The sequence below is a fragment of the Siminovitchia sediminis genome, from assembly GCF_042680885.1.
Taxonomy (GTDB): domain Bacteria; phylum Bacillota; class Bacilli; order Bacillales; family Bacillaceae_C; genus Siminovitchia; species Siminovitchia sediminis.
In genome coordinates, this window is the sequence record NZ_JBHUEO010000037.1 from 56,906 (window position 1) to 114,576 (window position 57,671).

Genomic DNA, 57,671 nt, shown 5'->3' on the forward strand with positions numbered 1-57,671 from the left:
ATCCCGACATCCGCCGCTTCAGCAGTTAGGGGGTCACCATATGGCGGTGTATTATAAAAGGTAACTGGTTCAGCGACGCCCCAGAAAACGAGCCCTACTCCCATCCCGGTACTAAATAACATGGCTATCCAAGAAATCGTACTGTAGGCAGGTTGATCCGTCTCTTTACCCAGACGCAGCTTTCCGTATTTTGAAACCGCTATCAAAACCATAAACCCTACAAGTATGGTTCCGGTTAAAAGATAGAACCAGCCGAAGTAAGTTAATGCAAAATCCAATAAAGATGATGCTACCTTATATAAGGTATCGGTAAAGAAAAACCCAAACAAAATAAATAGCATGGATAATGCTACAGAATATTGTAGAACTGGGTTCTGTCTAAACAAAATAGCTCACCCCTCTTTTGGGTTTTATTCAACTGTTTCCTGCTCTCGGCTGCTCAGCCCCATTTCAAATCAGAGCAAGAAACAGTCTGTCATTTTATCATCGGTGCGTTTATACCTTTACTGTTTAAACCGGACTTTTAACTTTAGCCTTTTTTATTGCAATGCTTGAATCGGCCAACAGAGCAGGATCGACAGCTTCCTCTCTATCAATCAATTTCCGTACGGGTAAAACATCTCTGGGGGTATTTACCATCAGAGCAGCTGTCACGATGTTCCGTTTGTCCAGGTAAAAGTAAGTGAACTTTCCTTCCTCCATATCACCGCGCAGGACCGTATTTTCCCATTCTTTCGTATGTCCTGCGTATTGGAAGCGTTGGCCATATTGGTCAGACCAGAAGTAGGGGACACGATGATAGGGTACCGTTTTTTCCGCTATCATATTTTTTGCGGCTGCCTGCGCATGATATACGGCATGATCCCAATGTTCCACATGAATATTATTTCCTTTATACGGCCATACCGTACAATCCCCGGCTGCGAAAATACCGGGAATAGATGTTTCACCATACTCGTTAACCACATATCCTCTATCGACCTTTAACTCCGGGTGGGAAATTTCCGTGTTTGGTTCTACCCCTATCCCGATCACAACTGCCTGACAGTCAATCTCTTGTCCATGGACAGTTACAACTTTTTCAACGGTATCCTTTCCGATGATGGCTGCAACGGAGTCGCCAGTTATAACATTCACCCCATTTGCTTCATGCATTTGGAGGAAGTACCGGCCTATCTCACGTCCCAGAATTCGTGCCATGGGAAGGCCGGCTTTTTCAATCATTGTCACATGGATGCCGAGACTCTTGAATGAGGATGCTAGTTCCGCCCCTATAAAGCCTGCACCGATCAGTACTACACTTTTGATGCCAGGCAATTTTTCTTTCATTTTTCTGGCATCAGAGAGTTTCTTTAAATAAAAAACTTGGTCCAAATGATCTCCCGGAATGCTGATCTTTCTTAACTTGGAGCCCGTCGCCAGCAGGAGCTTATCCCAATTATAGGTCCTCCCGTCATCCGCCTTCACTTCTTTTTGACCGGCATGGATCGAGTCGATTCGGACTCCTAATTTTAATTGGATGTTTAATTCTTCTGCCATTTCCCGGCTCATGATTGAAATTTCACTGTCCGATACTTTTCCCAGCATGTATTCCTTCGAAAGAGGCGGGCGATCGTACGGAGGAGTTTCATCACTGTCAAACAACACAATATCCCCCCGGCAGCCTTCACTCCGTAATGTCTGGGCAGCATGCACACCTGCTATACCGCCTCCAATAATCACAGTTGTTTCTTTTCCGGACAAAACCATCCCTCCTCCTGCTATAATTTAATCCATAGCTGTCCATTTTCTTCCTTCACTTGATAGGTTTTCAAAGGTGCGTCCGTAGGTCCTTCGACAGCCGCGCCCGTCCGGATATCAAAGCAGGCAAAATGCAATGGGCAGGTTAGACAGTGACCGTCCAGGTCACCGTCAACTAACTCTGCGTATGCATGGCTGCAAATCCCGTCAACTGCATAAGCCACGCCATCCACTTTGGCTACAAGAATGATCTGGTTGTCTATCACAACCTCCTGAGGCTCTTCCTCTTCCAGGGAATCAGCATCCATTAGAAATTGATAGTTCGCCACATCTTTCATATCCATATCCCTCCACTCTCATAAGTTCATGTCCATCGCAGGCGTTGTGTGAGAGGGTCAATTCCCATTGACTTTAGACTCAACATATTTCTTAAAAGCAGTTACTCTCCATTCGGCAGGTGTAAGGATGCCTCCGTTCTCGTACGTCCTGGACTTATTGCCTTCATGGGCCAATTCTGCGGCCTCCCAGTCCTGCAAACTCGTTACATCCCAGAAATCAACGGCATCTTGGATGTACGCATCGTCTTTTTCCAGTTCCTCAGGGTCAAACAGCCAGTATCCTTGTACAATAGATTCTTCAGGCGTAACCGGAAAAATGGTTGCCATGAAAACATAGTCGGCTGACATGCCTATATATAAATGCGGATAAATATGAAGGTAATAAATCTTGTTGATTTCTTCTTCAGGCAATCCAGGAAATGGCGGGCGATATACTTTTCCATCAATGTTGATACGTTCAAATCCCGGTCTGAGATCCATTCCGCCTGTATGCTTGACTACCTCTGTCTCCGGTATTTTTTCATCCACCTTCACCCTTGATCTGCTCGGTGGTGTTGTTCGGCTTAACTCCGGATGAATATTTGAACAGTGATAGCACTCCGCGGCATTCTCCATGATGAGCTTCCAGTTGGCTGCTACTTTATATGTTTTTTTCTTTCCCAGTTTCAAATTTTTCATATTGTATTGATTATATAAGGCCCAAGATTCCGGCAACGCAAAAGCATCCTTTAATGATTCTGCATTTTCATCCAGGTTGATCCAAATATATCCGTCCCAGACTTCCGTTTTAATCTTCTTCAGCGAGCGATCTTCCTTAACGAAGTCTTGATCATCATTTGGAATATTGGGCGCATTGATTAAGTCTCCGGTCTTTCCGTCATACATCCAGCTGTGATAATGGCATGTCAAATATCCTTTGGAGAAGTTTCCGTTATCAGCCTCACATAACCGGGACCCTCTATGGCGGCAAACGTTGTAAAACGTATTGATTGACCCGTCCTGGGCACGGATGATGATCAGGCTTTCGCCGGCTATTTCGACAGTCAGGAAATCTCCTGTTTTGGGAATTTCCTCGGCCCTTCCGGCACAAAGCCAGGTTTTGAACCATATATGATCAAGTTCTTTTTGAAAAAACTCCGGATCTGTATAAGCCTTTCCAGGAAATGTTCTTTCAAATGTTGCGTGTTCCGGATATCCGCCTTCAATCACTTTTACTGACATCATTCATTCCTCCTCTATCAGACGTTTTTATAAAACTTCAGAGATTGTCTTCGGCTGTACGAAGTTTTGCAAGAATTCCAAAGTTCCAATCTTCGAGCCTGTACCGGACATATAGTACCCCCCAAATGGCTGTACTCCAACTACAGCTCCTGTACACTTGCTGTTTAAAAACAAATTACCGCACACCATATGTCGGGACGCATAGTCAAGCCGATCCCGCTTCCTGGAATAAAAAGCTCCTGTCAATCCATACTCCGTATCGTTGTATACTCTGATTCCTTCTTCAAAACTTGAAACCTTGCAAACTGCCAGAACCGGTCCGAAAATTTCTTCTTTCATAATCGTTGAATGGGGGGATGCTTCGATAAAGACAGCCGGTTCAATAAAGTATCCTTCCGTTTTGTCAGACTTCCCGCCCCAGATGAGATCTGCTTCCTGCTTTCCAATTTCGATATACTCAGTAATTTTTTTGAATGCCTTTTCATCAATCACCGGTCCAAGATCGGTCCCTTCTACAGAAGGTCCCAAAGTAAGCTTTTTCGTTCTTTCCAGTATTTTTTGAACGAGCTGGCCGTACACCTCTTCATGGATGATCGCCCTGGAACCGGCTGAGCACTTCTGTCCCTGATAGCCGAACGCCGATGCGACAATCCCATCGGCAGCAGCATCGAGATCTGCTGTTTCATCTACTACAATTCCGCCTTTTCCGCCCATTTCTCCTACCATTCGTTTAATCCAGCGCTGTCCCGGAATCCGCTTATGCGAAAGTTCATCAATATGCAGGCCCGCTTCTTTAGACCCGGTAAACGAGATGAAATTGACATCTTTATGCATAACCATATAATCGCCGATTTCTCCGGAAGGACCCGGTACAAAGTTGATCACTCCGGGAGGAAAGCCGGCTTCCGCTATAAGCTGCATAAATTTGGCGGCTGTCACTGGTGTAGCAGAAGACGGTTTTAATAAGACAGCATTGCCTGTCACTGCAGCAGACACCGTTAATCCAGTCAATATGGCCAAGGGGAAATTCCAGGGAGGAATGATCACTCCCACTCCCAGTGGGAGATAGATCATTCTGTTTTCTCCTCCATCCATCGGGACCAGTTGTGCTTCTTTTTCAAGCTCTATGGCGTGACGGGCATACATTTCCAAGAAGTCAATAGCCTCATTAACCTCTCCCTCGGCTTCCTCAGCATTTTTTCCTGATTCAAATATGAGCCATGCCATTAACTCCATTTTTCTTTTTCGGAAAATAGTTCCTAATTTAAGAAGAAAGAGCGCTCTTTGCCGGAATGTATATTGGCTCCAGGATCCATAGGCCTTCTTTGCGGCGTCCATTGCCGTGTCTATATGTTCTTGATTGGCCTGGCTTACATATCCGATGACTTCACGATGGTTACTAGGATTAATGGAAGTCAGTTCCTTTTCCGTATAGATCTCTTCACCGGATATTATCAGAGGATAACGGGATGAAAACTGTTCTTTGACCTTACCCAGTTCTCTGTTTAAAGCTGCTTTGTTCTCTTCTGTCTTCCAATCTGTGGAAGGAGCATTCTTAAATGGTGCCAGTGACATTTTTGACTCCTCCTTTCATCCAACCATTAAAACATGGCAGGATTTGACCATAATTTAACTTCGGTTCCCAACCCTTTTTCTTTTGCATTTTTATAAATTCTGTAGCTGTTCGCTGTATCGGTTGCACATATTCCCAGTGTTACAAAGAAGACGCTGTCATCTTCACTTTCTCTGCACGGTCTGCTTCCGCGGATCACTTCACCAAGTTCCACAATGTCTTCCGGATCCAGCTTTCCGGCTTTGGTTAATTCGGATAAAGGATACTTATCATCTTTTAATCTCAGCTTGTAATCCATGCAGTATTTATTAAACCCTTCGAGAATTGCTTCGTGCTGATGATCCCACATGGAAACGCCGGAATGGAACGATCCTTTTTTAATCCACTCTTTCGGAATATATTCCTCGCCCAAATTCACATTGGTGGCTGTATATACGATATCAGACTGTGCTACTGCCTCTTCAATATCGCTGCAGATTTCAAATTTATAGCCTAAATGCGCCCACTTGGCAGCAAAAGCTTCTGCTTTTTCTTTGTTCATATCATAAAGGCGAACCGTTTCAATCTGTTTCATCACTTTGGATGTGGCTTCTATATGTGCATTTTGAATTACTCCGCATCCTACTAAACCTAAAATCTTTGAATCTGGTCTTGCACAATATTTTGCTCCAAGGGCACTGGATGCACCCGTTCTGAGAGCACTTACAATTGTGTCATCCATGACTGCGAAGGGATAACCGGTATCTTCGTTATATAAAATAATCATTCCGTTGGATCTGGGTGTTTGATGGTTAATAGGATTCATTGGGTTACTCGGAATTCCTTTGACGGCGGCTACACGCATCTCTTCAGACCGGATCAACGCAGCATGAACTCCAATCCTCTTACCGGAATATTCTCCTTCCTCCCAAAGAAGATGGAGCAGTTCCGGTTCTACAACTTTCCCTTCTGCAAGCCATTTGTTCACTTTCTCGACATACTCAAGAATCATATCCATATCTTGAGCACCTCCGGCGATACACTCTTCCTGCGATAACCATGTAACGTTAACTTCTTTATTTTTCTGTCCCTCACTGTAGATTGTTGCTGTTTCTTGTTTAGCCATAAGACAACCTCCTAAAGAATTTTTAATTTTTAATTTACCGCTATAAACACAATATACTGAAAAAGGAATAAAGTCAACTAATATTTTATAAAAAAGGAATAATTTTTCCTTTTTAAAAAATAAAACAGAAATTTGTTATAATAAGGAATCATATTTACAAGGAGTTTCGCTTTATGACAAACCATAAAAACTTTCTTGATTTACTTCTAAAAGCCAGGGGAACCCTGCCAAAAAAACAGGAACTACTATGCAATTTTATGATTGAAAACATTCAAGCGGTTGGTGTTTTAACGATTGCAGAATTAGCAGAAGCAGCAAATGTCGGTACTACTACAGTAATGAGGTTGGTTAAAAATCTCGGCTATGACAGTTATTCTGAAGTAAAAAAAGAACTCTTAGACAAATCCGTAGGTATACCGAAAGACGCCTGGTGGCACTTAAAAGAATCTTTTATCCAGAAAAACAACGAGGAGCACATTTTAAATGAAAACTTTCAAGAAAGTAAGCATTTATTGGATCAGACTCTAACACCAACGTTGTTGACAAACTTTAATTCCGCCATTAACCTCCTGCTAAAAGCTAATACAATTCACTTATTTGGTGTGAGATCGAATAAAGCGCTGGCATTATATTTGGGATATTTGCTGAGTGAGTTCCTGCCTAATATAAGGCAGCTAAGTTTTGATAATGAATTTATTTTTGATGCTATCCTGCGGTTTCAACAGGGGGATGTTCTCCTGGTGATTGATAACTCCCCCTCGACACATATTGGCGTTGACGCAGTGGAATTTTGTAAAGAAAATGGGCACCCGGTCATTCTGGTTACGGATCATTTGTCTTCGGAGGCATCATCGAATGCTACCATTACGCTGAATACATTTCCCAGTAAAAAGCAATACTCGGTTATGCCCACACTATTTATCATTGAATCGCTGATTATTGAGCTGGGAAGACAAACATCCGATTCCTCGGTCGCACACTTACAGAAATTGAGCAGCATACTGGAACAAAAGAATATAACTAAGCCATTCACTTTCTAGGAGGATTTGAAGAAGGGTTTGACCCTTAAGAAGGGTTTTATAGAATCTGAGGAAATAATAGGGTGACTGGAATAACGAAGTTTCCCTTGGCAGCAGTGCCGGCAAACAACACATCATCCATGTTTATTGCTCTTAACCGTTTGGGTACATGCTTGCCAATGGGATTCATGGCAGGCATCAATAGTATGGGTGAGCATTTCTGCAGACACTTCTTCCCCAGGCTTCCCGCCTGGTCACGAAGTGTCCTTCTTTTTTCTATTTTGATTGATTTGATTTACAATAAAGAGCCCGATGGTAAGAGAGGCTGCCTCGATGATGATCAGCCACCATTTATGCAGATAGCCGTTATAGGCCGATACGATAATCAGAGCAACTACTAAGAGAAAGGAAACCAATCGGCTGTATGTGACCCGAGAAAAAAAGATCATCATGAGGGCCGGCAAAAAAATAGCGGATATTACTTTATCGATCATTGCAAACCCTCCGTATAAGTATTGACATTTTATTTATAAGTCTTCCTGAAATAGAAGGAAAGTGCAAGCCTCTTCTTCTACATTATTTTCTTTGATCACTGACAATACTCTAATGATTCTTGCCGTTTCTCTATTTTCGAAGGTGTTGTGTTTATTCTTTCAAAGCAACTTTCAGCTGGTATTCAAAACCTATATCGAAACGGTGGGTTCTGATTTATCCAATAAAACGGAATATATATGTTGGTGCAACCAGAACAAACGTCCAATATGTCTATTCATTAGGTCTTATGAAAAAATTGTAGCAAGAACTATGGCTGATGAGAAATAAAAAGGACTTTCCCCCAAAGGAAAAAGCCCTAGTTTTTACTGATTCAGTTCTACTTTCTTTCCGGTTTTCATATAGACGATCCATTCACATATGTTGGTCACATAATCTCCGATCCGCTCTAAATACTGGGCGATCAGCAGTAGATGGGTCGCTTGTTGGATGACCGAAGAATCACTGTTCATCAAATCGATCATTTCTGTAAAGATTTCTTTAAACAACGTGTCTACTTTATCATCGCGCTCGGCAACCTGATTGGCCTCTTGATGGTCCAGATGAATATAAGCATCCAGCGCGTCCCGGACCATCCCTTTTACAATGTTGGCCATTTGAGGAATATCAATGAGCGGCTTGGCATAAATTTCATCCTTCAGCCGGATAGTTGTTTTGGCAATGCTCACCGCATGGTCAGCAATCCGTTCCAAATCGGTGGAGATTTTCAAAGCTGTCGCAATTCTCCGGAGATCTCCGCCTACAGGCTGCTGCAGTGCAATAAGTGTAAAGCACTTTTGCTCAATATCCATTTCTGCATCATTGATCTCTTTGTCGCCATCTATGACCTTTCCGGCCAGTTTAATATCTTTATCAACCAGTGATTTAACTGCCTGGTGTACTGCTTCTTCCACAAGCATTCCCATTCTGAGCAATTGATGATGCAAGCTTTGCAGCTGCTCATCAAATTGGTTCCGGACTGCCATCAGACATCCCCCTTATTTACCTTTTAGCCAAACCGGCCTGTAATATAGTCTTCTGTTCTCTTATCATCCGGATGAGAGAACATATCTGGTGTATTGTTGCACTCAATCAATTCTCCGTTCAGGAAGAATGCAGTCCGATCTGAAATTCTGGCTGCCTGCTGCATATTGTGCGTGACAATGACAATACTGTATCGTTCTTTTAATTCCTGAACAAGTTCTTCCACTTTTAAGGTTGAGATCGGGTCCAGTGCGGAAGTCGGTTCATCCATTAAAATAACATCCGGCTCGATCGCAAGACATCTGGCAATACATAATCTTTGCTGCTGGCCGCCGGATAAACCATAGGCATTTTCATGGAGGCGGTCCTTTACTTCGTCCCAAAGAGCCGCTCCTTTCAGGCTTTTTTCTGCAATTTCATTCAACAATTTTTTGTCACGGATGCCGTGTATGCGCGGCCCGTACACTACATTCTCAAAAATGGACTTAGGAAACGGATTGGGTTTTTGGAACACCATGCCGACTTTTGTCCTTAGTTCTTCCACCCCATATTTCGGATCAAGAATATTCTTGTTTCTATATAACAGTTCACCGCTCATTTTAACGGATGGAACGAGTTCTACCATCCGGTTCAGCGATTTAATAAAGGTAGACTTTCCGCATCCCGACGGACCGATAATGGCTGTTACCTCATTTTCAGCAATGTCAAAGTCAATATTTTTTAATGCCTGTTTCTCACCATACCAAAGGTTAAATTGCCTGGATTGGAAAACATGGCTCTTCTTCTCTTCCTGAACATCGGCAACGGCAGTTTGTTCTTCTCTTTCAATGGTTGCGATCACAGTCAACCCTCCATATATTTAGTATCGTTTTGAAAATTTATTTCGAATAATAATCGCAATAGAATTCATAATCAGAAGCATGACCAGCAGGACGATAATCCCGGCAGCTGCTACATCATGGAATTCGACTTGCGGACGGCTGGTCCAGTTATATATTTGAATCGGCATAACCGTAAATCCTGACCAAATATTTTCAGGTACAAAAGCGACAAACGTCAGTGCCCCTATCATGATCAGAGGAGCCGTCTCTCCAACAGCCCGCGATAAAGCCAGTATCCCTCCGGTCAAAATACCGGGAAGAGCGGCAGGCAAAATGACTCGGCGAATGGTCTGCCATTTTGTTGCTCCCATTCCATAGGAAGCTTCCTGCAATTCCTTGGGTACTGAACGAATCGCTTCCTGTGCAGCGACTACAATGATCGGAAGGATCAGGAGGCTCATTGTTAATCCTCCGGCAAGAACACTTCTCCCCATTTCCATCAACCGTACAAAAACAGTTAATCCCAAAAGCCCAAAAACAATGGATGGTACGCCTGCCAAATTGGATATGTTCATTTGGATAAAGCGTGTAAATGCATTTTTCTTTGCATATAATTCAAGGTAAATGGCGCATCCTACCCCTAAAACAAGAGATACCGGACCCGTTATGGCCATCATCCAGATCGTTCCGTAAATAGCGGCATTAATGCCTGCTTCTTCCGGTTTTCGCGAAGCATAGTTTGTAAAGAAGTCCATACTCAAATAACCGAGCCCCTGTGATAGTATCCGGTAGATCAATACGGCCAGGACAATCAATCCAATCGAAGTGGCGAGCATAAAGATCCATTTGGATAACTTATTTTTGAAAAGGCGAGAGGCGGTTCTTTTTATCACTTTTTCTTCATTGATCAGTTCCATTTAGTATTCCTCCCTGAAGCGTTTGGAAATCCATTGGGCAATCAGGTTCATCACTAATGTAAAGATGAACAGTGCCATACCGACTGCGTAAATACTGTAATAAATGGTGGAGCCATATGACGCATCCCCCAAGCTTACCTGTACAATATAAGCAGTCATCGTCTGAATCGTTTCTGTCGGATCAAACGTCAGGTTTGGCATAGAGCCACCTGCAATGGTAACGATCATCGTTTCACCAATAGCACGGGAGATTCCAAGTACACACGCTGCGACAATCCCTGATAAGGCAGCCGGCAGCACCACTTTCAATGATACTTCCAATTTTGTGGAGCCAAGAGCCAATGCCCCTTCTCTCATGGATCTCGGTACGGCACTCATGGCATCTTCCGAAAGAGAAGCAATCATCGGAATGATCATAATGCCTACGACAATGCCCGGGCTTAAGGCATTAAAGAAGTTCAAATCAGGCACAATTTTTTGTAAAACCGGAGTTACAAACGTCAAGGCGAAAAATCCATATACGATCGTTGGAATTCCGGCAAGAACTTCCAGGATCGGCTTAAGGATTCTTCTTGTTTTGTCGCTGGCATACTCACTTAAAAATATAGCTGTTGCCAGTCCAATCGGTACTGCCACAACCATCGCTATAACGGCAACAAGCAGGGTGCCGGAAATCAATGGGGCAATCCCGTATTGAGGATCTGCTTCAAAGAAAGGAAACCACTCTTTCCCAGTAAAGAAATCTATCAGATGAACACGTTCAAAAAACGTAATTGTTTCCACAAGTAATGTAATAACAATTCCAATCGTAGTTAATACTGAAATAACGGCCATAACCAATAGGAATAATGGTACAGATTTTTCAACTAATCCTTGCTTATACTTTGACTTTCTTTTGTTTTCTTCTATCAGTGCAGCTACAGATTTTTTTTCCGATTTCATTTCCATCAGGAAAACTCCTCACTCATTTCATGTAAAAGGAGAGGGACAGGCCCTCTCTCTTTTTATGGCTTCATTACTTAGCAACTTCTTCTAATTTATTTAATGCTTCCTCATATTCTGCCTCTTGCAAGCTGATGTATCCAACTTCTTCAGCCAATGTTCCTGCATTTTCCAACGCAAATTTCACATATTCATACACTTCAGGTTTGTCCGTTAAAGCATCATTGCGTACGTAGAAGTACAGCGGACGGGAAAGCGGCTCATAGTCGCCGTTCATAATCGTGTCATTGTCAGGAGTAACAGCCTCGCCTTTGCTGTTGACAATTGGAACGATTTTCAGATTGTCTTTATTTTCAGCGTAGTAGGAGTATCCGAAAAATGCAATTCCGCCTTTATCTCCCATTACGCCTTGAACAAGTACGTTGTCATCTTCAGAAAGAGTAGCGTCTTTTCTCATTTGCTCTTCTTCAAGGATCACTTCATTCCAGTAATCGTACGTACCGGAATCCGTACCAGGGCTGAAGAATGTAATCGGTTCTTCCGGCCATCCGTCACGGACATCTGCCCATGTTTCAACATTTCCGCTTTCCAGCCACATTTTTTTCAATTCGTCAACTGTCAGTTGGTCAACAAAATCATTATCTTTATTGACTACAACGGATAAACCGTCATACGCAATTTCAAATTCTGTATATTCAACGCCTTCTTCTTCCAGGAGTTGTATTTCTTCTTCTTTGATAGGTCGGGAAGCATTACTGATATCCGTTTCACCAGCGATAAACTTTTTAAATCCGCCGCCCGTACCTGAAACACCTACAGGTGCTTTTACATCAGGATACTCCATGGCAAACTCTTCAGATACAGCCTCCATGATGGGGAACACAGTCGATGAGCCATCGATCCCAACAGAACCTGTCAACTTATCTGTAGCAGTTTCCTCTGTATTGGATGAACTATTTTCATTTCCTGTTGCATTGTTGTTCGTGCTGCCGTCACCATTTCCACATCCGGCAAATAATAGAGCTGAAGATAAGGTGACTGTGGCAAAAGCGGTTTTGAATTTCATACGTTGATATCCCCCTAAATTGTTGTAATCAGTTCAAGGAATATATTACTCTCTCTTTATCAACTTTCTATAAATGCAATGTAAAGATTATGTAAAGATGAAAAAAGCCGCCCATGGCGGCTTTTTACGAAAAGGATTCCATAAATTTAATAATGGCAGGACCGAGCAATACGATAAATAAAGTTGGAAAGATAAATAGAACAAGAGGAAAGAGCATTTTAATCGGTGCTTTCATTGCTTTTTCTTCTGCCCTTTGACGACGGTGTTCACGCATATCCCCGGACTGCACCCGTAAAACAGAGACCATGCCGATTCCCAGTTTTTCAGCCTGGATGATGCTGTGAATAAAGCTCTGCATTTCTTCTAAAGACAGACGCTGATTCATGCCTTTAAGTGCTTCTCTGCGAACTTTCCCGAGCCTCATTTCTTCCAGACATATGCCAAACTCTTGCGTCAAAATACTTTTCTTGCGGGATACAACCTTACCGAGCGCGCCGTCAAATCCAAGGCCTGCTTCCAAACTAATGGTCAGCAAATCTAACGTATCAGGAAGTGCTTTCAAGGCAGATTGATTTCTTTGATCGGTCTTTACTTTTAATAAATAAGAGGGAAGTATGTGAGCCGCTGCAAAAGCGATCATGGCAGCTATGATGATATACATCGCCGAAACTCCTGCCAAAATGGCAACAAATATAACCAGTGCAGGCAGCAGGATCTTCAAAAGCATTTGCAGCAATGTAAACTCTACCGGACTGAATCCATACGGCTGTCCGGCCTGCAACAGCTTTGTTTCCAATTTGTACGTTTCCTCGTGGTTGATTTTCTTTTGAAACCTCTTTTTAAACTTCTTCCATTGCGGATCAATCACCCGTCCGTAAAAGGGCAGGTCTCCCAAGTTTTCATACGGGCCGGCTGCCGGGACGGCATAAAAGTAAGTCTCGACCCTCCTGTGGATGACTTCCCTCTTCCGGCGTCCCCATGAGAATAACAGAAGATAAAAAAGGCTTACGGTGAGAAAAAAGCTAAGATTGAGCAAAATCATCTCTACACCTCAATCCTGGTTATTTTTTTAATGGAAAGATAGCCGATGATTTCCCCAATCACAGCCATGACCAGCATCGTCCGCCCAATTGGATGTGAAAAGAGGGTGGAAATGTAGTCCGGATTCATAAAAAAGATCAAGATCCCAAGTATGATGGGCAGCAGACTAATAATGACCCCAGACATCCGCCCCTGAGCTGTCAAGGTTTTCACTTCATTGTCCAGCTTTTTTCTCTCTCTGAGGGTATCTGAAATCTTATCCAGCAAAAATGCCAAGTTACCGCCTACCTGGCGCTGAATGAGAATTGCCTCAACCATCAGCTCAAGCTCCTCGCTCTGCATCCTGGTTTTCCAATCAACCAAAGCCTCTTCCACACTTGCCCCGTATTGCATCGCTTTTAAAACGATGCCCAATTCCTCTTTCATTGGAGATAGAGATTCTTCTTCTGCCATTTTCAGTGCCTGAGGAAAACTGAATCCGGCTCGCAGGGATCCTGTCACAGCTGAGATGAAACCCGGCAGACTTTCATTGAATTTTTTAATTCGCTTTGCTTTTTTAAGCTTTAGCCAAATGCCGGGAAGCATCCAACCGATCACCGCTCCCAGCCCAAAAAAGAGGATCCTGTCCGATAAAATGTAAAGAAGACCGCCCGCTATGAACACAGAGAAAACTCTAAATGCAAGAAACTCTTCCGCTTTAATAGGAATTCCTGCGCTGTTTAGCTGTTCTTCTGTTTGATCTTTTTTGGGGCTCGGTTTCTTATTTGAAACCAGCATGCCTTTCAAGGCATAGTTCCCTTTTTTCAACACGTCTTTCAATTGAACAGACTCCGTCTTTTCTGATGAACGGCCGAATAAAGAGGATAGAGCTAAAAGCAGAAAAAAAAGAAATAGAAACATAGAAATTGCAAAAAACCACATCATTGGACCGGCTCCTCTCTTTCAATGAAAATGGATGGCGGCAGATAGATCCCCTGTTCCTCCATTTGTCCATAAAATTTTGGACGAACACCGGTCGGTACGAGACTTCCCCGAATTTTGCCGTCAGGTCCCACGCCCATTTGCCGGAAAGTAAAAATATCCTGCAAGACAATGACATCTCCTTCAAGACCCTGAACTTCTGTGATACTTGTAATTCTTCTTGTTCCATCCTTTAGTCTTGCCTGCTGGATAATCAAATCAAGTGCCCCGGCAATTTGCTCCCGAATCGCTTTAACCGGCAGTTCCATTCCCGCCATTAACACCATGGTTTCCAATCGGGCAACCATGTCACGTGGACTGTTGGAGTGACCGGTTGCCAGAGATCCGTTATGACCTGTATTCATCGCTTGAAGCATATCCAGGGCCTCTCCGCTTCTGACCTCGCCAATGACAATCCGATCCGGACGCATCCTCAGGGAGTTTCGAACGAGATCCCGGATGGTGACCTGTCCCTTCCCTTCAATATTCGGCGGGCGTGTTTCAAGTGAAATCACATGCTCCTGCCCCAGCTGTAGCTCCGCAGCATCTTCAATAGTGACAATCCGGTCTTTGTTTGAAATGAAGGAAGATAATACGTTTAATGTGGTTGTTTTTCCCGAACCCGTACCTCCACTGACAAAAATATTCAGTTTGGATTCCACACATGCTTTGATGAACTCAGCCATTTCTTCCGTCAGCGTCCCAAAGTTAATTAAATCCCGGATAGTAAAAGGATCCTTGGCAAACTTTCTGATCGTGATCGTGGGACCTGCGAGGGAAAGCGGTGGAATAATTGCGTTCACCCGGGATCCGTCAGGCAGCCGCGCATCTACCATTGGACTGCTTTCATCAATTCTCCGTCCCAGCGGTGCCACAATCTTTTCCAGGACTGCCATGACATGCTCATTGTCACGGAAGGTGATATTCGTTAATTCCAGCTTTCCGTTCCGCTCCACGTATATCTGATGGGGACCGTTCACCATAATTTCAGAAACCGTCTCGTCATGGACCAATGGATTGATTGGACCCAATCCTGTCAAATCGTTGGAGAGCTCCCGCTTCAAACTATCCAGTCCCGTTACATGGCTTAAGCTTTCATTTTCCTTTAACACATCGTTAATAATGTCATCCAAATCAGAAATGATGACTTCAATATCGTCATCTTTCCGTTCTTTTAAAATATATTTAAAGACCATGCTGCGCAGCTGCTGATAGTCATCCGTCTGGACTTTCACGGGGTGCATCCGCTCCACAGGTTCTGCAGGCATCTCAGGATGTTGAACTTCCAGTTCGACAGGAGGCTCAGCAGGAATCTTAATTTCCACGTTGCTTTCTTGTGTAACGTCTTCCTGTTCTTTCACACGAAGCCTCTCCAACAAATTCATCTACTCTCTCACCTCCATCATCGGGTTTACTTTCCAAAAGCGGGCAGCCACCGCTTTTTCAAAGGCTTCTTAACATTTACAGCTTCTATTTTGACAAGATCATGGGACATTCGTTCCACCTTCTGAGAAAATTCAAGCTTTGGATGGCTTTCCAACAAGGGGATTCCGTTATCCACTGACGGCAATGCCAGTTTTTTCTCATATGGAAGGAAATAGGCGTGATTCTTGCTGCATAACTCAGGACATTCTTTTAAGGGAATCAATGAAGAAGATGAATACTTATTAATGACCAGTTTTATTTTTTCTTTCATACCAAGTGCTTCCAGCGTCTCAATATACAATTTTGTGTTTTTTAAAACAGCCATCCCTGGAGCAGCTACTACTAGTATTTCATCAGCTTGTTCAGCGACCTGAAGGGTTGTATTATGGAGTCCGGCCGGGGTATCGATCAAGACCACCTCACTCATGGATTGCAGTCTTGAAAGAGTATCATCCAGTACTTTAGCTGTCACCAGGTCTGCAAATTCAGGCCTGGAGGGCGCTGCAAGCATCCGTATACCGGATGGATGGCGTAAACAGTATCTTGGAAGTTTGTCTGAATCTTTTCCCTCCACATAATCCTTTATCGTAAAAACTGGTTTCACATCCAAAGCCAAAGCCACATCGCCAAACTGAAAATCCGCATCCAAAATGGCTGTTTCAATCTGTCTTTTTGCAAAAGCTATAGCCAAGTTCACCGTTAAAAAGGTTGCACCTGTTCCTCCAGCCGCATGGCAGACAGCAATTGTTCGCATGCCCTCTGTTCCCTCGTTCATCACTCATCCCTCCTCTTTTTTATTCGTCTTCAAGTTTTATGATCCGGCTGCTGATCCATCCTTCAGTTCCATCAATTGTCCGGACTTGTATCCAGATTCTTTCTTCCTGGTCTGTTGCCTGTTCCCCTGTCATGTCTAATTCGGTTCCCTTATCCACGATGGAAAGGATGGGCTCCTTTAGACCCGGACCTGAACGGACTGCGGAACGGTGAGGAAGGGAAATAATGTTTGCATTGTCTGGAGAAGCTTCTGTTGCTTCTTGACTGCGTTTACTGTGCAGGACGAGCTGGAGATGGCCCTGCCTGCTTTCGTTAATGATTTTGACAGCATCTTCTTTGTTCACTTCAAGCGTGACTGCATGATACTCTCCTCTGGCTTCCGCTCCATTCGCCTCAATCATCCGCTGGCCGACGGAAAGTACTCTGACCTCTTCTTTTACTATTTCCGTATCAATTTTATTTGCTTGTCCTGTCTCTCTGCTCACAATCACATCCACTTTGTCTTCCGGCTCGATCAGGTTTGAAACGGACTCCACATATTCCGCTTGAACGGATACCGCCCGGTAACCCGGCTTGACCTTCTTGGATACAACCGTATCTTCATCTTTTACCTGTTCAATGCGGTGGCGCAAAATCATCTCACCTTGTTTAATCGAGGCGGACGTATATTTCCCAAGGATCTCCTCCTTGTTCTGGATCGCTCCCGGAAGCTCCGCGCTTTTCGGAAAGTCAGATAAGGACAGCATTTCCTCCGTTATTTTTTCATTTTTCTTCATGTCAGCAGCCGCTGTGATGACTGTGATCGTTTCTTCTTTAGGCTCGGCCGATGCTTTGCTCATAAAATGGTAAAAGAGAAAAGTCGTGATTACGCCGGAAATCAGAGCCAGCATCCAAATTTTTTTCATTTTCATTCCGTCACCTCTTCATCAGCCTGACCGCAAAGGCACCACGGTCAAGCGTATTCTCGGGATCAGCTGTACCTCTGCCGGTTTTCTTGATAAAAATTCCTTGGATTGAGGAATCATTTTTACCCATGGGATCCGTAATATAGAAATAGGCAAAGCCTGTAATTTTGACGCTTTTTAATTGATTGGTTGATTTTTCATATGGCTGGTATACGAGAACCAGCATAACTCTGGAACAATCCCTGTCTATATTTTCAATGTCCACAGCCGGACATTGACGAATTCTTAAATTGACTCCTTCACTCGTGGGACCTGCGATATTTCCGGTCTCAGTCTTTACAATGTCTCCCACAGCCAGTTCTTCATCAAAACCATATTTCAGCGTTTCACTGTAGGATTTCGCACCCGGACCCGCCAATGCGAGAACGCCAAAGTTCCCGGAAACAGAGTCGCCGGCATCTACTTTCAGCTGATATTTCTCACCGTAAACAAGTGGAACCCTATCGTCTATCCCCAATGGAACGGCCCCTTCGGCTGAAGCGATTGGAGCGATACCGGCTTTGGCAGAAGCCGCAACAGGAATAGACTTGACGCCGAACAAGGATGCAAAGAAAAGAGGCACCTCTTTTTCCAATTGGACAGACAGAGTCTTTCCATTTTCCACTATGGACTGTTGAAGGCTTTCCGTTTCTTGATGAGCCTCTAAAACCTCTTGGACAATCGATTGGACAACCGCTGCATCTGCCGGAATTTCCTGTGCTCCTGACAGCGCTGCGGCGTTTGCAGTTTTCTGCAAGTGGCTTTTTATCCTATATAAATTTCCACCGTCAATAACCAGTCCAGTCATTAGAAGCAGCCCGGCCATAGCCGCTGTCATTAAAACAGCTGCATTGCCTGTTTCTTTTTTAATTAAAGATCTTATGATCTTGAACATGCGATCACTCCACCCGTATGGTCGAACTGGATTTCACTGTATATGGAATGGCATAATCTCCAAAAACTTGTAAAATAGACTCGGGATAAGATACATGGACGGTGACATAATCGCCTGAGTCCCTGGTTGTATCCGCCGGTGAAATGGAAACAGTGAGCTCGGACGTATCTCGGGCTGTAAAATGGTTTTGCACATACGTTCGAATCGTGCTGTCATTTTCCCCCAGTCCGCCGAGCCTGACCGCTTCCTGTGTTACCAACTCCAGCTGCTGGTGAGCATAGATGACGCGCCCGAAATCGAAAATGCCTGCAAAGATCAAAAGCAGTATAGGCAGAATTAAAGCAAACTCAACGAGTGACTGCCCTCTTTCGTCTTGGATCATAGCCAACCCAAGCTTTCCACTGCCATGCATAGAATCGTCCCGGCGGCTATCGCTACTCCGTATGGATACGTTGCCGTCAGAGAACCCCTGGATATGCCTCCCGGGAGCCGGATACCGTGTCTTCTACTGGATGTATAATAAAGGATCGATTTAAGTACGCCTTTTCTGAAAAGAACAATCCCCAAGGCAATCACTGCACCGATCAAAGCGGTATACAAAAAAGATTGAAAAACAAAAGCCCCGCCTTTAAAAGCACCAATCAAAGCGAGCAGCTTCACATCTCCTGCCCCCATCCCTCCCATCAAGTAAGGGATGAGTAAAAGTCCCAGTCCAATCAAAAAGCCAATGAAAGAATGGAAGAGAGCGTTCCACCCGCCAGCGGCCAAGTGAAAAACAAATACGATGGCCAGTGATGGAAAAATCACTTTGTTATATATTTTTCTGCGGGACACGTCTGTCGCCGTGCAGATCAGCAGGATCAACAGAAGAAATACATCTATTATGGGAAATCAATCCTTTCATTCGTTTTTTGATTAGAGAAGGACTCTCCCCCTAGGAGGAGGAGAGCCTTTTAATATGATTATTACTGAGCGCCAGGTAACTTCTTCACGATACCATCGAATGTACCACTCAGGGTCGTCCCCATAGCAGTGAGAACTGTAATAACCGCCACCGCAATCAATCCGAGAATTAAGCCGTATTCCGTCATCCCTTGTCCTTCTTCTTCTATGAGCAAACCTTTGAATTTATCTAACATGTAAAATCTCTCCTTTTTGATGTTCTTCACTGCTTTTTCCATTTACAAAAACAACGGTCTGTCCTTCTACAATCGATGAGGCTTGAATCGTTCCCGCCGGCATCTCTATCACTGATCTTGCATGTTTGACGTTTCTTCCTGTTTTTCCCGGCTGGAGATGCTCTTCCAGTCCGACAATGTGATTGTTTTTATCCAGGTAGATCACATCAATGCTGAATCTCATGAAGAATGTATGAATGGACCTGCATGGTGTAAGATATATGGCAGTCCGTTCCGGCAAACTTTTTCGCCCCATCAAACCCCTAAATCTTTTCCAGAATGTATCTGCTGCCTCTACATGATCTGCCAGCACTTGATGTTCGTTCGCCATCATCAATTTCATTGGACACACCCCCTGTTTTCTTCATGGCCAAGCACCTTGATTGCTTGTACCTGTATTATGCACCGGCAGGAAAAAAATGGATATCCCACCCCATTCCTGTTTTACCGTGATGGTCCTGTCAGGAATGCATTCCTACTCTTTTTCACTTGTTCCTATTCATTCCTGCTGCAACAAAAAAACCCGCTCCATAGGAAGCAGGTTATTTTCCCCCGACTGTATTGATCAGATGAAATACCTTGGCAATGGCTCTGGCACGATCCGGGACGTCCAGTTTTCGGAAAATATGAGTCACATGGTTCTTGACGGTATGTTCACTGATAAAAAGATCATTTGCGATCTCTCTGTTATTTTTCCCGCGGACCATCAGATCCAATACTTCCTTTTCCCGGACCGAAAGCTTCACAGCTCCATTCAGCAATTCAGAAGGCCTTCCTTCATCCATCGGCTCTAAAGTCAATTCCCGTTCACTGACTTTCCGCTCCTTTATAAAATTGATTAAGGCCTGTATGGTCTCTTCCCCCGCATAAGGAGAAGCTTCCAGCTGTTCCACACTTTCCTTTCCGCGTATATAAGTGAATACCGTTGCATAGACTTTCGCATGGATTTCAGCCGCCGCCCATTCTGTTAGTGACTCACTTTCCATCAGACGATTGCCTTCCTCTATGATATCGGCAGGACCGGCCTGCTGCAGTTTCTCTCTTAAAAAAGCAGGAGAATAGGGTGATAAGCGGCAGGCAGAACAAAGTTCTTCTAACCGGCCCATCTCCATTTTTAACGCAAATTCCCTTGCCAGACTGGAAGCTTCATCCACTTCATGATAGAGTTCCTCATCAAATTGCCGAATAGCGAGAAATAGAGTTTCCTCCTGACTCATATTCGTTTCCATATCTACATCTTTATTCATTTTGATGGAGACGCTGCCAATCGTTGCCAGCGTATGCAGGAAAAGATTCCTTTTTTCGGTAGCCATTCCTGCAACCGAAAGTATACCCAGTAATTCATCCTTATGATACAGCGGATACTCCTGGGCCTGCTGGCCGGCAACTGAAACAACCGTTTTCTTTTGAATGGCATGTCTTCGATCCTCTTGCAAAAAATAGCGGTTTTTGAGGTCAGCAATATAGCTGTCTAAGACATCCTCCTCTATCCCCCTGGAGATCATCTTCAGCTTTTTTGTATCCTTTTTGATAACAACACAGGAAAAGGATCCTTTCATCAGTGTCAGACTCATATCCAGCAAGATATATAGGGTTCTCTTTAAATCTTCTGTTTTCGTCATCAAACGGCCTATTTCATTTAATGCCGAGAGCTGGCCCATAAGATTTTTGTTTTCTTCTGCCAAATCTTCCTTCTGAAGCTTTTTCTCCAATAAGCCTGCAGCCATTTTCACTCTATCCAAAGATTCGATGTCCAACTGGCCTTCCGTCCGGCTTCCTCCGAAAAAAAGCGTAACTGATCCATTCATACGCCTAATCGGAAAGCAAAAAATAGATTTTGGTACCAATTCACAGGAGCTGAAAAATAAAGAGCGTGGGTCTTCATCAGCATCTTCCCAATAGTCCGATTCCTGAGTGAGGAGCACTTTGCCAAGATACCCTTCCCCAATGGAAACAGAAGTTCCTGTTAATCCTTCGATCCCTTCTCCTGCAACATGTGTTACTATATGGGTATCTTCCCCTTGCTCTTCCACCAAACCATAAAAGTCCATTGTTGTTCCTATTAATTGACCGCTCACCAATTGATCGAGCATTTCATTGCTAGTTACTTCCAGTAATGCGCACAGATCCGTCTCATAATCCAACTTCGAAATTTTTTCACTCATTCTTTTATCCATGAACAAAGACAGCAAATCGCCGATCTTTTGCATCCGTTCCTTCCAAAGATGCTGTTCCTCCAGGGTCACAGCCGGAATGTCCCCGGCGATTTCAAGCCATTCTGCTTTCTCCCCGCTGTTCAAAAATTTTTTTAACAAAAAAGGGACTGCCTTTTGATCAACAAACAAGCCTGACCATAGCAGCCCTTTGCGCTTACCCCGAAAAACAATGGGAACAGCGAGCAACAAAAAACCCGGTAGAGCCTCAATAAAGAGCGGTTTTGCTATCATCGAGCTGCCGCGTATGTTCTCGTGAACCAATTCTATAAATTCTTTGCCTTTCCATTTCTTTAAAAACTGGGATAGGTCCTCCTGACCTGATACATGCAGCAACGAGTGTCCATGTTCGTCAGTTAAGGTAAAGGACAACCGATGCTTGGTTTTATATGCATCCAACATGTCCTTTACCAGGGTTGAATAATCATTCATACTCCCTTCAACTCGCTCTCAAGACTGATCTCCTTTGATATCTCCGGTTCTTTATATCTAAACAAACGCTTCACAGGATCATCCTGCACGCTGCCGACCGTCTGAATAATGCCCATTTCCAGTAATCTCTCTATGACCGGCAGAAGATCTTCCTGTCTCCGGCCAAGCCTTGTTTCCAATCCTATGATACTTTCAATCATATGGGGATTGGATTGAAACAGCATCGTGCACTCCATTTCCAGCAGCAAGGAACTTTCCTTTACCATCATGCTCATGCCTCCTTTTTTACAATAGTCGTATATATGGATCCTGACCGATATTTTCAATCACATAAGGGGGTGAAATCCGGCCGTCGGGCGCTTTCACCACCTGCAGGTATTGATAGGAGCCGTCCACCCATGTTTTCAATACCCCATTGGATGAGCGGGCAAGAAAGGAAGATACCCGCTCGCCGACTTCCTTAAAGTTACAAAGCACAAGGACTGTCATCCCCATTGAGCGTGCAGCAGCCATGTCTTTCACAAAAGACTGGAGCACATAATCCTTCCCTCTTTCAATGAAAATAGTATTCAGGTCGTAATAGATAAACCATTTGTGCTCTTTTCTCCCAAGCATCAGTGTTTGATAGATTTCTCTGAGACAGGCCTTATACTCTTCATTATCCAGCGACTGCACCTGAAAGACGTTCTGTTCCCATCCAGGTGGAACCTTCCGGTCATAATGCTCAATGAAGTACAGCTGTTCCTTAATTTTTTCAGTCAATGGGACCTGATGCAGCTTTAACAGGCCAATCAATTCGGCAATCGATTCAATGCTTGGCAGCAAATGAAGAACCTTGTAATCTTCCTTGATTCTCTTTGCAAGAATGGCACCAATCATATGCCGGTAATTTGCTTTGCTGTTGGTATCAAGCATATAGACAGATCCTTGTTCAAGCCCTCCTCCGAGCAGCTCATCAAGTTTCTCAATTCCTGTCTTGATCTTCCCTTCCGGATCACTGGCCTGCTTATCCAATGCCGCCCGGGCAGAAACAATCAGATGAATCCCCTGCTCTGTAATCCGATATACATGCTCCCCTTCTATGAGCCGGCTGCCCCTCATTTTCAATACTTCCAGTGTTCTTTTTCGGAACATCTCCATATGCCTGGACAGCTTCAGCTGAATGACCCCATCAAAAATATAATGTTCAAAAGGGATCGTCTCACCGGCTGTTGCCTGTTGTTCCTGTATGAGCAAAGAAGTCAGCTGAAACTTTCGCAAAATATTCCGAAGGCTGTACAGGACCATACGTTCTTTCTCCTGTCCATGAAGTTTTAATAGACTGATGCTGTCAACAACTAAACTTTTGCAGTCGATCTCACGGACAAGCTGATCAAAGAGACCGTTTGGTAACTGCATCTGCTCCAGCAGAATTTCCGGGGACAGGCAGACAACCCGCAGCTTATTTTCCTTCTCCAGCAAGGAGATATCCCAACCAAAAGCTGACATATCCTTGTAAATCTGTTCCGGAAACTCTTCGAACGTGATAAACAGGCCACCCTCTTCACATTGTGCTGCTCCATAATGCAAGAACTGCATGCCCAGCGTTGTTTTACCCGTGCCTGGCGCACCTTCTACCACTACTGTCGTCCCTTTAGGAATGCCGCCACACAATATTTCATCTAATCCATCGACCCCGGAATGTATAGATCCAGTCATGCTTTCACCTGCCCGATTCTTTGATAGGGTCTCGTTCATCTTAATTTATGAAACTATAAAAACAAATCCCCCTGTGTTCTTATTCTTCAAACAGAGAAAAGTCCGTTTATGTAAACATGAGACCTATATTCCACATACCCTTACCGATAAACCTATAATCTACCAAACACCGATTGATTCCAAAGCCTTAAGCGTTTCTTATGGTTCCGCTCAAAAAACGATATCAAGCCCCACTATTAAAAACGGGTTTCTTATCGTGCAAAAAACCCGTTTTTATATATTATTCTGCAGCCAGGGCATCGGCTTTCGTAACATGCACGGTGCCAAATGGATGATTGGGAGGCGCATAAATGGAATATAGCTTAATCGGTGTATTTCCTGTATTGATCAGGTTATGCCAGGTACCCGCCGGTACAATAATCGCATCATTCTCTGAGACATTTCTTTTAAAAGTCAAATGATTTTTCGCTTTTCCCATGCGAACAATGCCTTTGCCCTCTTCAATACGAAGGAATTGATCGGTATGAGGATGCATTTCCAAACCAATGTCCTCTTCTACCCCAATACTCATTAAAGTTACTTGAAAATGATTCCCCGTCCATTGCGCTGTACGGAATGTCTGATTCTGCTCTGCAGCCTTTTCAATATTGACAACGTACGGCCGGTTTCCAAAATCTCTGATTTCTATGTTCTCTTGCCTGGAGGCGTACTGCATCGGATAACCGTACATTCTTTGCGGGTCATGCCCATACAGCTGCATGGTTCGCACGTATGGCATTGCACCATAAGGGTTTACATATATACAGGGCATCAGGTACATGCTGTTCACTTCCTTTTCTTCGTTTCACATACATTCTATGAAGCATATGCTAAAATTCCACTAAAAGAAACAAGCAAGGGAAACCGGCAGAAACCTGCAATATCATGATATAAATTTGGATCTGGGTCTCGGACTTTGTATCCGGAATTCGCGCTTTGGATCGCGAATTCGCACTTTGGATCCGGATTTCGCGCTTTGGATCGCGAATTCGAACTTTGAAACCGGATTTCGCGCTTTGGATCGCGAATTCGCGCTTTGAAACCGGAATTCGCGCTTTGAAACCGGATTTCGCGCTTTGAAACCGGATTTCGCGCTTTGGATCGCGAGTTCGCACTTTGAATCGCGAGTTCGCACTTTGAATCCGGAATTCGCGCTTTGGATCCGGAATTCGCGCTTTGGATCGCGAGTTCGCACTTTGAATCCGGATTTCGCGCTTTGGATCACGATTTCGCACTTTGAAACCGGATTTCGCGCTTTGGATCGCGATTTCGCACTTTGGATCGCGATTTCGCGCTTTGGATCGCGAGTTCGCACTTTGGATCCGGATTTCGCACTTTGAAACCGGATTTCGCGCTTTGAAGCCGGATTTCGCGCTTTGGATCGCGATTTCGCGCTTTGAATCCGGAATTCGCGCTTTGAATCGCGAGTTCGCACTTTGAATCCGGATTTCGCACTTTGGATCGCGATTTCGCGCTTTGAAACCGGATTTCGCGCTTTGGATCGCGAGTTCGCACTTTGAATCCGGATTTCGCGCTTTGAATCGCGAGTTCGCACTTTGAAACCGGATTTCGCGCTTTGAAACCGGATTTAGCACTTTGAATCGCGAGTTCGAACTTTGAATCCGGAGTTCCTACAAAAACCAAATTTCGTACTTTAATACCGGGTTCACATTCCGCCATACGGCTTTTACACACAAAAAACCCCGCCCATTCATGAGCGGAGTCATTGCTTCTTTGGCAATATAATTGTAAATATGGTCCCTTCTCCTTCTACACTGTCAACTTCAATTTTTCCTCGGTGGGATTCAACGAGATGCTTAACGATCGCGAGACCGAGTCCGGTGCCCCCCGATTCACGGGACCTCGCCTTATCCACCCTGTAAAACCGCTCAAACAGGCGCGGCAAATCTTTTTGTGATATCCCGATACCCGTATCCTCTACGATAATTTTTACCCTGTCCTCCATATCTTTCAATCCAACCGAGATGGTTCCTCCTTCAGGAGTATAAGACACTGCGTTGGAAACGAGGTTCAAGATAATTTGCAGAATACGGTCTTTTTCTCCTTCTACCCAGACCTCGCGGTCTTCAGGTAACATAAGTTGCAAGCTTTTATCCTCTACATCCTTTTTCACTGTGTCAGCGACACGATCCACGACTTCCCTCACATTGACATTTTCTATCTCCAGCATGATTTTGTGCTGCTCAATTTTCGAGAGATGGAGGATGTCATTAATCAGACGGTGAAGCCGTTCGCTTTCTTGATGAATAATGGTTAAAAAATGGTGCAGCGCATCCTCATCATCCATGGCCCCATCCAAAAGTGTTTCTGTAAATCCTTTGACGGAGGTGATAGGCGTTTTTAATTCATGCGACACGTTGGCGATAAATTCACTTCTCATTTTTTCCAGCCGGCGGATTTCGGTAATATCATGGAGGACTGCAACAATCCCGGATAATTCTCCCGATTCTCCAACATACGGGGCCAGATGAGCATCCAATATCCATTCATCCGGATAGTACAGTTGAATTTCATCTCTAATTTCAATTTGATCATTCAGACATTGCTCAATCAAGCGGCTCAACCCCGCGTTTTTGACGACTTCCATATACTGCTTTCCTGTATAAGAGGCCGGATCTGATCCAAACATGATCCCGACCGCACGGTTTGCCAATAAAATTTCACCGTTTTTATCAACAAGCAGAACGCCGCTGGTCATGTTCCTCAATACCCCTGATAACTGCTGCTCATTCTCCTGGATTCTTTCTACCTGGCTTTTCAAGCTCGCTGCCAATACATTAATGGAGTGTGCAAGCTTGCCCAATTCCCCTTTGGGCTCCATTTTTACCCGGGCGGAATAATCTTTATCCTTCAGCTTTTCGGATACCACAATCATCGCTTCCACCGGTCTTGCAATGCCTTTGGATATTCTGATTCCGATCAAAGTTGTTAACAGCATCACAGCGAACAGTACGATTGTCAACGTATACCTTAAATGTGTAATGGCTTCGTCAATGCTTTCAAGCGAAAGCGATACGCGGACCACTCCTTCCACGTCATTGTTGATTTTAATCGGTATAGCTGCATACATCATACTGTATCCCAATGTCTCACTGTATCGTGTCGAAATGCCCGACTCTTCCCCTTCTTCAAGGATTTTTCTGACCTCGGGGCGCTGAGCGTGATTTTCCATCTCAGCGGGGTGATCTTCTGAGTCAGCGAGGACCGTCCCGTCGTCATCAATCACTGTAATTCGTGTTTCCCCTGATTCGGAAAGTTCTTCCACAATCTCTTGAAGCGGCTTTCCTTTCTGGAGCCCGTCCAATTCAAGCGACTGCAAAATAAGACGAGCCGTTTGATTTAGCTGATCCTTCTTTAATTCCAAATATGTATTTTTCATGGTATCAGCCAAGAAGAGACCGGAACCGAGCAAGGCAAAAAAGACAAGCAGCAGAAATGAAAAAGTGATTCGCACCCATAGTTTATGCATTACTTATGGCCTCTCCATTTTATAGCCGAAACCCCTAATCGTTTTAATATAAAGAGGACGCCTTGTATCTTCTTCAATTTTTTCCCGCAAATTGCTGATATGGACATCAACGATCCGGGAATCCCCGACAAAGTCGTAATTCCAGATAGCATCCAGCAGCTGCGTCCTGCTTAACACTTTTCCTTCATTGTTTGCCAAATAAAGCAGTAATTCAAATTCCTTCGGTGTAAGCTCAATTTTTTCCCCGTCCAGCAGGGCTTCATATCTTTCAGGATAAATGACCAGCCTGCCCAGTTCCAATTTCGGCTCGGCATGTTGATCTACCGGCACACTTTGTTCAGCAGATGATTTCGTACGACGTAAAATGGCCCTTACGCGGGCAACCACTTCTCTGGGGCTAAAAGGCTTCGTCAAGTAGTCATCGGCCCCCAGTTCGAGGCCGAGGACTTTATCAAATTCATCATCCCTGGCAGTCAGCATTAAAATAGGAATATCTACTTTCTCTTGACGAAGAGTTTTGCATATATCCATGCCATCCATACCAGGGAGCATTAAATCCAGTATCATCAGGTCCGGCCGGTCTTCCATCGCCATTTCCAGGCCCTTTTGTCCATCGGATGCTGTTGACACGCGAAATCCCGATTTCTCCAGGTTATATTTCAGCAATGTTGCAATGGATGGTTCATCTTCTACTACAAGTATTTTTTCCATATTATCAACCCTCCCTCATTTAGAGTGCATGCCTTTTCGCGGCTTGTCAATTAATATTGTCAGGCTGATCAACGTGACAAGAATGGTTGCGCCCATATCGGATAATATAGCAATCCATAATGTAAGGAGGCCCGGTATCGTTAACAGCAACGCAATAAGCTTCAGCCCCAGGGCTAGTGAAATATTCATTTTAATAATACGGTTGACCCGCTTGGCTATACGGATAGCTTCGGGCAACTTCCCAAGGTGATCCTGCATCAGAACAATATCGGCTGTTTCAATCGCACTATCTGTTCCTTTCCCCATTGCAATCCCCAGATCGGCTGAGGCCAGTGCGGGAGCATCATTAATCCCGTCTCCTATCATGGCAACTTTACCCTGATGACGGAGCTCTTTTACTTTTTCCACCTTTTGGTCCGGCAGCAATCGGGCATAAAAGCTCGTCAATCCAACGGCATCACCCACTTTTTTCGCTGACTTTTCGTGATCCCCTGTCAGCATGACCGCCTGTTGAATACCGGCTTTGAATAGTTGCTGAACGATCCCTTTGCTTTCCGGGCGCACCTCATCTGTAATTCCAAATAGCCCGAGTACACGGTCAGGAGCCGAAACAGCAACAAGCGTGTAGCCCGCTGTTTTCAATTGATCGATGTCTTTTTCTATTTGTCTTGTCACCAGTTCAGGAGGAATACTTGACTCGTTTCCAATACGGTACACAGTTCCGGCAATAGCGGCTTCGACTCCCTGACCCGGTGTTGTCTTGATCTCATTCGGCTCTGTCAATGCCGCTTCATGTTTTTCGACTTCCTTCATGACGGCTTTTGCCAATGGATGAGAGGAAGATCTTTCAACTGAACCAGCCACGGTTAAAAACAATTCCTGCTCGTAAGAGATCAGCTTTTCTACATAAGGCTCACCTTTCGTCAACGTCCCCGTTTTATCAAACGCGATGGTTTCAATATGCCCCAGCTGCTCCAAAAAAACACCGCCCTTGACCAGGATGCCGTTCCTTGCATTGCGTGTAATTCCGGAAATGATCGCAATGGGGGAAGAAATAATCAGAGCACACGGACAGCCCACAATCAACACGGCCAGACCCTGGTAAAACCAGCTGCCCCAATCTCCGCCAAACAATGGCGGCACCAGCATGACGACAGCAGCAATAATCATGATCAATGGAGTATAATATTTCGCAAACCTATTGATAAATTGCTCTGTCGGCGTTTTCGTTTCCTGTGCTTCTTCCACGAGGTGAAGGATTTTTGCAAGTGAAGAATCTTCGTAAGGCTTCGTAATTCGGACTTTTAAAACTCCTTCATTATTAATACTTCCTCCAAACACCTTATCGCCGGAGGATTTGTCGACAGGCATCGATTCCCCAGTAATAGCGGCTTCATTAACTGAACTTCTGCCATCTGCAATCATGCCGTCGGACGGAATTTTTTCTCCCGATTTTACAAGCACGATGTCGTCTGGTTTTAATTGTGATACTGGAACCACTTTTTCCTTCCCCTCAGACAGCACAACCGCTTCCTTCGGTGCTGCATCCAGCAAGGTTTCCATCGATTTACGGGCTTTTTCCATTCCCAGCCCTTCCAGGTATTCGTTTATGCCAAACAATATGGCAACGAGGGTTCCTTCTTTCCACTCCCCAATTCCAAAAGCTCCAATTAAAGCAATTGTCATCAATGTATCAATATTGAATTTCAGAACCATTAAATTTTTTAAGCCTTTTATGAAAGTGGAGTATCCGCTCAGCGCTGCGGCAATGACATATAAGAGGACAGCCGTCCAGCCGGGTACTCTTCCTTCCAAAACCATGGCAGCAATATATAATAAAGCAGATACTCCAATGAAGTAAAGCAGTTTCCTTCCCTCAGCATGGTGATGATGATCGTGCGCATGGACCTCATCCTTGACGATAGAGGCGCCATCATCGGCCAAAATTTTTTCCACTTGATGTAAAGCGATATCGTCTGACACTATCAGCTTGCTTGAATTAAATAGAATCTTGGCATCCTCTCCGTGATTCAGTTTTTGTATTTCTTCTTCCATCTCTCTTGCGCAATTGGCACAAGAAAGACCCTTCAGCCGATATTCCGCCATGTTTTCACCTCCGTCTCCGATGATTAATGCCTTGCATGGTCTATCGTCTGTTCCAAAATGTTCATGACATGTTCATCATCATGGGAGTAATAAATACTTGTTTTTTCTCTTCTGTATTTTACCAGCCGTAAGTTTTTTAAGGTTCGAAGCTGGTGGGATACGGTCGATTGCTGCAATTGCAATTTGCTCGCAATTTCACTGACCGAAAATTCCCGTTCGGAGAGCAAATGCAAAATCCGAATCCTTGTCGGATCTCCCAAGGCTTTAAATATCTGGGAAACCGTCAGCAGAGTCGCTTCGTCCAGTTCGTCTGGAGTTTGATTATTCAGTTGGTCGTTCATAACATTCACATCCATTATTGTTATATGAGCATATGTTCATGTATTAATTCCAATGTATGAAAGTTCCTCTGTTTTGTCAAGAATAGGCATCTATAAAAATTGGATTCCAAACATTACCTCTCTAATGTTTGGCAGCAATTGGATTCGATCCATTGAAAATGCCCGGAAGTTTTGCTATATTAGCTGTAGTTTAAATTTTTTCCTGCAGTTTTAGCTCACATGCCTATATTTTTTCATACATTAGTAAAGGGTGATTATTGAATGGCTTATGTAATTACAGCTCCATGTATCGGCGAAAAGTTCGCCGAATGTGTCGATGTTTGTCCTGTCGATTGTATCGATGAAGGAGAAGAAATGTTCTTTATCGACCCGGACATTTGCATCGACTGCGGTGCATGCCAGGCCGTTTGTCCTGTTGAAGCAATCTACCACGAGGAAGAACTGCTTCCTGAGGATAACATATACTTAGACAAGGCAAAGGAATTTTTTGCATCCAAATAAGCTTTATCTTTACATGTAAAACAAGGGCAAAGAGTGACTCACTCTTTTTGTCCTTGTTTTATTTTTTGCGCACATTTCCTTATGCCGAAATCACTCCGTCCTGACCTTTACGATATACATAAACGTCCTATAGGCAGGCTTTTTTTAGACACAAAATGTTTCTTGCGCCTATACACAAAGTGATCAGCTGAATAGAATGAAAAAGAAAAGCGCATCCGGGAGAGAGGAGGATAGTGATGTCTAAAGATAAAAAGAGTAAAGTCATTCACGTTGAGAACCTGGTGATTCATGCAAAAAATGTGGATTTCATTCGCGATCACCGCCGGGATGAGGATGGTCATGAAGAGCATAGAAGAGATCCATGGGAGTTCCTCTGGGGAAGACCCCGGCCACAAGTTCATGGGGAAGAAAGCAGCAGCAGCTCCAGCGGAAAAGAAGATCATCATTCCGATTAGAGTGAAGGATATTCATGGGTAATACACCTGGATTCAAATATAGATTGTGAATCAAGTATGATGTGACCCAACGGCTTTTGGCTACTCCATATAAGAGGTGATTTAATTGTTTGGATATGGCGGTTACGGCGGCTGCGGTTACGGCAGGTTTGGACACGGGGGATTTGCGCTCATTGTCGTTTTGTTCATCCTGCTGATTATTATCGGAGCAGTTTGCTACTACTAAATAAAAAAGCATCATCCCGGCATCCAATCGGATCGCCGGGATGATTGTGTTATCTCTCAAGTTTGGGTTGAATAAAGGCCCGGAAGCGATCCGGCTCATCCAGGCGGATCGCGGCCTTCTTATATGATTTGCTAAATCCCATGAAAAGTTGGGCTTTCAGGGGTTTTTTTAATTCTATGATACAATGCGGAGGAAGCTTCTCAAAATCTTGTGCGATAAAAGAAATGGTTTCTTTTGTGTGAAGCTTTTCGTCTGCAGCTTCCTTCCCCCATGTTATCCGAGAAATTTCTTCTATTGGGATTACCATTCTTTTTCCAATCCCCATGGATATGTACAGTTGATTTTCTTTTATAGTAAGAGGGTTCAAACGGACAGCTTGGATATCGCCAATGAAAAAGAGAACGGTATACATGTTCAGTACAAGCATAATCACTGAAATGATCACTGACATTTCATGGATCAGCCAATGAATGGCTGCTGTTTCGATGATAATTGCGTGAATCAGCATAATATAAAAAGCGATGTGGCTGGAATTTTTATGAAGGGAAAAATACGTCTCTCCAGTGGGCGGCCTCTTTTTCCATGAGGCCAATGCGTAATAAAGCATGACACATTCCGCTGCAAAAATTTGCAATACGACATATTTTCCCACTCTTTTTTCTACAGCTTTAGAAAGGGAAAATAACAGGCTCTCATCTTGTGATTGAATCCAGCGGATAATGCCGGGAAGACGCCATGCCAATAACAGAATAAGGCCCAGCTCTGCCAATAAAATCAGTGCTTCCAGGCCGATGGCTGCAATGGGGATATACGTAAATGGCTCAAAGTAAATACTGGGAATGAGAATTCTGGCAAAGACAAGCCCGCTGACCATTAACGTAATAAATGACTTCACCGTAACCTTCTTTCCTCTTCTCAAAAACAGGATGAGGAGCGGTGCAACGACAGCCAGGTCAATCAGTGAACCAACAACAACCCAATGGTCTTCACCGGAAAGTACCAATGGAGTAATTGGTGTCCGGTAAAGCACAAGGTTGGAGAACAGGACAAGTGCCAACAGAAAAAGTAAAATGTAAAAGCGGCGATCTCTTTGAATGACAGTCATGGAAGACCTCCCCTTCTCTTTTTCTTTAATCTTACCACGATAAAAGTCCCGCCGGCCGGCAGGACTTCTTTTAAATATTTAAATTTTGTGGCAAAATTTTCTTAAAAACCTGTAAATCCGCCAAATAATGGAATTAATAGGGAAATAATGAGATTCATCCAATCAAAGAACAACAATATTCCCATGATAACCATTAATATGCCGCCTATTTTCATGATGCGCTGACTGTGCTTTTTCAAGAAGGTCATGCGGTCCAAAAACAGGGACATCAGAATAAACGGGATTGAAAATCCAAGAACATATACGCCCATATACATCATTCCCATTCCTGGATTTGCCGCTACAAGAGCGATTACTCCCATTAAAATCGGACCTGTACATGGTGTCCATCCCGCAGCAAAAGCTATCCCGATCAAAACAGAACCAAAATACCCGGCAGGCCTGTTTCGAAATTGAATCTTCTTGTCCATATTCAAAAAATTAAATTCAAGAATACCTGCCAATACCAAGCCAAAAAATACCAATATAATGGCTCCTGCTTGCCTCAACAGATCCTGATATCGGACAAACAGGTCTTGGAAAACAGTAGAAGATAATCCCAGCGCCAAGAATATAATAGAAAATCCAACGAGAAACAAAATCGTATGAATAAAAGCTTTTGTCTTGAAAATCCCTCGTTTTTCTTTGATCTCATTAACTGTCATTCCTGTGATATATGACAAAAATGCAGGATATAAAGGTAGGGCACAAGGGGATATAAATGATAAGAATCCAGCCCCAAAAGCAAGAAACAAATTGACTTGCTGCATTTTTCACCACCAGCCTCATTTACTATGATATACATCCACCATATCAAATACAACCGACGTGATTGTAAAGGATCTGTGCCATTTTATTGAATTAAATGAAACAATAGAGCCATCTGATCCGTATGACTAGATAACATGAATGAAAAGGAGCCATTCTTATGCAACATCGATTAACGGTATATTTGGAAACATATGAGATCATGCGTAAGAAAATGAAATGGGTATCGGATCCAAAATTTGTTATGACAGCAGCTTCGTTTTATGCGATGAACGAAAAACCTTTTGATATAAGCCGGTATTGGAATCTGGCAGAAAGCATAAAAAAGCAGGCCGGCCTTTTTTCTCTGATCCGTTCGGAATCCAGATATATTACGGCCGCAATGCTCGATGTCAGTTTCGATCAACCCGAAACGATGATTCCCGTATTTTTTAGTGCCTATGATGACCTGATTGATGCAAAGTTTCAGAGAAGTATTTTTACGTATATCGCTGCAGCCGTCCTAATGAAGCAAACAGGTTCAGAACCTGACACATACCGCCCTGCCATTCAGAAAGCAAAACAGATTTATGATGGGATGAAAAAGGAACACCGGATAATAACCTCAGCCGAAGATTACCCGCTGGCCGTGCTGCTCGCTTCGAAAGGTCCCGGAAATGTCATCGAACGGAATGAACGATTCTATGAACATCTGAATCGCTTCGGTTTCCAAAAAGGAAACCATCTGCAAATGCTGAGTCATATTTTAACGTTGGATGAAGAAAATCATCCGGACGTTCTAATCAATCGAACGATTCAAGTATTTGATTCCTTCAAAGAAGCTGGAATAAAACAAAAAACCCTGTTTTATCCTATCATGGGCATGCTCGCCATGATTCCTCCTTCGGAATTGGATATGAAGCATGTAGCCTGGATCTATGAACAACTAAATCAGACCAAACCATTTAAATGGCAAAAAGATTTAAATACCACGCTTGCTGCAAGTTTTTTCGTAAAAGACCGCTTAGAAAACTCGTCTCTCATTGAAACGAGCCTAAACACAACCATCGAAACGATCTTGCAGGCACAGCAGGCTGCCGTTACAGCAGCAATCACAGCTTCCGCCTCAACTAGCGGATCCGGGGATTAAGGGCTCTCTGTGTAAGAGGAATTTATCTATTTTAGGTCAATGTTTATTGCACTGATGACGATTCAGCTTGTGTGATCAGCACTCTCTTTTCCAGGAAAGGCTTGTATTTACCTTTTTCTCGCACGTTATGATCCTTCGTTTGTGTCATGCTTCCTTTTATTTTTTTTGAATTCGGGTGTGGATATATTGCGGATACATGAGAGGTTGCAAGGAGACTCTGCTTTATATATATCTGGGGGCTATCGGTCCCCGATACGGGGTATTCCCCAGGTGACAGCATGGAGAAACAGCCTGTACAAAACAGACTGTTTTAGGCTGACATGTTTCTGCAGATTTCTGCACACTTCAGGCAGGCCTCTGCACATTTTTGGCAATGGTCATGATTATGTTTTCTGCATTCATTACTGCAGGCCTCGCAAACCTCTGCGCAAAGATTACAAATATCTTCCGCAAACGGACTGTTGGCCTGAATCGCTTTTGCAGTAAATGCACAGATATCGGCACACTCCCGATCCAAACGGATGCATTCTGTCATCATGTGTACATCTGTTTCCTGCAAACAGGCATCAAAGCAATGATTGCATGCCTCCATGCACTCCAGACATGCCTGTATACACTCTTCATAAACTGCATTCATGAGATGACCTCCTTTATCCGGATATGATTCATGTTCCCTGCCATTATTTGATCTAAACAACATGGAAGTCAGCTACCCTCTTTTGTATAATAATGGTCAGTGAGCAATAAGAATTTTTCACAAAGGAAGTGCATCAGCCATTTCAACTGAATTTCAATACAAACCCGCTATTCATTTCAGCGGTGTTGATTACTCAATTGGCGGGACAACAATTTTGAAAGACGTGACCGGATCCTTTCCTGATGGTAAAATCACGACATTGGCCGGGCCTTCCGGGGCCGGAAAAACAACTCTGCTCAAGCTATGCAATGGTTTGCTTTCCCCTGCGGCCGGAAAGATTTTTGTTCATGACAAACCGATTCATAAGGTAAACCCTATTGATTTGAGGCGTGAAGTGGGGATCGCCTTACAAAATGCCCCGATGGTCAAAGGCAGTGTATACCAAAATTTATCCCTTCCTTTGGAACTTGCCGGAAAACAGCTGTCAGAACAGGAAGCAGCCTCTTTTTTGGAGGATGTCGGGTTGGAAGATTCATTTTTACATAGGGACAGCAAAGACCTCTCCGGTGGACAGAGACAAAAAGTATCGATTGCCAGGACATTGGTCAACAGCCCTCGTATTTTATTGCTGGATGAAATCACCGCTTCGCTGGATCAGACCTCTTCCAGGGAAATAGAACAGCTGATTGTCAACATCAATAAACGTTACCATGTGACAATGATCTGGATTACACACAACTTGGAACAGGCACGTACGATCGGACATTATACGTGGGTCATGATGGGCGGCAGAGTTGTAGAAACTGGAGAAAGCAGCCTGCTCGAGTCACCGAAAACAGAAGAAGTCAGGCGCTTTGTGGAGGGGGGATTGTCATGAGTTTTACAGCTTTGGCATTAACACTGGTATTCGTCCTCATCCCTCTGATCTTATCAAAGACGCTCAAGCTGGGGTTGGAGAAAGATACCATCATTGCAACGGTACGATCCATCATCCAACTGTTAATCGTCGGTTATATTTTAAAATTCGTATTTGATTCCAAACATATGATTTATGTATTGCTAATGGTCTTACTGATGATCGGAGCAGCGGTTGAAAATGTCCGAAAAAAAGGGCTGTTCATTCAAGGAATTACCTGGAAAGTAGCTATCACTATTATATTTATTGAAATTCTTACCCAAGGAATTTTAATCGGACTGAACATTACACCGCCCACTGCTCAATATGTCATACCGATCAGCGGTATGGTTATCGGAAATGCTATGGTTTTGTCAATCTTATTTTTAAATCGGTTCACAGCTGAAATTGAAGCTCATGAAGATCAGATGGAGTTAATTTTATCGCTTGGCGGAACCCCTAAACAGGCGGTGCACAGGCAATTAATTTCTTCCATTAAAGCAAGTATGATTCCAACAATAGAAAGCCAAAAAACGATGGGACTTGTTCAATTACCGGGAATGATGAGCGGGCAGATTATTGCGGGTGCAGACCCGATCCAAGCTGTTATGTTTCAACTGCTGATTGTCTTTCTGTTATTGACAACAGCTGCCGTCTCCAGCGTCATGCTCGGATTCCTCTCTTACCCGTCTATTTTCAATGACCGGATGCAGCTGCTGTCTCTGAAAAAATAAATAACATGGCGAGGAGAGCGTATCATATGGAGAAAGTCTTCATTGTGCTGGCCGCCGCAGTCCAGCTTTCCATTTTTGGAGGTATCCTATATCTCCTCTTTAAATACGGCAAGCCGAGGTTTGTAAAGAAAATACATTATGTATATAAACATTTTGGCAACAAGTTAAAGGTCTCTTATAAAAAATTTCACGGATTTAACTATTACTATTTCCGCGTGAAGAAAGATGAAACGGTATCCGTCAGGTATAACGTTACTGTGGAGGAAGGCTCCCTGACCCTGGAATGGAGAGACAGCAAGTCCCTGCTTTTCAGCAAAACTTTTCATGAAAACGATGATGGTGAATTTACCTTTACTGCCAAGAAGAAACTGCACTCCTTAAAATTGGAAGCTGACCATTCCAGGGGAGGCTGCAGGATCGAGCTGATCCGGAAATCTGCTTAAAGGCCACAGTTTGATGGCCTTTTTCTTGTTGTGCTTATCATACATTTGCATTAATATGACTATATGAACATATAAACATATTAATGCGAGGGATAAAGATGTACGAAACCATTATTATTGGCGCCGGTCAAGCGGGTTTAGCTGTTGGGTATTATTTACAGAAAACAGGGCAAAATTTTTTACTCATCGATAAGGCCAAGGAAATCGGCAAACAGTGGAAGAATCGATATGACTCATTAGTTTTATTTACTCCCCGAAAGTATAGCTCTCTGCCGGGTCTTAAGTTGGAAGGAGAGGAACATGGTTTCCCTTCGAAAGATGAAATTGCCGTTTATTTGCAGGCTTATGGAGAAACCTTTAATTTGCCGATCCAATTAAACGAGGAAGTTATTCAAATAGTAAAAGACGGTGAAGTTTTTATCATCAGAACGAACCGAAATGAATACAGATCCAAAAATGTGGTTATAGCCACAGGCCCTTTTCAGACACCAAATACCCCTCCATGGTCACAAGAACTTGCTGCTTCCGTAAACCAGCTTCATTCATCCCGATATAAAAATCCTGGTCAATTGGCCGAAGGAAACGTATTAGTGGTCGGGGGCGGCAATAGCGGAGCACAGATAGCAGTAGAACTATCCAAAGAACGCGAAACGTATTTAGCTATAAGTAAGTCACTCCATTACCTGCCTTTACGCATAGGGCAAAGGAGTATTTTTTGGTGGTTTGACCAATTGGGAATCCTACAGGCAAGCAGCCATTCATTCCTTGGAAAACTGATTCAAAAGAAGGGGGATCCCATTTTTGGTTTTGAATTAAAACAGGCGATCAGGCAAAAAAAAGTAGCAGTCATTCGTAAAGTCATCGGCGCCCGGAAGAAGCAGGTAATTTGTGAAGATCGATCTGTATTGGAAGTAAACAATATCATTTGGGCAACGGGATTCCGGACGGAATATCCCTGGCTGCAAGTCCAGGGAGTACTAAATATAGAAGGAAAAGTCTTGCATCATCGGGGACAAACCAACATTGACGGATTATTTTTTATAGGCCTTCCTTGGCAGTACCGCCGAGGATCTGCTTTATTACAGGGCGTCGGTGAGGATGCAAAATATATTGCCAGCCAAATCATTGAGCGGCTTCGGCAGTAAATGAGCCGGGACGAAAGAGGTTTAGTATAGAAAAACTGTACAAATGCCGGTAAGTGAATATCAGCCGCTCCGAAAAGTTATATATTCTTTTTACGCGGGCGGCTGTTGAGTACTGCCACACTGCGGGTCTCACCGAGGCCTGTACTCCGGCAGGAGTCTGCCTCTTATGCAGTATTAACTTTTTATTCTTTCCCTGGCGTCCCGGCTTCCACCAGTATCATGAGTCAGCTCTCAACTTTCTTGCTTTTTCTTTTCCTGACAGGATAAGATTGACTGACAAACTCTATTTCCTTGATGCCATAACATTTATTGACGTAAACAGCCATCACGAACAGGACATTTGCCAACAAATGAGTGTAGTCAAAAAGGATTTTGGGAACTTCTTGTTCCAGACTGACCTGATGAAGAGCGCGGACAGACTTCTTCGCTTCACTCCTGCATGTATGGAGTACACATGCAGCTGTTTTCCCTTGCGGCAAAACAAACTTTTCAATCTCGTCTTTTACTTCTGCCACATAAAAATCGTACATATCACTCAATCGGTTAACATCTTCTTCTGAAATCGCAAGCTTGCCACGTACCGATCCATTTAAGTGGTAAACCATGGGAAGTAAATACATGAGATCTTCATGCACTTCCTCGATATCTTCCGTTAAAGAGGCTGCCAGTCCGATTCGAGTTGTCAGCGAATCCGTTCTAATTTCAAAATCGACTGTGGATGCTGACTCACGCATATATGGATAACAAAGAAATCTCAGATCTTTTTTTGCCAACGTTCATCTCTCCTTTTCATTCAAAAAAAACCAAGCTACACGCTACTAAGCCCAGTGTAACACAGAATCCTCCCAGTCTATTGTATGTAAAATAAAAAAGCCCCTGCTGGAGCTTTTGACCGGTCTAATTAGGTTCCACATGCACATGCACATCGATGACTTGGTGCTCATCCATTAAAACATTCTCCACACGATCGGAAATTTGATGTGCAGCCTGGATACCCAATTTAGAATTGACAAGGATTACCACGTCGACAACAGAATTACTGCCATACCTTCTGGCGCGGATATCTTTAATCCCCTTTACTCCCGGGATTTCCAAAATTGACTCTTTATATGAAGCCAACTTCTCTTCATCGTATCCATCCGTCAAATCCATAGAGGCATCCCTGAATATTCCCCACGCTGTTTTACAAATGAGCAATCCGACGACAAGCGCCGTGACGGGGTCCAGCCAAGGCAAGCCGAATTGGGAACCAATAATTCCAATCGCTGTTCCCACACTTACCAGAGCATCTGATAAGTTATCCTTTGCAGCTGCTGTTACAGCCTGACTGTTAATTTTCTTTCCAAGCCTGTTATTATATCTGAACACCAAATACATAATGCCTGCAGAAAATATTGCCGTCCAGGCGGAGATTAAATCAGGAGATTGCTGATTGGACTCGAAAACAGAAATAACTGCATCATACAGTACTTGCAGGCCTACAACCATCATAATGAATGAGGCGATCATCGCTGCAATGGTTTCGGCTTTCCAATGACCGTACGGATGATTGTGATCAGCTGGTTTTTGGGATAATCTCAGTCCGATCAAGACAGCAATTGATGCCACAATGTCCGTAGCATTATTCAAGCCGTCAGCTTTTAATGCAGTTGAATCAGATAAATCAGCAATAACGAGCTTTACCGCTGATAAAACGATATAAGCAGCAATGCTGAGAATGGCTCCGCGCTCCCCCATTTTCAGTTCTTTGGCTCTTGATTGTTCCATTCATGTCCCTCCACGAAGCTCAGTACATTCTATCATAACAACCGAATGCAAGTGGGTCTACAGCAACCTTGTTGGAAGCAGCCTGTATTGTAAGGGGGAGGAAAGAGTGTTTGCCAAGGTCAAAATTCCTCAGGTACCGTCGATTTACCATGTTCTTCTTTCTGCTCTATTTGCTTTATCAGAGCGAGCCGCTCGCTGATCCGTCTTTTTCGATAAAGCATCATACCGGCTTCTGACAGATCTTCAATTGCCGAGCGATTAATCAATGCACCGAAGACAAGACCAGCAACCGGGACCATTTGAAACATCTTTTTCCATCCGAATTGATCGCGATAAGTAATAACAACCTCGCGCCATCCCTGCAATTCGGACATGATATTTCTATGAGCATCATCATCTTTTGCATTCATGACAGACAATTGCTCTAAGATTTCTTTCTTACCTACTATGTCCGATGAAACGAATTGAAGTACTTTTACAATGAACAGCCTCTCCTCTTTGTCATTGGGGTCATATCCATAGCACATGGCAATATCCTGTAAAGTCTTTAATTGAAGTCCCAACAAAAATGGAATATCAATGGTTAAGGTAAGCAATCCGCCGAACCCGGTGCTGGCCCCTTGAACAGTCGCCAGCCTCTTTCGGTTTTTTACGAGTCTATCCACCGCCTCATCCATTTCTTTAATCGTCATAATTTCAAGATCCTGCAGAGTTTCAATGGAGTTATTCGGATAATATGATTGTAATGAGGACATCGAACTTAAATACCTTCCACCTGATTGAATATAATTCCCAAGTTCGTCCAAAATCACTCCTATTTTCTTATGAAGAAAATCAGGGGTGAGTTTGTCCAGAATTTTAAACGGCAGGCGCCCAATTTTATCCCAAACAGGTGATTTTTTTTGATCCTTTTCCCATTCCTGGCTCTTTTTCAGCTCCAACTGCAGTTGTTCCGCGGTTTCCATCATATGAGTCGAGTCCTTCCTTTATATATTTTTTTTAATAAACTCCTTGCTTACTCATACGGTTGTACATGGCCATTGGTTTCTTTATACAATCCAAGCGAAACTTCCTGCGGCCTGTAATATTTTATTTTCCCTTTTTCAACCCATACCAATCATTTAAACAACTATTCCGACGGACTACTGCCTTCACGGCGACCTGCTGACTATATGATTTGTACTTCCATGAAATAAAAAAATGGACCAGCTGTTAAAAACTGGTCCATTTCTTTCTATAGACATGCATTACACATGAGCAGCAGCATTATTTTTGTTATAAAACTCAACAAAATTTTGCACGACCTGATCAAGGAAAGCAACTGTTCCTTCATCTGTAATTTCGCCAGCCTCGTTTATTTTTTCATGAATGGAGCCGATGTAAACTTCATTGTTCGGAAGCAGAACAGGTGCCAAACTAGGGTTAGAAAGGATTTCTCTCAACTGGATTTGTGCACGTACAGTTCCCAAAACTCCCATAGAAGCTCCAACGATGAAGCCCGGTTTGCCTTGAAGCGGCAAGTCACCGCCGCGTGAGAGCCAGTCAAGTGCATTTTTCAGTGCACCCGGGATGGAGTAGTTATACTCCGGTACAGCGAACAATACAGCATCGGAATCTTTGATTTCTTCTTTGAAGTATTGAACATTTTTTGATGGATTGTTTTCTATATCAACGGAATACAGTTCAAGGTCATTGACAAAGACCGGAGTGATCTCCAGTTGATCCGCGTAGCGGTTCTTCATAAATTCAACAACTTTTAAGTTAAATGAGTTTGTGCTTGTACTTCCAATGATTGCTTTTACTTGAATAGCCAATTTCCTACATCTCCTCTTTATGTTGATCTTGTTGTTTATTTTATAGGGGGAAAAATCAGGTAAACTTTCCCTCTCTATAATCTTTATAGGCTTGTGCGATTTCTTCCTCGGAGTTCATCACGAAAGGTCCGCGGGCTGCAATCTTTTCATTGACAGGCTTCCCTGCATACAACATGACATGCAATTCTTCATCGGCGCGGATCAGGACTTCACTCATTTGAGCATCTTTTCCACGTTCAAGCCAAAGAACCTGACCTTTCCTTCCTTCCGTTTTACTGCTTCCGAAGATGCCGCTCCCCTTTAATATATAGAGAAACCCGTTATACTCACCGGGTAAATCCTGGGTAATACTTCGCCCGGGTTCAAGGGTAATGTCGACCATTGTTACCGGCACATAATTTTTTGTATCGGCTTTTTTCCCATATGATGAACCTGAGAAAATCCGAACAGTCGCCCCATCCTCTTGACGGACAGGCATGTCCTTCCCGCGCAAATTTTGATAACGCGGTTCCGTCATTTTTTTGTCACTTGGAAGATTAATCCACAGCTGCAGGGAATGAACAGTTTCGCCAACCGCCGGTTCTTCCGCATGGATAATGCCCCTCCCTGCAGTCATCCATTGGACATCACCAGCCATAAGCTCTTCCTGATTTCCCTTATTATCTATGTGTTCAAGCCGCCCATTGACCACAAACGTAACGGTTTCGATTCCGCGGTGAGGGTGCATGCCAAACGTCCCCCGCTTAAAAAAGTCTTCCGCCATAATGAGAAATGGATCCGCAACCTCCCAATTACCAGGTTCTATAACAAAACCCGCTTGATGGTTCGGTGAGTTTTCCCGGTATTCCACGGGACGAACGCTTCTGATTCCTCTGGAGAAAACTTGATTTCTGCTGATCATGAACCCCCCTTTCCAGAACTGGACATGAAATAAGTATTCACATGTGTTATTATGTAATAAACAGGTGACAAAAGGAAGTACGCACTTTAAAGTGCCATAGTATCCCCAAGGATACTTTGATTAAGGAGGAATTTCGTGGGAATGAAAACCGAAATTTGCAAAGTAAATGAAGCCTTAAATATACTGGTAGGCAAATGGAAACCCGTCATTTTATATCATCTCTTCCACGAAGGCACTTTAAGATTTAGTGAATTGAAGAGATTAATGCCGGAAATCACCCAGAAAATGCTGACCAAACAATTGAGAGAGCTGGAAGATGAGGATATTGTACAAAGAGTCGTTTATCCGCAAGTCCCTCCCAAAGTAGAATATTCCATTACGGAATACGGAAAAAGTCTGGAGCCCGTACTCAATGTCATGCATGAATGGGGTAGTGCTCATGCCAAACATATGAAAGAAAGAAGGTCAAAAGTCTCTTCCTATTAAAAACAAAAAGCCGGATTCCTTCATCTTTTTTTAAGGAATCCGGCTTTGTTATTTAGGGTGATTGTTTGTGAAGATGACAGCCGGGCGTTCATTTGCTTGCAGCCCGAAGAGTTCACCTGATGACTGCTTTTTGAAAAATATCCCCTTGTCCCTCTCTCATAATTCCCCCTTAACATTATGTTATATTTTTCTATTTATATCTTATTAGCCGCACGTTATGTTTAAGAAAAGGTCCCGTTAAATAGATACGGCTTAGATCGATCATTGCCGGCAAAAGCGGTTTTTTCCCATTCTAATTACACGAGAGAGATTGTTCGCTTTCGAATTTTGTAAAATTTTGTAATCTATTCTTTATATTTTGTTATCGTGCTGTTAGAAGGTTGTCATTATTTTCCATTATAATACTGAAATTAGGTGGGGAGTTCCACCTGTCTTGGATATACCAATTTTATTATACTGAGAGAAAGGAGAGAAGCAAGTACATTCGATTAAAAGGCAACCATTTAACGAAGTCTTTACTAAATTCGAAAGGGGCTAGTAATTTGGTTAAAAAAAGAACTCAAAAAAGAAGTGAAACCACAAAAAAATTATTTCCTTATGTAATGTCTACTTCAATGATAACAGCTTCTCTTTTCGCTGTTGGTGGACCGGCGTTCGCAGATGAACAAGATCAGGAACCTACATTTAAAAACCACGGACAACAGGTTTCAACTTTGGCGAGGAGTATTCCCGGATCTCCTGAAAAAGGTAAAATCATGAGAGCTGCAGCGAGCAAAAATTGGAATGAAGACGGAAAAGTTGAAAAGGAAGCACCTGAAGGAGATAACAATGAGGAACAGCCTGGCGACGGTGAAGATGAGCAGACTCCGCCTGCGGATGAAGGAGATGCTGAAGAACAGCCTGGCGATGGTGAAGATGAGCAGACTCCACCAGCGGATGAAGGTAATGAAGATGAACAGCCTGTAGATGATACAGATGAGCAGATTCCGCCTGCGGATGAAGGAGATGCTGAAGAACAGCCTGGCGACGGTGAAGATGAGCAGACTCCGCCTGCGGATGAAGGAGATGCTGAAGAACAGCCTGGCGATGGTGAAGATGAGCAGACTCCGCCTGCGGATGAAGGAGATGCTGAAGAACAGCCTGGTGACGGTGAAGATGAGCAGACTCCGCCTGCGGATGAAGGAGATGCTGAAGAACAGCCTGGTGACGGTGAAGATGAGCAGACTCCGCCTGCGGATGAAGGAGATGCTGAAGAACAGCCTGGCGACGGTGAAGATGAGCAGACTCCGCCTGCGGATGAAGGAGATGCTGAAGAACAGCCTGGTGACGGTGAAGATGAGCAGACTCCGCCTGCGGACGAAGGAGATGCTGAGGAACAGCCTGGCGACGGTGAAGATGAGCAGACTCCACCAGCGGATGAAGGTAATGAAGATGAACAGCCTGTAGATGATACAGATGAGCAGACTCCGCCTGCGGACGAAGGAGATGCTGAGGAACAGCCTGGCGACGGTGAAGATGAGCAGACTCCACCAGCGGATGAAGGTAATGAAGATGAACAGCCTGTAGATGATACAGATGAGCAGACTCCGCCTGCTGATGCTGAATCAGGTGAAGAAGAAGCTGTAGAACAGGACGAACCAGTTGATGATACGGAAAACGGGTCTGAAGACACAGAAAGGCCAGCTGACGATATGATCGATGAGGAACATACGTCAACTGACCCTTCCAGCGATAGTACTATTGTATCAGAAGAACAAGAAACAGTCTATATGTCCCTGTATCAAACATTCGACAATTTAATCGGACACTATGATACGCTGATAGAAGACCATTTCGGTGTTGTTTTGCCGGATGAAGGCAATGAAACAGATGGACAAGCACCCGAAAACGAACCAGCAGCAGATACTCCGGATACTTACACCGAACAAGAACCGGTATCTGGCCCAATGACATCTGATGATACGGCTGATGCCGAAGACTCAGCCAATGAAACGGCTGCCGTCCAAGATCCTGACAATAAAACGGCTAATGTCCAAAGTACTGCTTTAGGTCTAAGTGCAAATATTGTGGATGAAGAACCTCTAATCGAGGCGAGTGTTACCCACGAATCAGCCGATGAGGCCGCTAATGTCCAGGATACAAATGAAGAACCAAATGTTGAAGCCAGTGCTGTACAAGAATCAGCTGATGAGGCTGCCCCGTCTACTGTTTGGGATAAACTCGTAGATTACTATCAACAAGCAGTAACGGCCTACGAATCTTTTGTAGGGTTGTTGAAAAAATAAAACTGTAAAGTTTTGTTAAAGGATGATAAACTCCCCTGAAGGTAAAATCTGTTGCCTTTGGGGGAGCTTTTATCTGTTCTGAGATTGATGACACTCAAACGATAAGCTATATATGGGCAGTCAGCCGGCTTCATTATGGAAGGGGAGATGCTCCTGTACCTTTTTCTTTCTCCTGCAGGAGTCCACCTGACCGCTTATATCTTGGGTCCACTACATGATTATTTTGTCCAAACCAAAAAATAACTCCGGAACAAATCATGAATCGATTGTTACGGAGTATTCATCCATTTACATCGCCTCACCAGGCTCCCGCTTTTTGCGTTTTTCCACAGAAAGAATCCCGAGTTCATGATGATCACCTTCATAAAGAGCACACTGCTCAAACCGGATTTCTCCATTCACGTCTATGACTTCCAGTTTACAGTACGCACGGTTTTTCAATAAAGCCTTATACAGCTCTTCTTTATTTGAAATTGGCATATTATTGCAACTCTGGATAATTTCCCCTGTTTTCAATTCCATTTTGCTTGCAGGTGACCCTGGGATCGTATCCAACACCATGAGTCCTTTGTTGCGGGGGGTGAAATAGTATAATGTGTTGTTTTCCCTGACTCTATGCAAATAAGAGATCAGGGCACGGCCCACAATCGCGATACCGGTAATGATCGGGTAAGTATATTCCGGATAAAAGAAACCGGCTGCAGCCCCTCCAAGAACCACGATTCCCAATAGCTTGACCTTCCTTGCCATCCTTTCTACTGCCTGGCTTGGGAGACAGCTTTGCACCTGATTTTGGAACCCCACCGTAAACGGTATGAACAGAAAGGAATAGGAAGCATTATCCCAATCAAATACAGGCCACCATTCAAAGGGTGGCGGCAGTGGCCCTGCCGGCAACAAAAAGAAAATGGGCAGCATCCATATTCTTTTCACTTGGAGAGCGCCAACTGTCAGTCCCCGTGGACTGGTTCTTAATTTAGGGGAAATATCTTTTAAGCCGTCTTTTTGCATCAGGATGCCTTCCGTTAAAAGAAGGATTCCCAACAATATCGGAAGACTGGTCAGCAGAGGACTGCCCTCAAACAAACCATGAATGTATGGGACCTGCAACTCCAAAGCATCTATTGCATATACAAGCAGGAATGGAACGCCTGCTGTCCAAGCCGGAGAAAGGAGCCTTCCATTGCCGGCTGCTCCCAGTATGATTGTAAAGATCCCTATCAAAACAATCATTTCAAACGGAACAACAAATCCGGTACTAAAGGAGAGAATTGAAAGAATCGCACCTGCCAAAATCCCTGCAGGAAACAACAGTTTCAATTCATGAAAAATATCATTTACTCTAACATGAAAGTCTTTTCGCTCTCTCTTTATTCTAATTAAACCGGCAGCCATCACCAGTATCACTGTAAAATACAAAACGGGATTCAGAAAAAATTTACCCATCACTTTCACCAATTCCAGCAGCCATTCTTGTCCCATCTTCGAGCCTCCCTCTGGAACGTTCATATCTTTTATTCTATCAAAGTTTCCATTGGGTAGGAATGTAAAAATAGACAGAAGAACAAGTCACCATATGACCGCAGAGATGGGCTTACAAATAAAGGAAGGCAGGTCATATGGCCAACTAAAAAAGGCACGGAAGGATCCATCGTGCCTCACGAGATCTATCACTTAATGGTTTTGATTGCCACCTGTAGCTGTAAATCATTCCGCTCGTCCTGGATTTCTTTAATAACCGCTTCTTCCAGCCTTTCAGCTGTTTTCTGATCAATCTTCCCTGTGACCGGTACTTTTTCAATCGACTGGAATGCCCGGACAGCCCGCTCCGTCTGCCCGTCAAAATACCCATCCGTTCTTCCAGGACCATAACCGAGACCGGTCAACAATTCTTGGGCAACTTTGACTTCTTCATTATTCATGTCCCGGGTGAGTTCTTTTTCCAACGTTAAAGACGGGGCATGGAAAAATTCCGGCTGTTTCACTTCAATCGTCGGTTTAATTCCTTTTCCATGAATCCAATGGCCGTCGGGTGTCAGCCATTTAAACATGGTCAGCTTAATGTTGCTGCCATCATCAAGCGGAATCGCCTGCTGTACCGTTCCTTTTCCAAAAGTTTTTACTCCGACCAGATGGTACCCTTCCACTTCATTTAGGGCACCCGCCAGTATTTCCGATGCGGAAGCACTTCCTTCATCAATCAGTACCGTAATCGGATAGGGCTTTCTTTTTTCAAGAGCAGAATAATAAGGGTTTTTCTTACCGCTTCTCTCTTCAATTTGAACGTAGGGTTTTTTGCCCGTTACCAGCTGTTGCAAGATATCTTCCACGCTGGAAAGCATCCCGCCGGGGTTTCCGCGCACATCAATGACCAGCCCGTCCAGTTTTTCTTTTTCCAATGTGTCAAGCTGATCTTTAAATTCTCTTGAAGTACCTTCTGCAAAGGAAGTAATTTCCACATAGCCCACTTGCTTATCCCCATCTTTTTTCATATCGGAAAAAACCGTTACGATGGGGACTTCCTCACGTGTAATCTCTACCTGAAATGGTTTCGTCGCCCCTTTTCTCAGAATTTCCAGTGTGACAACAGTGCCTTCTTCGCCGCGAATTTTGCTCGTGGCCTCATAGAGATCCAGCCCCTCTACGGATTCTCCGTCAATTTTTAAAATTTGATCCTTCGGTTTTAGACCTGCTTTTTCTGCTGGTGTATTTTTAATAGGAGCGACTATGATCAGTTTTCCTTCTTCAATCGTTACCTGTGCTCCGATTCCATCAAATGATGAATCCAGGCTGTCATTAAATTGTTCCGCCGTCTCTGCATCCATATAGACAGAATACGGATCATTCAGCGTCCGGACCATCCCCTGGATTGCCCCCTGTATCAGCTCCTCACCGCCAACTTTCTCCACGTAAGACTTTTGAATCAACTGGAAAACCTGGTCAACCTTTTCAAGGCCATCAGAAGCCATTGTTTGTCGCGGACTGCTTTCAATCAGACTTTCTTCTTTTCTGGATTCTTTCCATTTCATTCCTGCATAGGTTCCGCCAGCCCCTAATAATAAAGAGGAGGCGACTATTAATGCCAGCCATTTCTTTTTCATCGACTTCCCCCTCAACCGGTTACCCTTATTTCAAACTATGCCAGGGGAGGACAAGTTATGAAGAATTTTCAGATTCATGTTACGATATGAACAACATCGATTTTGAAAAGAAATGTGGAAGTAATCATCAGTGCGGGCAAATTAGACGGCCTGTAGAGGCAGTCTTTTTAGGCATTCAGGGAAATTTAGCGACATCATGAGAAGCATTTTTCATATGCTCCATGCCGTTTTCGATGAGATGACCCTGCCTTCCTCTGAAAAATGTTACGAAGGAACGCATTGAGCTTACGCTAGACAAAACCATTGAAAAAAGAAGTAAGAATGATCATCCCTTTGCTAAGAAGTTTATAGGATGACCCCACTGTTTGATTTGGTGGAGCAGGTCTGAATAAATTGCCTGTGTATTTCGTGTTTTCTATACATGTTTAAAAAATGAAAGGCGGTTATGCCATGATTGTTCGAGAGCGGGAAAAAGATTTTGTGATGATTGAGCAGCACCATCATGGAGATGTTTCCGGAAAACTTCTGCACTATTGGAAAGAAAGTCTTTGGAGGGGCGACAAACAGGAGTCAGTGTTCTATGCAGTCCACCAGCATGATTGTGGTTGGAAGTCGGCAGACAAAACGCCGATCTGGAATGATCAGCAGCAAGCGCCGTATACATTTATGGATTTTCCCATGCCGTTAAAGACGCTGATTTACAGATATGGAATCGATGAAATTGCCAGGGAAAATCTGTATGCCGCGCTTTTGTGCAGCAAGCATTACACTCACTTTATGGAGATGGAGAACTCGGAGGAAGCTCAGGATTTCGTAAAAAAAGAAGAGATACGACAAAGAAAATGGTTTAATTCCTTGCCGGACAGCGATCGGAATTTATTTCATTTTCATTTCGGACTTTTGAAGCTATTTGATAACCTGTCCCTGTTTTTATGCCTGAATGAACCAGGCAAAAATGAGCACCCTTTTTACAGGAATGGCATCCCCTTGTCCCCGGCTCTTCATGGTTTTCAACAGGAGAAGCTCGATCTCCATTGGATGGACGAAAACACCTTAGCCGTTGATGAATTTCCATTTGAGCAGGCATTTACGGTGAGTGTAGAGCAAAAAGTAGTGTCTAAATCAGATATCGCCCAAAAAGGATTAATAGAAAGCTACATGGCAGCCCCTATACAAGAAATTTATATTCAATGGATTCCCTTTGCGGAGTGAATGTCGGAGAATAGATGACTGCACTTAAAGCAGCCAATGGCCCTGCCCATAAGGAGTTGTCTTATTGAAGTGAACTGTCCAGGTATTTCCAGTCATATCAGATGGCCGCTTTTCAATGAAAAATTACACAAGAAAAACCGGCGTGCAATTGCACACCGGCTATCAGCCTCGTGATTTATTTTTGTTCGACGGCTTCCACCGCTTTTTCAATAGCCTGTTTCAGGTCAGCTTTGATATCTTCAATAGACTCAAGCCCTACTGCCAATCTGATCAGTTCTTCGGTAACTCCCGTATCTTTGAGTTCTTCAGGACTGAGCTGCTGATGTGTTGTGGTTGCCGGATGAATAATCAGGGATTTTGCATCTCCAACGTTGGCCACGTGAGACCAGAGTTGAATACTGTCGATCACTTTTTTGCCGGCTTCTCTTCCGCCTTTGATTCCAAAGTTTACAATCGCACCAGGGCCTTTGGGAAAGTACTTTTGTGCAAGTTCATAGGAAGGATGGCTTTCAAGGCCGGGATAAGAGACCCACTCTACTGCATCATGATTTTGCAAGAAATCTGCAATGGCTTTTGCATTTTCAATATGTTTTTCAATACGAACGTGCAAAGTTTCCAGCCCTTGAATCAATAGGAACGCGTTGTCCGGACTTAGGCACGGACCAAAGTCACGAAGAAGCTGTACGCGAAGTTTTGTTGCAAAGGCTGCATTTGGCACATCAACACCGTAGCGGATGCCATGGTAACTGCGGTCCGGCTCAACGAAGTCAGGGAATTTGTCGTTGTTCCAGTCAAATCTGCCGGCATCCACCGCGATACCTCCAATGGCTGTTCCGTGTCCGCCGATCCATTTGGTCGCAGAATGAACGACAATATCCGCACCATGCTCGATCGGTTTGGAAATGTATGGACCAAACGTATTATCGACAATTAATGGAATGTTATTTTCGTGTGCGATCGCAGCGACCGCTTCTATATCCAACACATGGAGGCTCGGATTTCCGATCGTCTCTCCATAGATGGCTTTAGTTTTCGGTGTGATCGCTTTGCGGAAGTTCTCCGGATCTTTCGGATCAACAAATTTCACATTGATGCCATACTTCGGAAGTGATATGGAGAACAAATTGTATGTACCTCCATACAGGTCCGTCGCAGCAATGATTTCATCGCCTGCACGTGCAATATTTAAAATTGAAAAAGCAATGGCAGCCATTCCGGATGAAAGGGCCACAGCCGCTGTTCCACCCTCAAGTTCTGCTATTCTTTTTTCAAATACATCCACAGTCGGGTTCATAATACGTGTATAAATATTTCCGGATTCTTCCAGAGCAAATAATTTTCTGGCATGTTCTGTGTCCTTAAATACGTAAGAGGTTGTTCTGTACACCGGGACTGCACGTGCACCTGTTTCGTCAGGTTGTTGTCCCCCATGCAATAAAACCGTTTCTTGCTGATATTGTTTGTCTTGTGCCATTTTTTCTTCCTCCTCAAATTTGAATAAATCCATCGGAAAACCAGGTAATTCTTACAGCCGTTTATTGATCCTGCCATCTTGGAAGGGGAAAAACTAAAAGCCCTCTTCTGTATAAGAAGAGGGCCGCTATTTCGATTCCTCCCCTTATCTGCCAAGTCTTAAAGACTTGTAGGAATTAGCACCTTTTCAGAAACCTGAAGGTTGCCGGGCATCATAGGGCCTAATCCCTCCGCCGCTCTTGATAAGAGTGTTGCTTATTCATTTAGTTATCTGTGCTCTGTTGAGCTCTTGCCTATTACTATATACCAATGCTCCGGTGACTGTCAACAAAAATATAAAAATCGGTTCTATTCCATATCCGCTACCATTCCCTGAATGGTTTCCTCATCCATCGGGCCAATAATTTTCGTGTGGATCACTCCATTGGCATCAATCATGTAAGTAGTGGGAATCGTAAAAGCCTGATAAGTATCCCCAATTTCTCCATTCTTATCCAGAGGAACAGGGAACGTCAGTCCAAATTCTGCAATAAAATTTTCTACCTTTTTCCTGACATCCCCGCCGCGTTCGGCGTTTGTCAGATTGACAGCCAAAATTTCCACATTTTCCTGCTCCGCTTTTGTTTCGTAATAGTTTTGCAAATGCGGCATTTCCGCCTTACATGGCGGACACCAGGAAGCCCAGAAATTTAAAATCACCTTTTTTCCTTTATAATCTGAAAGGGAAACTGTTTCTCCGTCCAGTGTTTCAAGTGTAAAATCGGGCGGCAGATCCCCCTCTTTTAACCCTTCACTCACCTGTTCCATCGTATCCGCTTGTGAGTAAAATTCCTCTTGCGCTGCTTTTGTATCAGCATTTTCACGGACATCCTGCACAATATTGACAGCCACAATCGCAACTAGAAGTACAAGTAGTGCCAAGCCAAATATTTTCTTGCTCATTGGTTTTTTTTCCTCCCTTTCCAGGCTGTTACGACCAGAAGCAGTGTGACAGCTGTGTATGTGATCACTGGTACGGATAGAAGGTCGCCTTTCAAAGAATACATGAAAGCTTGAAAAGCAGTAAACAGTACAAGAATTTGATAACTCTCGGCCACGTTCCCTGATTTTTTCCTTATCCATACAATTGCCAGGAGATTTCCGATCAGTTGAATCCCTGGAAGCAATATATGCTCTTGATTGAATAAATAGAAGACAAGCTCATATACGGTAATCAAGACTATCCATCCCTCTGCATGAAAAGCCCTGTATTTATTTGTTTTTAGCAAGTAGATGAGTGCAGCAGCAGTCCCTAACACAAACCCCTTCAAACCGCCATCAAAATAAACAACAGACAGCGGCTGCCGCTTAACCAACTCCCATTGGAAAAGAATGACGCTGAGCTTCCAGATGAGTATGAAGATAAAAAAAGCATTGCTGTACCGCTCAGCAGTTTCTTTTGTAAAATACCACCTTATATGCGCATAAGTAAGAATAAAGGCTGCCACAACAGCCACCCATGAAGCAGGAAAGGATAGAGATCCGATCGTATACCAATTCAATTTGATTACCACTTTCTGATATTTATAAAATAGGAGAGAGCAAGCGTGAGATAGATTCTTTAAAACGAATGATTTTGGGCCTGACTAAATATTCTCCGTATGTCAGTTCTCTCGATAAGGACACGTCTTTCTTAAATATCTCCACCAGTTCTTCTACAAGAATCTGGTCATATAAGAACGCATTAATTTCAAAGTTCAGGCGAAAACTCCGGACATCAATGTTAGCTGTTCCAACACTGGCAATTTTCCCGTCGGCAACCATTGTTTTTGCATGAATAAAGCCATTTTCATATATATAAATTTTCGCACCGATTTTCAGCAAATCCCCAATATTGGAATAGGTTGCCCAGTAAACAAAGGGGTGGTCCGGTTTATTTGGTATCATCAAGCGGACTTCTACACCCGATAATACAGCAATCTTCAACGCGTCGAGTACACTGGCATCAGGGATAAAATACGGCGTTTGAATCAAAATATACTTTTTCGCTGAATTGATTAATTTAATATACCCATATTTAATCTGCTCCCATTCGGAATCCGGCCCGCTTGAAACAATTTGAACATCTGTATCACCTATGGGCGGAACTTCAGGAAACAGCCGGTTTTCGTAACTGATTTTACTGCTGGAAGCTTGATTCCAATCAAGAATAAACCGGGTCTGCATGGCAAATACTGCTTTCCCGGATATTTTGAGATGGGTATCCCGCCAATATCCAAATTTTTGATTCAACCCCAGATATTCATCTCCAATGTTGAAACCTCCGATATATCCAACTTTCCCGTCAATGATGACCAGTTTTCTATGGTTCCGGTAATTCACCTGTAAATTCAGCTTTGGGAGGATGGCAGGAAAAAACGCACTGACTTTTCCTCCTGCTTCAATTAATGGGCGAAAAAATTTTCTGGGCAGCCGCCTCGAGCCCATGGCATCATACAGTACACGCACCTCAACACCTTGCCGGGCTTTTTCAGTAAGGACACTCAATAAATCTCTCCCTAAATTATCATTGCGGATAATATAATACAGGAGATGAATGTGATCTTTTGCATCGCTTATATCAGTAATGAGTGAATGGAATTTTTCCTTCCCATCTGTAAATACATCCACATGATTGTCTTGCGTCAACACCGCGCTGTCATTGACAAGAAGCATGTAAATTAAATCTTTATACTGGGCGGTCTTATTGTCATGAAAGGGGAAATCCCCGCTTCGAAGCAGATTGATCTGGGTTTCGGTAATATCAATGAGCCCAATTTTCTTTTCATCTTTCCATTCAAAAATTTTTTTCCTGCTCAAGTTTTGTCCAAAGATCAGGTAGAGGAGGAATCCCACCACCGGAACAAAAAATAAGACCAGCAGCCATGCCCAAGTAGCACTGGCATCTCTTCTCTCTAAAAAAACCACGAAGCCGGCCAGCACAATATTTAATAACATGATCATACTAACTAATGCAGTTGATATTGCAGTAATTGTCATTGTCTCAACCTCGCAGCTCAATTCACTCGAAAGACAAAAGCTTTCATTTATTTTACCATATTACGTGATCTGAATATATTAAGCCGTATCAGGCAGAGGGGTGAATAGAAATGATATCCCTGCCCGCCTTCTCTAATCCATCCTATTTCATCCATGGCCTGATTATACGCCAGCTATTCAGGCAAATATGATGGAAGGCAAGATCTCTAATGACGACTGTGTAACATCCTCAGTGCGATGGATGTTTATTCTCCGGATCAATCAGGTATGGAAAACTACAAGATGTGAATTCAATATTCGGAAAGGATGATCGGCATGAATCAGGAAATTCACAACGTCATGAGACTGGAGATGAACGAGGCAACGAAAATAGAGGTGGAGGGAGAAAAAGCCGGGGCATATAAAGACAGGAGCGGCAATATACATTATGTTGATCTGACATGTACCCACGAAGGCTGCGAAGTAGATTGGAACGAAGAAACACATACGTGGGACTGTCCATGTCACGGCTCCAGATTTAAGGGAGACGGAAGTGTCATAAAAGGACCGGCGGATGAAGATTTAAAAAAGAAAATCTGATGGTTATTGAAAAAAACGCTCCTGTGTATGCACTTTCAGCTGAGCGCAAAAGAGCTTGAGCTGAAGGCAGATCATACGAAGTGAGAGAAAAGAATTTCCTCCAGTGACTTGGTGCTGTATATAGTAGAAGGAGTTTTCGAGGCATGCTCGCATACTTGGACTTGAGGACGGCTCGGTAAATTAAACTCAAGGCCACCTCGAGTGACCGTTTTTTGTAAAAACTTAGGAAACGGGCACTCGAGAATTCCTCCAATGACCGCTATTTGTAAAAACAAAAACCCGGGAACTCCTCCAGTGACCACTTTTGGCAAATACATAGAAACAGAGCACTCGAGAATTCCTCCACCGGCCGTTTTTGGCATAACATATAAAACGGGTACTTGAGTATTTCTCCAGTGATCATTTATAAAAATGACAAATTAGTATCGAGAAATGCCTCTACATTCATCCACGTAGTTACCATACGGGGAAAACAGTTATTCTTACAATAAGAAAGAATACAAGAAAAAGAGGGCCCCACATCAGGCAGCCCCCTTTCCTCATCCAATACATATTATCTGATATATGGAGCCGGGTTTACACGAACTCCATTTTTCCAAATTTCAAAGTGAAGGTGAGTTCCGTCACCTGTTCTGGAATAAACGTCACCTGTATTACCCATTCCACCAATGACTTGGCCTTTGGATACTTTTGAACCAACTGATACAGAGCGTGAATTCAAATGACCGTACAATGTTTTATACCCATTTCCGTGGTTAATGACAATGACATTTCCGTATCCGCCCCAGTTTCCTGGTGAACCATATGTAGAAACTTCTACTCTTCCGCTTGCAGCGGCTACGATTGGCGTTCCTTTTCCTGCTGCAATATCCAATCCTCTATGCGTAGTTCCCCAACGAGGTCCATAGCCTGAAGTGATGACCCCGGCTGCCGGACGGGTAAACATACCGGAAGAAACCGCTGGTTTCTTTCCTACAGGAGCAGAAGACTTCTTGGCAGATGCTGAAGCTTTACTGGATCCTGCTGAATAAGATGTGGTTGATTTCGGTGAAGAAGATTTTTGAACAGCGTTCGTGCTTTGTGCACTTTGAACACGTGCTGCTGCTTTAGCAGCTGCTGCCTTTCTGGCTTCTTCCGCTTTTCGGGCTTCTTCGGCAATGCGTGCTTCCTCAGAGCTGATGGCGCCTGCAAGCTCAGCATGCTTGGCATTCAGCTTACTGATTTCAGACTCCAGAGAGTTCTTTTCATCGGCAATGCTGGATTTTTCGGATTCAACATTTTTCATGGCAGCATCTTTTTCGGCCTTTTGTGAATCAAGGTCCGCTTTTAAAGATACGAGTTCTTTTTTCATATCTTCAAGGCTGGCAAGATTCTTTTCTACTTGAGCTTGTTTTTCCTCCAGCTGATCTTTATCGTTCTGCTGTTCTTCCATAATTTCTCTGTCTGCACTCACAATGGTAGTGACGGCTGACACGCGGTCGATAAAGTCTGAGAAACTTTCAGCCCCCAGCAATACATCCATGTAGTCAACGGAACCTCCGTTTTGCTGAATGCTTCTTGCTCTCTCTTTAAGAAGTTCGCTTCTTTTTTCAATTTTTTCTTTCAATACTTCAATTTCTTTTTTCAATTTCTCAATTTCGGCTTTGGTTTTTGCTATTTCTTTTTCTTTTTCTTCAATTTTTGAATTGGTCGATTTAATTTGGCCGGTTAGTTCATTTACTTCTCCTTGAAGCTTGTTAAGCTGGCTTGTTAAAGAAGCCAGCTGGCTTTCTTTTTCAGCGATGGTGTTATTAATATTTGCTAGTTCAGTAGAAACTTGAGATTGCTGATTTTTTAAGTCTGAAAGTGTATTAGCGGATGCTCCCCCTGTAAAAGTGAAGGTGCCTCCAATAGCAATAACTCCTGCTAGCGCAGCCGATAGTAACGAACGTCTATTCACGAGTGGTTCCCCTTTCTCCCCATCAAAAAAATTTCTATTGTTTCATTTAATGTTAAATTGGGTAAAGTACCAATGATCTTATATTTTCAAAAAGCGTCTGACTGATATAAAGCTTCCCCAGGCACCGATGATGATTCCGATAAGCAATAACAATCCGATGATTTGATATACAAACGGCGAATATGCCAACGGCTGAATGACCTGATTGGGAATTCTCGATGCAAGAAAGTCATAAGCGTAATAATATCCGGAAGCTACAGCCGCTATCGGGATAATCGACCCGATTAAGCCAAGCCACATGCCTTCAAACAAGAAAGGCCAGCGTATAAACCAGTTGGTTGCGCCAACGAGCTTCATAATCTCTATTTCTTTTCGTCTTGCAAAAATGGTAATTTTAATCGTATTAGAGATTAAGAACATGGCTGTAAACAACAGCCCGATAATCAGAACCAGTCCGATGTTCCGGCCGGTCTTCAGCGTATCAAATAATTTTTCAACTTTTTTCTCGCCGTAAA

General features: G+C 43.5%; 60 protein-coding genes, 1 pseudogene and 1 riboswitch (2 of these 62 running past the window's edge). Of the genes and pseudogenes, 13 read left to right on the plus strand and 48 right to left on the minus strand.

The window, feature by feature from the left end; all coding sequences use genetic code 11:
• The 6 genes from ACFSCZ_RS12805 to ACFSCZ_RS12830 form a co-directional block, all read right to left on the minus strand.
• Positions 1-386, minus strand: the start of a protein-coding gene (locus tag ACFSCZ_RS12805; protein WP_380774330.1) for a BCCT family transporter. The gene continues 1,168 nt to the left of window position 1, outside the view; 386 of the gene's 1,554 nt are visible here — the first part of the coding sequence; its start codon is at positions 384-386; its stop codon lies beyond the left edge, outside the window.
• A 124-nt stretch (positions 387-510) separates the two neighbouring features.
• The gene (locus ACFSCZ_RS12810) at positions 511-1,743 is read right to left on the minus strand and encodes an NAD(P)/FAD-dependent oxidoreductase (protein WP_380774332.1); all 1,233 of its coding nucleotides are present in this window, start codon (positions 1,741-1,743) and stop codon (positions 511-513) included.
• 17 nt (positions 1,744-1,760) lie between these two features.
• Positions 1,761-2,078 (minus strand): Rieske (2Fe-2S) protein, encoded by a 318-nt coding sequence (locus ACFSCZ_RS12815; protein ID WP_380774334.1) that lies wholly within the window; start codon positions 2,076-2,078, stop codon positions 1,761-1,763.
• A 57-nt stretch (positions 2,079-2,135) separates the two neighbouring features.
• A complete protein-coding gene (locus tag ACFSCZ_RS12820; protein ID WP_380774336.1) occupies positions 2,136-3,299 on the minus strand; it encodes an aromatic ring-hydroxylating oxygenase subunit alpha in 1,164 nt (387 codons plus the stop codon).
• A gap of 27 nt (positions 3,300-3,326) precedes the next feature.
• Positions 3,327-4,874: an L-glutamate gamma-semialdehyde dehydrogenase gene (locus tag ACFSCZ_RS12825; protein ID WP_380774338.1), complete on the minus strand. Its 1,548-nt coding sequence runs from the start codon at positions 4,872-4,874 to the stop codon at positions 3,327-3,329.
• 26 nt (positions 4,875-4,900) lie between these two features.
• Positions 4,901-5,977 carry an ornithine cyclodeaminase family protein gene (locus ACFSCZ_RS12830; protein ID WP_380774340.1) on the minus strand — a complete coding sequence of 359 codons (1,077 nt, stop codon included), beginning with the start codon at positions 5,975-5,977 and terminating at the stop codon, positions 4,901-4,903.
• Between the two features lie 173 nt (positions 5,978-6,150).
• Between ACFSCZ_RS12830 and ACFSCZ_RS12835 the strand changes: the two genes are divergently transcribed.
• Entirely contained in the window at positions 6,151-7,017 is an 867-nt protein-coding gene (locus ACFSCZ_RS12835; RefSeq protein ID WP_380774342.1) for a MurR/RpiR family transcriptional regulator, read from the plus strand.
• Between the two features lie 233 nt (positions 7,018-7,250).
• Here the strand turns inward: ACFSCZ_RS12835 and ACFSCZ_RS12840 are convergent, their stop codons facing one another.
• The 26 genes and pseudogenes from ACFSCZ_RS12840 to ACFSCZ_RS12965 form a co-directional block, all read right to left on the minus strand.
• Complete coding sequence (locus ACFSCZ_RS12840) at positions 7,251-7,490, minus strand: CsbA family protein (RefSeq protein WP_380774344.1); 240 nt, start codon at positions 7,488-7,490, stop codon at positions 7,251-7,253.
• A 363-nt stretch (positions 7,491-7,853) separates the two neighbouring features.
• A complete protein-coding gene (phoU, locus tag ACFSCZ_RS12845; protein ID WP_380774346.1) occupies positions 7,854-8,513 on the minus strand; it encodes a phosphate signaling complex protein PhoU in 660 nt (219 codons plus the stop codon).
• Positions 8,514-8,536: 23 nt separating this feature from the next.
• Positions 8,537-9,352 (minus strand): phosphate ABC transporter ATP-binding protein PstB, encoded by an 816-nt coding sequence (pstB, locus tag ACFSCZ_RS12850; protein WP_380774348.1) that lies wholly within the window; start codon positions 9,350-9,352, stop codon positions 8,537-8,539.
• Positions 9,353-9,370: 18 nt separating this feature from the next.
• A complete protein-coding gene (gene pstA / locus ACFSCZ_RS12855) occupies positions 9,371-10,249 on the minus strand; it encodes a phosphate ABC transporter permease PstA (RefSeq protein WP_380774350.1) in 879 nt (292 codons plus the stop codon).
• Entirely contained in the window at positions 10,250-11,197 is a 948-nt protein-coding gene (gene pstC / locus ACFSCZ_RS12860; RefSeq protein WP_380774352.1) for a phosphate ABC transporter permease subunit PstC, read from the minus strand. It abuts the gene before it with no gap.
• A 67-nt stretch (positions 11,198-11,264) separates the two neighbouring features.
• Entirely contained in the window at positions 11,265-12,257 is a 993-nt protein-coding gene (locus ACFSCZ_RS12865) for a PstS family phosphate ABC transporter substrate-binding protein (RefSeq protein ID WP_380774354.1), read from the minus strand.
• Between the two features lie 124 nt (positions 12,258-12,381).
• Positions 12,382-13,299: a type II secretion system F family protein gene (locus ACFSCZ_RS12870; protein ID WP_380774356.1), complete on the minus strand. Its 918-nt coding sequence runs from the start codon at positions 13,297-13,299 to the stop codon at positions 12,382-12,384.
• A gap of 2 nt (positions 13,300-13,301) precedes the next feature.
• Positions 13,302-14,222, minus strand: coding sequence for a type II secretion system F family protein (locus ACFSCZ_RS12875; protein WP_380774358.1), 921 nt, complete (start codon positions 14,220-14,222; stop codon positions 13,302-13,304).
• On the minus strand, positions 14,219-15,643 hold the full coding sequence (locus ACFSCZ_RS12880; protein WP_380774360.1) for a CpaF family protein: 1,425 nt from the start codon (positions 15,641-15,643) through the stop codon (positions 14,219-14,221). The genes ACFSCZ_RS12875 and ACFSCZ_RS12880 overlap by 4 nt, the downstream gene beginning before the upstream one ends.
• A 26-nt stretch (positions 15,644-15,669) precedes the next feature.
• The gene (locus tag ACFSCZ_RS12885) at positions 15,670-16,458 is read right to left on the minus strand and encodes a CpaE/TadZ family protein (RefSeq protein WP_380774362.1); all 789 of its coding nucleotides are present in this window, start codon (positions 16,456-16,458) and stop codon (positions 15,670-15,672) included.
• A 19-nt stretch (positions 16,459-16,477) separates the two neighbouring features.
• Positions 16,478-17,368 (minus strand): Flp pilus assembly protein CpaB, encoded by an 891-nt coding sequence (gene cpaB, locus ACFSCZ_RS12890; RefSeq protein WP_380774364.1) that lies wholly within the window; start codon positions 17,366-17,368, stop codon positions 16,478-16,480.
• A 4-nt stretch (positions 17,369-17,372) separates the two neighbouring features.
• On the minus strand, positions 17,373-18,296 hold the full coding sequence (locus ACFSCZ_RS12895; protein WP_380774366.1) for a pilus assembly protein TadG-related protein: 924 nt from the start codon (positions 18,294-18,296) through the stop codon (positions 17,373-17,375).
• 4 nt (positions 18,297-18,300) lie between these two features.
• Entirely contained in the window at positions 18,301-18,678 is a 378-nt protein-coding gene (locus ACFSCZ_RS12900; protein ID WP_380774438.1) for a TadE/TadG family type IV pilus assembly protein, read from the minus strand.
• Positions 18,675-19,130, minus strand: coding sequence for an A24 family peptidase (locus tag ACFSCZ_RS12905; protein ID WP_380774368.1), 456 nt, complete (start codon positions 19,128-19,130; stop codon positions 18,675-18,677). The genes ACFSCZ_RS12900 and ACFSCZ_RS12905 overlap by 4 nt, the downstream gene beginning before the upstream one ends.
• 131 nt (positions 19,131-19,261) lie before the next feature.
• A complete protein-coding gene (locus ACFSCZ_RS12910; RefSeq protein WP_380774370.1) occupies positions 19,262-19,435 on the minus strand; it encodes a Flp family type IVb pilin in 174 nt (57 codons plus the stop codon).
• On the minus strand, positions 19,425-19,817 hold the full coding sequence (locus tag ACFSCZ_RS12915) for a DUF192 domain-containing protein (protein ID WP_380774372.1): 393 nt from the start codon (positions 19,815-19,817) through the stop codon (positions 19,425-19,427). The genes ACFSCZ_RS12910 and ACFSCZ_RS12915 overlap by 11 nt, the downstream gene beginning before the upstream one ends.
• A 199-nt stretch (positions 19,818-20,016) precedes the next feature.
• A pseudogene (locus tag ACFSCZ_RS12920) lies at positions 20,017-20,220 on the minus strand (response regulator transcription factor); the annotation flags it as partial.
• Between the two features lie 1,895 nt (positions 20,221-22,115).
• Complete coding sequence (locus tag ACFSCZ_RS12925; RefSeq protein WP_380774374.1) at positions 22,116-22,388, minus strand: hypothetical protein; 273 nt, start codon at positions 22,386-22,388, stop codon at positions 22,116-22,118.
• Between the two features lie 16 nt (positions 22,389-22,404).
• Complete coding sequence (locus tag ACFSCZ_RS12930) at positions 22,405-23,817, minus strand: RAD55 family ATPase (RefSeq protein WP_380774376.1); 1,413 nt, start codon at positions 23,815-23,817, stop codon at positions 22,405-22,407.
• 280 nt (positions 23,818-24,097) lie between these two features.
• Positions 24,098-24,547 (minus strand): cupin domain-containing protein, encoded by a 450-nt coding sequence (locus ACFSCZ_RS12935; protein ID WP_380774441.1) that lies wholly within the window; start codon positions 24,545-24,547, stop codon positions 24,098-24,100.
• A 139-nt stretch (positions 24,548-24,686) separates the two neighbouring features.
• Positions 24,687-25,091, minus strand: coding sequence for a hypothetical protein (locus tag ACFSCZ_RS12940; RefSeq protein WP_380774378.1), 405 nt, complete (start codon positions 25,089-25,091; stop codon positions 24,687-24,689).
• Entirely contained in the window at positions 25,078-25,551 is a 474-nt protein-coding gene (locus ACFSCZ_RS12945) for a hypothetical protein (RefSeq protein ID WP_380774379.1), read from the minus strand. The genes ACFSCZ_RS12940 and ACFSCZ_RS12945 overlap by 14 nt, the downstream gene beginning before the upstream one ends.
• 28 nt (positions 25,552-25,579) lie before the next feature.
• Positions 25,580-27,346: a two-component system histidine kinase PnpS gene (pnpS, locus tag ACFSCZ_RS12950; protein ID WP_380774380.1), complete on the minus strand. Its 1,767-nt coding sequence runs from the start codon at positions 27,344-27,346 to the stop codon at positions 25,580-25,582.
• A gap of 3 nt (positions 27,347-27,349) precedes the next feature.
• Entirely contained in the window at positions 27,350-28,057 is a 708-nt protein-coding gene (locus ACFSCZ_RS12955) for a response regulator transcription factor (protein ID WP_380774381.1), read from the minus strand.
• 15 nt (positions 28,058-28,072) lie between these two features.
• Positions 28,073-30,163 carry a heavy metal translocating P-type ATPase gene (locus tag ACFSCZ_RS12960; RefSeq protein WP_380774383.1) on the minus strand — a complete coding sequence of 697 codons (2,091 nt, stop codon included), beginning with the start codon at positions 30,161-30,163 and terminating at the stop codon, positions 28,073-28,075.
• A gap of 23 nt (positions 30,164-30,186) precedes the next feature.
• Entirely contained in the window at positions 30,187-30,504 is a 318-nt protein-coding gene (locus ACFSCZ_RS12965) for an ArsR/SmtB family transcription factor (protein WP_380774384.1), read from the minus strand.
• Between the two features lie 261 nt (positions 30,505-30,765).
• Here ACFSCZ_RS12965 and ACFSCZ_RS12970 point away from each other — a divergent pair, with 261 nt between their 5' ends.
• From ACFSCZ_RS12970 to ACFSCZ_RS12980, 3 genes are all read left to right on the plus strand, one after another.
• The gene (locus ACFSCZ_RS12970) at positions 30,766-31,005 is read left to right on the plus strand and encodes an indolepyruvate ferredoxin oxidoreductase subunit alpha (RefSeq protein ID WP_380774385.1); all 240 of its coding nucleotides are present in this window, start codon (positions 30,766-30,768) and stop codon (positions 31,003-31,005) included.
• Between the two features lie 236 nt (positions 31,006-31,241).
• The gene (locus ACFSCZ_RS12975; protein WP_380774387.1) at positions 31,242-31,460 is read left to right on the plus strand and encodes a hypothetical protein; all 219 of its coding nucleotides are present in this window, start codon (positions 31,242-31,244) and stop codon (positions 31,458-31,460) included.
• A 106-nt stretch (positions 31,461-31,566) separates the two neighbouring features.
• Positions 31,567-31,686, plus strand: coding sequence for a YjcZ family sporulation protein (locus ACFSCZ_RS12980; RefSeq protein ID WP_380774388.1), 120 nt, complete (start codon positions 31,567-31,569; stop codon positions 31,684-31,686).
• A gap of 49 nt (positions 31,687-31,735) precedes the next feature.
• Here ACFSCZ_RS12980 and ACFSCZ_RS12985 read toward each other — a convergent pair whose 3' ends face one another.
• A complete protein-coding gene (locus ACFSCZ_RS12985) occupies positions 31,736-32,791 on the minus strand; it encodes a beta-carotene 15,15'-monooxygenase (RefSeq protein ID WP_380774389.1) in 1,056 nt (351 codons plus the stop codon).
• Positions 32,792-32,892: 101 nt separating this feature from the next.
• Positions 32,893-33,600, minus strand: a complete 708-nt coding sequence (locus tag ACFSCZ_RS12990) for a cytochrome c biogenesis CcdA family protein (RefSeq protein WP_380774390.1) — start codon at positions 33,598-33,600, stop codon at positions 32,893-32,895.
• A gap of 158 nt (positions 33,601-33,758) precedes the next feature.
• On the opposite strand from ACFSCZ_RS12990, the gene ACFSCZ_RS12995 reads away from it, so the two are divergent.
• On the plus strand, positions 33,759-34,727 hold the full coding sequence (locus ACFSCZ_RS12995; protein ID WP_380774392.1) for a DUF4003 family protein: 969 nt from the start codon (positions 33,759-33,761) through the stop codon (positions 34,725-34,727).
• Between the two features lie 310 nt (positions 34,728-35,037).
• Here ACFSCZ_RS12995 and ACFSCZ_RS13000 read toward each other — a convergent pair whose 3' ends face one another.
• Complete coding sequence (locus tag ACFSCZ_RS13000; RefSeq protein ID WP_380774394.1) at positions 35,038-35,364, minus strand: four-helix bundle copper-binding protein; 327 nt, start codon at positions 35,362-35,364, stop codon at positions 35,038-35,040.
• A gap of 214 nt (positions 35,365-35,578) precedes the next feature.
• Between ACFSCZ_RS13000 and ACFSCZ_RS13005 the strand changes: the two genes are divergently transcribed.
• The 4 genes from ACFSCZ_RS13005 to ACFSCZ_RS13020 all read left to right on the plus strand — a co-directional run bounded on the left by ACFSCZ_RS13005 (position 35,579) and on the right by ACFSCZ_RS13020 (position 38,581).
• Positions 35,579-36,241 (plus strand): ABC transporter ATP-binding protein, encoded by a 663-nt coding sequence (locus ACFSCZ_RS13005; RefSeq protein ID WP_380774396.1) that lies wholly within the window; start codon positions 35,579-35,581, stop codon positions 36,239-36,241.
• The gene (locus ACFSCZ_RS13010) at positions 36,238-36,993 is read left to right on the plus strand and encodes an ABC transporter permease (protein WP_380774397.1); all 756 of its coding nucleotides are present in this window, start codon (positions 36,238-36,240) and stop codon (positions 36,991-36,993) included. The genes ACFSCZ_RS13005 and ACFSCZ_RS13010 overlap by 4 nt, the downstream gene beginning before the upstream one ends.
• Positions 36,994-37,019: 26 nt before the next feature.
• Complete coding sequence (locus ACFSCZ_RS13015; protein WP_380774399.1) at positions 37,020-37,436, plus strand: hypothetical protein; 417 nt, start codon at positions 37,020-37,022, stop codon at positions 37,434-37,436.
• A 98-nt stretch (positions 37,437-37,534) separates the two neighbouring features.
• On the plus strand, positions 37,535-38,581 hold the full coding sequence (locus tag ACFSCZ_RS13020; protein WP_380774400.1) for a flavin-containing monooxygenase: 1,047 nt from the start codon (positions 37,535-37,537) through the stop codon (positions 38,579-38,581).
• 224 nt (positions 38,582-38,805) lie between these two features.
• Here ACFSCZ_RS13020 and ACFSCZ_RS13025 read toward each other — a convergent pair whose 3' ends face one another.
• The 5 genes from ACFSCZ_RS13025 to ACFSCZ_RS13045 all read right to left on the minus strand — a co-directional run bounded on the left by ACFSCZ_RS13025 (position 38,806) and on the right by ACFSCZ_RS13045 (position 43,063).
• Positions 38,806-39,315 carry a hypothetical protein gene (locus ACFSCZ_RS13025; RefSeq protein WP_380774443.1) on the minus strand — a complete coding sequence of 170 codons (510 nt, stop codon included), beginning with the start codon at positions 39,313-39,315 and terminating at the stop codon, positions 38,806-38,808.
• 163 nt (positions 39,316-39,478) lie between these two features.
• Positions 39,479-40,348, minus strand: coding sequence for a cation diffusion facilitator family transporter (locus ACFSCZ_RS13030; protein WP_380774402.1), 870 nt, complete (start codon positions 40,346-40,348; stop codon positions 39,479-39,481).
• A gap of 119 nt (positions 40,349-40,467) precedes the next feature.
• Positions 40,468-41,316 carry an EcsC family protein gene (locus ACFSCZ_RS13035; protein WP_380774404.1) on the minus strand — a complete coding sequence of 283 codons (849 nt, stop codon included), beginning with the start codon at positions 41,314-41,316 and terminating at the stop codon, positions 40,468-40,470.
• Positions 41,317-41,595: 279 nt separating this feature from the next.
• Positions 41,596-42,162, minus strand: a complete 567-nt coding sequence (locus tag ACFSCZ_RS13040; protein ID WP_380774406.1) for an NADPH-dependent FMN reductase — start codon at positions 42,160-42,162, stop codon at positions 41,596-41,598.
• A 55-nt stretch (positions 42,163-42,217) separates the two neighbouring features.
• On the minus strand, positions 42,218-43,063 hold the full coding sequence (locus tag ACFSCZ_RS13045) for a pirin family protein (RefSeq protein WP_380774407.1): 846 nt from the start codon (positions 43,061-43,063) through the stop codon (positions 42,218-42,220).
• 141 nt (positions 43,064-43,204) lie between these two features.
• Between ACFSCZ_RS13045 and ACFSCZ_RS13050 the strand changes: the two genes are divergently transcribed.
• On the plus strand, positions 43,205-43,549 hold the full coding sequence (locus tag ACFSCZ_RS13050; protein ID WP_380774446.1) for a winged helix-turn-helix transcriptional regulator: 345 nt from the start codon (positions 43,205-43,207) through the stop codon (positions 43,547-43,549).
• 542 nt (positions 43,550-44,091) lie between these two features.
• Positions 44,092-45,834: a hypothetical protein gene (locus ACFSCZ_RS13055; protein ID WP_380774409.1), complete on the plus strand. Its 1,743-nt coding sequence runs from the start codon at positions 44,092-44,094 to the stop codon at positions 45,832-45,834.
• A 288-nt stretch (positions 45,835-46,122) separates the two neighbouring features.
• Here ACFSCZ_RS13055 and ACFSCZ_RS13060 read toward each other — a convergent pair whose 3' ends face one another.
• Together ACFSCZ_RS13060 and ACFSCZ_RS13065 are read right to left on the minus strand one after the other, a co-directional pair.
• The gene (locus tag ACFSCZ_RS13060; RefSeq protein ID WP_380774410.1) at positions 46,123-47,316 is read right to left on the minus strand and encodes a PDZ domain-containing protein; all 1,194 of its coding nucleotides are present in this window, start codon (positions 47,314-47,316) and stop codon (positions 46,123-46,125) included.
• Positions 47,317-47,504: 188 nt separating this feature from the next.
• A complete protein-coding gene (locus tag ACFSCZ_RS13065; protein ID WP_380774411.1) occupies positions 47,505-48,935 on the minus strand; it encodes a S41 family peptidase in 1,431 nt (476 codons plus the stop codon).
• Between the two features lie 450 nt (positions 48,936-49,385).
• Here ACFSCZ_RS13065 and ACFSCZ_RS13070 point away from each other — a divergent pair, with 450 nt between their 5' ends.
• Complete coding sequence (locus ACFSCZ_RS13070) at positions 49,386-50,147, plus strand: DUF3891 family protein (protein WP_380774412.1); 762 nt, start codon at positions 49,386-49,388, stop codon at positions 50,145-50,147.
• Between the two features lie 175 nt (positions 50,148-50,322).
• On the opposite strand, the gene ACFSCZ_RS13075 is transcribed toward ACFSCZ_RS13070, so the two are convergent.
• From ACFSCZ_RS13075 to cls, 4 genes are all read right to left on the minus strand, one after another.
• Positions 50,323-51,621: an O-acetylhomoserine aminocarboxypropyltransferase/cysteine synthase family protein gene (locus ACFSCZ_RS13075; RefSeq protein WP_380774413.1), complete on the minus strand. Its 1,299-nt coding sequence runs from the start codon at positions 51,619-51,621 to the stop codon at positions 50,323-50,325.
• A 141-nt stretch (positions 51,622-51,762) separates the two neighbouring features.
• Positions 51,763-51,869: riboswitch (SAM riboswitch) on the minus strand.
• A 99-nt stretch (positions 51,870-51,968) separates the two neighbouring features.
• Positions 51,969-52,562, minus strand: a complete 594-nt coding sequence (locus tag ACFSCZ_RS13080) for a peroxiredoxin family protein (RefSeq protein WP_380774414.1) — start codon at positions 52,560-52,562, stop codon at positions 51,969-51,971.
• Positions 52,559-53,161 (minus strand): hypothetical protein, encoded by a 603-nt coding sequence (locus ACFSCZ_RS13085; RefSeq protein WP_380774416.1) that lies wholly within the window; start codon positions 53,159-53,161, stop codon positions 52,559-52,561. The genes ACFSCZ_RS13080 and ACFSCZ_RS13085 overlap by 4 nt, the downstream gene beginning before the upstream one ends.
• A 22-nt stretch (positions 53,162-53,183) precedes the next feature.
• Positions 53,184-54,638, minus strand: coding sequence for a cardiolipin synthase (cls, locus tag ACFSCZ_RS13090; RefSeq protein ID WP_380774418.1), 1,455 nt, complete (start codon positions 54,636-54,638; stop codon positions 53,184-53,186).
• A gap of 327 nt (positions 54,639-54,965) precedes the next feature.
• On the opposite strand from cls, the gene ACFSCZ_RS13095 reads away from it, so the two are divergent.
• Positions 54,966-55,217, plus strand: a complete 252-nt coding sequence (locus ACFSCZ_RS13095) for a Rieske 2Fe-2S domain-containing protein (protein ID WP_465270189.1) — start codon at positions 54,966-54,968, stop codon at positions 55,215-55,217.
• 553 nt (positions 55,218-55,770) lie between these two features.
• On the opposite strand, the gene ACFSCZ_RS13100 is transcribed toward ACFSCZ_RS13095, so the two are convergent.
• Both ACFSCZ_RS13100 and ftsX read right to left on the minus strand, forming a co-directional pair.
• Positions 55,771-57,156 carry a murein hydrolase activator EnvC family protein gene (locus ACFSCZ_RS13100; protein ID WP_380774421.1) on the minus strand — a complete coding sequence of 462 codons (1,386 nt, stop codon included), beginning with the start codon at positions 57,154-57,156 and terminating at the stop codon, positions 55,771-55,773.
• Positions 57,157-57,234: 78 nt separating this feature from the next.
• A protein-coding gene (ftsX, locus tag ACFSCZ_RS13105) for a permease-like cell division protein FtsX (RefSeq protein ID WP_380774423.1) crosses the window boundary here: on the minus strand, positions 57,235-57,671 show its end. It continues 448 nt past the right edge of the window; only the last 437 of its 885 coding nucleotides appear in the window; its start codon lies beyond the right edge, outside the window; it ends in the stop codon at positions 57,235-57,237.

Coding starts and splice junctions, on each gene's coding strand:
- ACFSCZ_RS12815 (WP_380774334.1), bottom strand. CDS start 2,078: ATGAAAGATGTGGCGAACTATCAATTTCTAATGGATGCTGATTCCCTG.
- ACFSCZ_RS12820 (WP_380774336.1), bottom strand. CDS start 3,299: ATGTCAGTAAAAGTGATTGAAGGCGGATATCCGGAACACGCAACATTT.
- ACFSCZ_RS12825 (WP_380774338.1), bottom strand. CDS start 4,874: ATGTCACTGGCACCATTTAAGAATGCTCCTTCCACAGATTGGAAGACA.
- ACFSCZ_RS12830 (WP_380774340.1), bottom strand. CDS start 5,977: ATGGCTAAACAAGAAACAGCAACAATCTACAGTGAGGGACAGAAAAAT.
- ACFSCZ_RS12835 (WP_380774342.1), top strand. CDS start 6,151: ATGACAAACCATAAAAACTTTCTTGATTTACTTCTAAAAGCCAGGGGA.
- ACFSCZ_RS12840 (WP_380774344.1), bottom strand. CDS start 7,490: ATGATCGATAAAGTAATATCCGCTATTTTTTTGCCGGCCCTCATGATG.
- phoU (WP_380774346.1), bottom strand. CDS start 8,513: ATGGCAGTCCGGAACCAATTTGATGAGCAGCTGCAAAGCTTGCATCAT.
- pstA (WP_380774350.1), bottom strand. CDS start 10,249: ATGGAACTGATCAATGAAGAAAAAGTGATAAAAAGAACCGCCTCTCGC.
- pstC (WP_380774352.1), bottom strand. CDS start 11,197: ATGGAAATGAAATCGGAAAAAAAATCTGTAGCTGCACTGATAGAAGAA.
- ACFSCZ_RS12865 (WP_380774354.1), bottom strand. CDS start 12,257: ATGAAATTCAAAACCGCTTTTGCCACAGTCACCTTATCTTCAGCTCTA.
- ACFSCZ_RS12870 (WP_380774356.1), bottom strand. CDS start 13,299: ATGATTTTGCTCAATCTTAGCTTTTTTCTCACCGTAAGCCTTTTTTAT.
- ACFSCZ_RS12875 (WP_380774358.1), bottom strand. CDS start 14,222: ATGATGTGGTTTTTTGCAATTTCTATGTTTCTATTTCTTTTTTTTCTG.
- ACFSCZ_RS12880 (WP_380774360.1), bottom strand. CDS start 15,643: ATGAATTTGTTGGAGAGGCTTCGTGTGAAAGAACAGGAAGACGTTACA.
- ACFSCZ_RS12885 (WP_380774362.1), bottom strand. CDS start 16,458: ATGAACGAGGGAACAGAGGGCATGCGAACAATTGCTGTCTGCCATGCG.
- cpaB (WP_380774364.1), bottom strand. CDS start 17,368: ATGAAAATGAAAAAAATTTGGATGCTGGCTCTGATTTCCGGCGTAATC.
- ACFSCZ_RS12895 (WP_380774366.1), bottom strand. CDS start 18,296: ATGTTCAAGATCATAAGATCTTTAATTAAAAAAGAAACAGGCAATGCA.
- ACFSCZ_RS12900 (WP_380774438.1), bottom strand. CDS start 18,678: ATGATCCAAGACGAAAGAGGGCAGTCACTCGTTGAGTTTGCTTTAATT.
- ACFSCZ_RS12910 (WP_380774370.1), bottom strand. CDS start 19,435: ATGTTAGATAAATTCAAAGGTTTGCTCATAGAAGAAGAAGGACAAGGG.
- ACFSCZ_RS12915 (WP_380774372.1), bottom strand. CDS start 19,817: ATGAAATTGATGATGGCGAACGAACATCAAGTGCTGGCAGATCATGTA.
- ACFSCZ_RS12925 (WP_380774374.1), bottom strand. CDS start 22,388: ATGATGGTAAAGGAAAGTTCCTTGCTGCTGGAAATGGAGTGCACGATG.
- ACFSCZ_RS12930 (WP_380774376.1), bottom strand. CDS start 23,817: ATGACTGGATCTATACATTCCGGGGTCGATGGATTAGATGAAATATTG.
- ACFSCZ_RS12935 (WP_380774441.1), bottom strand. CDS start 24,547: ATGTACGGTTATCCGATGCAGTACGCCTCCAGGCAAGAGAACATAGAA.
- pnpS (WP_380774380.1), bottom strand. CDS start 27,346: ATGCATAAACTATGGGTGCGAATCACTTTTTCATTTCTGCTGCTTGTC.
- ACFSCZ_RS12955 (WP_380774381.1), bottom strand. CDS start 28,057: ATGGAAAAAATACTTGTAGTAGAAGATGAACCATCCATTGCAACATTG.
- ACFSCZ_RS12960 (WP_380774383.1), bottom strand. CDS start 30,163: ATGGCGGAATATCGGCTGAAGGGTCTTTCTTGTGCCAATTGCGCAAGA.
- ACFSCZ_RS12965 (WP_380774384.1), bottom strand. CDS start 30,504: ATGAACGACCAACTGAATAATCAAACTCCAGACGAACTGGACGAAGCG.
- ACFSCZ_RS12970 (WP_380774385.1), top strand. CDS start 30,766: ATGGCTTATGTAATTACAGCTCCATGTATCGGCGAAAAGTTCGCCGAA.
- ACFSCZ_RS12975 (WP_380774387.1), top strand. CDS start 31,242: ATGTCTAAAGATAAAAAGAGTAAAGTCATTCACGTTGAGAACCTGGTG.
- ACFSCZ_RS12985 (WP_380774389.1), bottom strand. CDS start 32,791: ATGACTGTCATTCAAAGAGATCGCCGCTTTTACATTTTACTTTTTCTG.
- ACFSCZ_RS12990 (WP_380774390.1), bottom strand. CDS start 33,600: ATGCAGCAAGTCAATTTGTTTCTTGCTTTTGGGGCTGGATTCTTATCA.
- ACFSCZ_RS12995 (WP_380774392.1), top strand. CDS start 33,759: ATGCAACATCGATTAACGGTATATTTGGAAACATATGAGATCATGCGT.
- ACFSCZ_RS13000 (WP_380774394.1), bottom strand. CDS start 35,364: ATGAATGCAGTTTATGAAGAGTGTATACAGGCATGTCTGGAGTGCATG.
- ACFSCZ_RS13010 (WP_380774397.1), top strand. CDS start 36,238: ATGAGTTTTACAGCTTTGGCATTAACACTGGTATTCGTCCTCATCCCT.
- ACFSCZ_RS13015 (WP_380774399.1), top strand. CDS start 37,020: ATGGAGAAAGTCTTCATTGTGCTGGCCGCCGCAGTCCAGCTTTCCATT.
- ACFSCZ_RS13020 (WP_380774400.1), top strand. CDS start 37,535: ATGTACGAAACCATTATTATTGGCGCCGGTCAAGCGGGTTTAGCTGTT.
- ACFSCZ_RS13025 (WP_380774443.1), bottom strand. CDS start 39,315: ATGCGTGAGTCAGCATCCACAGTCGATTTTGAAATTAGAACGGATTCG.
- ACFSCZ_RS13030 (WP_380774402.1), bottom strand. CDS start 40,348: ATGGAACAATCAAGAGCCAAAGAACTGAAAATGGGGGAGCGCGGAGCC.
- ACFSCZ_RS13035 (WP_380774404.1), bottom strand. CDS start 41,316: ATGATGGAAACCGCGGAACAACTGCAGTTGGAGCTGAAAAAGAGCCAG.
- ACFSCZ_RS13045 (WP_380774407.1), bottom strand. CDS start 43,063: ATGATCAGCAGAAATCAAGTTTTCTCCAGAGGAATCAGAAGCGTTCGT.
- ACFSCZ_RS13050 (WP_380774446.1), top strand. CDS start 43,205: ATGAAAACCGAAATTTGCAAAGTAAATGAAGCCTTAAATATACTGGTA.
- ACFSCZ_RS13060 (WP_380774410.1), bottom strand. CDS start 47,316: ATGGGACAAGAATGGCTGCTGGAATTGGTGAAAGTGATGGGTAAATTT.
- ACFSCZ_RS13065 (WP_380774411.1), bottom strand. CDS start 48,935: ATGAAAAAGAAATGGCTGGCATTAATAGTCGCCTCCTCTTTATTATTA.
- ACFSCZ_RS13070 (WP_380774412.1), top strand. CDS start 49,386: ATGATTGTTCGAGAGCGGGAAAAAGATTTTGTGATGATTGAGCAGCAC.
- ACFSCZ_RS13075 (WP_380774413.1), bottom strand. CDS start 51,621: ATGGCACAAGACAAACAATATCAGCAAGAAACGGTTTTATTGCATGGG.
- ACFSCZ_RS13080 (WP_380774414.1), bottom strand. CDS start 52,562: ATGAGCAAGAAAATATTTGGCTTGGCACTACTTGTACTTCTAGTTGCG.
- cls (WP_380774418.1), bottom strand. CDS start 54,638: ATGACAATTACTGCAATATCAACTGCATTAGTTAGTATGATCATGTTA.